The 57,237-nt window shown below is 69.5% G+C and carries 54 protein-coding genes and 1 pseudogene (2 of these 55 running past the window's edge); 29 read left to right on the top strand and 26 right to left on the bottom strand.

The window, feature by feature from the left end; all coding sequences use genetic code 11:
* The 10 genes from OID54_RS12750 to OID54_RS12705 form a co-directional block, all read right to left on the bottom strand.
* Positions 1–753 carry the start of a class I adenylate-forming enzyme family protein gene (locus OID54_RS12750; protein ID WP_329018440.1) on the bottom strand. It extends 780 nt beyond the left edge of the window, so only the first 753 of its 1,533 coding nucleotides appear in the window; its start codon is at positions 751–753; its stop codon lies beyond the left edge, outside the window.
* 203 nt (positions 754–956) lie between these two features.
* On the bottom strand, positions 957–2,546 hold the full coding sequence (locus OID54_RS12745; RefSeq protein WP_329018437.1) for a hydantoinase B/oxoprolinase family protein: 1,590 nt from the start codon (positions 2,544–2,546) through the stop codon (positions 957–959).
* Positions 2,543–4,651 (bottom strand): hydantoinase/oxoprolinase family protein, encoded by a 2,109-nt coding sequence (locus OID54_RS12740; RefSeq protein WP_329018434.1) that lies wholly within the window; start codon positions 4,649–4,651, stop codon positions 2,543–2,545. Before OID54_RS12740 ends, OID54_RS12745 begins: the two co-directional genes overlap by 4 nt.
* A 133-nt stretch (positions 4,652–4,784) precedes the next feature.
* Complete coding sequence (gene fdxA / locus OID54_RS12735; RefSeq protein WP_329018431.1) at positions 4,785–5,099, bottom strand: ferredoxin; 315 nt, start codon at positions 5,097–5,099, stop codon at positions 4,785–4,787.
* 79 nt (positions 5,100–5,178) lie between these two features.
* Positions 5,179–6,270 (bottom strand): 2-oxoacid:ferredoxin oxidoreductase subunit beta, encoded by a 1,092-nt coding sequence (locus tag OID54_RS12730; RefSeq protein ID WP_329018429.1) that lies wholly within the window; start codon positions 6,268–6,270, stop codon positions 5,179–5,181.
* The gene (locus OID54_RS12725; protein WP_329018426.1) at positions 6,263–8,125 is read right to left on the bottom strand and encodes a 2-oxoacid:acceptor oxidoreductase subunit alpha; all 1,863 of its coding nucleotides are present in this window, start codon (positions 8,123–8,125) and stop codon (positions 6,263–6,265) included. The genes OID54_RS12730 and OID54_RS12725 overlap by 8 nt, the downstream gene beginning before the upstream one ends.
* Before the next feature lie 483 nt (positions 8,126–8,608).
* Entirely contained in the window at positions 8,609–9,382 is a 774-nt protein-coding gene (locus OID54_RS12720) for a class I fructose-bisphosphate aldolase (protein WP_329018423.1), read from the bottom strand.
* Between the two features lie 85 nt (positions 9,383–9,467).
* Entirely contained in the window at positions 9,468–9,896 is a 429-nt protein-coding gene (locus OID54_RS12715) for an ester cyclase (protein ID WP_329018420.1), read from the bottom strand.
* Positions 9,893–10,357 (bottom strand): VOC family protein, encoded by a 465-nt coding sequence (locus OID54_RS12710; RefSeq protein ID WP_329018417.1) that lies wholly within the window; start codon positions 10,355–10,357, stop codon positions 9,893–9,895. The genes OID54_RS12715 and OID54_RS12710 overlap by 4 nt, the downstream gene beginning before the upstream one ends.
* Positions 10,358–10,445: 88 nt before the next feature.
* The gene (locus tag OID54_RS12705; RefSeq protein ID WP_329018414.1) at positions 10,446–11,642 is read right to left on the bottom strand and encodes an aromatic ring-hydroxylating oxygenase subunit alpha; all 1,197 of its coding nucleotides are present in this window, start codon (positions 11,640–11,642) and stop codon (positions 10,446–10,448) included.
* A 154-nt stretch (positions 11,643–11,796) separates the two neighbouring features.
* On the opposite strand from OID54_RS12705, the gene OID54_RS12700 reads away from it, so the two are divergent.
* From OID54_RS12700 to OID54_RS12680, 5 genes are all read left to right on the top strand, one after another.
* Entirely contained in the window at positions 11,797–12,852 is a 1,056-nt protein-coding gene (locus OID54_RS12700; protein WP_329018411.1) for an aldo/keto reductase, read from the top strand.
* 185 nt (positions 12,853–13,037) lie between these two features.
* Positions 13,038–13,616: a hypothetical protein gene (locus tag OID54_RS12695; RefSeq protein ID WP_329018407.1), complete on the top strand. Its 579-nt coding sequence runs from the start codon at positions 13,038–13,040 to the stop codon at positions 13,614–13,616.
* A gap of 50 nt (positions 13,617–13,666) precedes the next feature.
* On the top strand, positions 13,667–13,870 hold the full coding sequence (locus tag OID54_RS12690; RefSeq protein ID WP_329018405.1) for a hypothetical protein: 204 nt from the start codon (positions 13,667–13,669) through the stop codon (positions 13,868–13,870).
* A 119-nt stretch (positions 13,871–13,989) separates the two neighbouring features.
* Positions 13,990–14,316, top strand: coding sequence for a divalent-cation tolerance protein CutA (gene cutA, locus OID54_RS12685; RefSeq protein ID WP_329018402.1), 327 nt, complete (start codon positions 13,990–13,992; stop codon positions 14,314–14,316).
* A 227-nt stretch (positions 14,317–14,543) separates the two neighbouring features.
* Positions 14,544–14,990 (top strand): tetratricopeptide repeat protein, encoded by a 447-nt coding sequence (locus OID54_RS12680; protein ID WP_329018399.1) that lies wholly within the window; start codon positions 14,544–14,546, stop codon positions 14,988–14,990.
* Between the two features lie 205 nt (positions 14,991–15,195).
* Here OID54_RS12680 and OID54_RS12675 read toward each other — a convergent pair whose 3' ends face one another.
* The 5 genes from OID54_RS12675 to OID54_RS12655 form a co-directional block, all read right to left on the bottom strand.
* Entirely contained in the window at positions 15,196–16,431 is a 1,236-nt protein-coding gene (locus OID54_RS12675; protein WP_329018396.1) for an acyl-CoA thioesterase/bile acid-CoA:amino acid N-acyltransferase family protein, read from the bottom strand.
* A 288-nt stretch (positions 16,432–16,719) separates the two neighbouring features.
* Positions 16,720–17,916, bottom strand: coding sequence for an ATP-grasp peptide maturase system methyltransferase (gene tgmC / locus OID54_RS12670; RefSeq protein WP_329018393.1), 1,197 nt, complete (start codon positions 17,914–17,916; stop codon positions 16,720–16,722).
* The gene (tgmB, locus tag OID54_RS12665; RefSeq protein ID WP_329018390.1) at positions 17,913–18,869 is read right to left on the bottom strand and encodes an ATP-grasp ribosomal peptide maturase; all 957 of its coding nucleotides are present in this window, start codon (positions 18,867–18,869) and stop codon (positions 17,913–17,915) included. The genes tgmC and tgmB overlap by 4 nt, the downstream gene beginning before the upstream one ends.
* 2 nt (positions 18,870–18,871) lie before the next feature.
* Positions 18,872–19,150 carry a putative ATP-grasp-modified RiPP gene (gene tgmA / locus OID54_RS12660; RefSeq protein ID WP_329018387.1) on the bottom strand — a complete coding sequence of 93 codons (279 nt, stop codon included), beginning with the start codon at positions 19,148–19,150 and terminating at the stop codon, positions 18,872–18,874.
* A 108-nt stretch (positions 19,151–19,258) separates the two neighbouring features.
* The gene (locus OID54_RS12655; RefSeq protein WP_329018385.1) at positions 19,259–20,272 is read right to left on the bottom strand and encodes a hypothetical protein; all 1,014 of its coding nucleotides are present in this window, start codon (positions 20,270–20,272) and stop codon (positions 19,259–19,261) included.
* A gap of 461 nt (positions 20,273–20,733) precedes the next feature.
* Here OID54_RS12655 and OID54_RS12650 point away from each other — a divergent pair, with 461 nt between their 5' ends.
* Together OID54_RS12650 and OID54_RS12645 are read left to right on the top strand one after the other, a co-directional pair.
* Positions 20,734–21,195 (top strand): ATP-binding protein, encoded by a 462-nt coding sequence (locus tag OID54_RS12650; RefSeq protein ID WP_329018382.1) that lies wholly within the window; start codon positions 20,734–20,736, stop codon positions 21,193–21,195.
* Between the two features lie 36 nt (positions 21,196–21,231).
* Positions 21,232–21,693: a hypothetical protein gene (locus OID54_RS12645; RefSeq protein ID WP_329018379.1), complete on the top strand. Its 462-nt coding sequence runs from the start codon at positions 21,232–21,234 to the stop codon at positions 21,691–21,693.
* Positions 21,694–21,955: 262 nt separating this feature from the next.
* On the opposite strand, the gene OID54_RS12640 is transcribed toward OID54_RS12645, so the two are convergent.
* The 5 genes from OID54_RS12640 to OID54_RS12620 form a co-directional block, all read right to left on the bottom strand.
* Positions 21,956–22,399: a VOC family protein gene (locus OID54_RS12640; protein WP_329018375.1), complete on the bottom strand. Its 444-nt coding sequence runs from the start codon at positions 22,397–22,399 to the stop codon at positions 21,956–21,958.
* Positions 22,400–22,491: 92 nt separating this feature from the next.
* Complete coding sequence (locus OID54_RS12635; protein ID WP_329018373.1) at positions 22,492–22,890, bottom strand: VOC family protein; 399 nt, start codon at positions 22,888–22,890, stop codon at positions 22,492–22,494.
* 88 nt (positions 22,891–22,978) lie between these two features.
* Positions 22,979–24,334 carry an FGGY-family carbohydrate kinase gene (locus OID54_RS12630; RefSeq protein WP_329018368.1) on the bottom strand — a complete coding sequence of 452 codons (1,356 nt, stop codon included), beginning with the start codon at positions 24,332–24,334 and terminating at the stop codon, positions 22,979–22,981.
* A gap of 2 nt (positions 24,335–24,336) precedes the next feature.
* A complete protein-coding gene (locus OID54_RS12625; protein ID WP_329018365.1) occupies positions 24,337–25,356 on the bottom strand; it encodes a zinc-dependent alcohol dehydrogenase in 1,020 nt (339 codons plus the stop codon).
* Between the two features lie 53 nt (positions 25,357–25,409).
* Complete coding sequence (locus OID54_RS12620) at positions 25,410–26,942, bottom strand: amidohydrolase family protein (protein WP_329018362.1); 1,533 nt, start codon at positions 26,940–26,942, stop codon at positions 25,410–25,412.
* A 204-nt stretch (positions 26,943–27,146) separates the two neighbouring features.
* Here OID54_RS12620 and OID54_RS12615 point away from each other — a divergent pair, with 204 nt between their 5' ends.
* The 12 genes and pseudogenes from OID54_RS12615 to aroC all read left to right on the top strand — a co-directional run.
* A complete protein-coding gene (locus OID54_RS12615; RefSeq protein WP_329018359.1) occupies positions 27,147–28,688 on the top strand; it encodes an aldehyde dehydrogenase family protein in 1,542 nt (513 codons plus the stop codon).
* A 102-nt stretch (positions 28,689–28,790) separates the two neighbouring features.
* Positions 28,791–29,276, top strand: a complete 486-nt coding sequence (locus OID54_RS12610) for a VOC family protein (protein ID WP_329018358.1) — start codon at positions 28,791–28,793, stop codon at positions 29,274–29,276.
* A gap of 5 nt (positions 29,277–29,281) precedes the next feature.
* Entirely contained in the window at positions 29,282–29,995 is a 714-nt protein-coding gene (locus OID54_RS12605; protein WP_329018354.1) for a FadR/GntR family transcriptional regulator, read from the top strand.
* Positions 29,996–30,084: 89 nt separating this feature from the next.
* A complete protein-coding gene (locus tag OID54_RS12600) occupies positions 30,085–30,450 on the top strand; it encodes a cupin domain-containing protein (protein ID WP_329018352.1) in 366 nt (121 codons plus the stop codon).
* Positions 30,451–30,656: 206 nt separating this feature from the next.
* A complete protein-coding gene (locus OID54_RS12595; protein ID WP_329018350.1) occupies positions 30,657–31,016 on the top strand; it encodes a VOC family protein in 360 nt (119 codons plus the stop codon).
* Positions 31,017–31,338: 322 nt separating this feature from the next.
* On the top strand, positions 31,339–32,448 hold the full coding sequence (locus OID54_RS12590; RefSeq protein ID WP_329018347.1) for a BMP family ABC transporter substrate-binding protein: 1,110 nt from the start codon (positions 31,339–31,341) through the stop codon (positions 32,446–32,448).
* A complete protein-coding gene (locus tag OID54_RS12585; RefSeq protein WP_329018344.1) occupies positions 32,423–34,180 on the top strand; it encodes an ABC transporter ATP-binding protein in 1,758 nt (585 codons plus the stop codon). The genes OID54_RS12590 and OID54_RS12585 overlap by 26 nt, the downstream gene beginning before the upstream one ends.
* The gene (locus OID54_RS12580) at positions 34,177–35,319 is read left to right on the top strand and encodes an ABC transporter permease (RefSeq protein WP_329018341.1); all 1,143 of its coding nucleotides are present in this window, start codon (positions 34,177–34,179) and stop codon (positions 35,317–35,319) included. Before OID54_RS12585 ends, OID54_RS12580 begins: the two co-directional genes overlap by 4 nt.
* A 9-nt stretch (positions 35,320–35,328) precedes the next feature.
* Entirely contained in the window at positions 35,329–36,240 is a 912-nt protein-coding gene (locus OID54_RS12575; protein ID WP_329018338.1) for an ABC transporter permease, read from the top strand.
* A gap of 8 nt (positions 36,241–36,248) precedes the next feature.
* The gene (locus OID54_RS12570; RefSeq protein ID WP_329018335.1) at positions 36,249–37,511 is read left to right on the top strand and encodes a zinc-binding dehydrogenase; all 1,263 of its coding nucleotides are present in this window, start codon (positions 36,249–36,251) and stop codon (positions 37,509–37,511) included.
* Positions 37,508–38,308 carry a sulfite exporter TauE/SafE family protein gene (locus tag OID54_RS12565; RefSeq protein ID WP_329018333.1) on the top strand — a complete coding sequence of 267 codons (801 nt, stop codon included), beginning with the start codon at positions 37,508–37,510 and terminating at the stop codon, positions 38,306–38,308. Before OID54_RS12570 ends, OID54_RS12565 begins: the two co-directional genes overlap by 4 nt.
* Before the next feature lie 112 nt (positions 38,309–38,420).
* A pseudogene (gene aroC / locus OID54_RS12560) lies at positions 38,421–39,617 on the top strand (chorismate synthase); the annotation flags it as partial.
* Positions 39,618–39,958: 341 nt separating this feature from the next.
* Here aroC and OID54_RS12555 read toward each other — a convergent pair.
* Positions 39,959–41,170, bottom strand: a complete 1,212-nt coding sequence (locus OID54_RS12555; protein ID WP_329018331.1) for a M20 family metallopeptidase — start codon at positions 41,168–41,170, stop codon at positions 39,959–39,961.
* 338 nt (positions 41,171–41,508) lie between these two features.
* On the opposite strand from OID54_RS12555, the gene OID54_RS12550 reads away from it, so the two are divergent.
* Together OID54_RS12550 and OID54_RS12545 are read left to right on the top strand one after the other, a co-directional pair.
* Positions 41,509–42,717 carry a PucR family transcriptional regulator gene (locus OID54_RS12550; protein WP_329018328.1) on the top strand — a complete coding sequence of 403 codons (1,209 nt, stop codon included), beginning with the start codon at positions 41,509–41,511 and terminating at the stop codon, positions 42,715–42,717.
* A 73-nt stretch (positions 42,718–42,790) separates the two neighbouring features.
* Complete coding sequence (locus OID54_RS12545; protein ID WP_329018326.1) at positions 42,791–43,333, top strand: DUF1707 SHOCT-like domain-containing protein; 543 nt, start codon at positions 42,791–42,793, stop codon at positions 43,331–43,333.
* A 65-nt stretch (positions 43,334–43,398) separates the two neighbouring features.
* Here the strand turns inward: OID54_RS12545 and OID54_RS12540 are convergent, their stop codons facing one another.
* Positions 43,399–44,427: a S66 family peptidase gene (locus OID54_RS12540; protein WP_329018323.1), complete on the bottom strand. Its 1,029-nt coding sequence runs from the start codon at positions 44,425–44,427 to the stop codon at positions 43,399–43,401.
* Here OID54_RS12540 and OID54_RS12535 point away from each other — a divergent pair.
* The 6 genes from OID54_RS12535 (at position 44,409) to OID54_RS12510 (ending at position 50,992) form a co-directional block, all read left to right on the top strand.
* Positions 44,409–44,591 (top strand): hypothetical protein, encoded by a 183-nt coding sequence (locus OID54_RS12535; RefSeq protein ID WP_329018321.1) that lies wholly within the window; start codon positions 44,409–44,411, stop codon positions 44,589–44,591. The genes OID54_RS12540 and OID54_RS12535 overlap by 19 nt on opposite strands.
* A gap of 81 nt (positions 44,592–44,672) precedes the next feature.
* The gene (locus OID54_RS12530; RefSeq protein ID WP_329027458.1) at positions 44,673–45,074 is read left to right on the top strand and encodes a TOBE domain-containing protein; all 402 of its coding nucleotides are present in this window, start codon (positions 44,673–44,675) and stop codon (positions 45,072–45,074) included.
* A 226-nt stretch (positions 45,075–45,300) separates the two neighbouring features.
* Complete coding sequence (gene modA / locus OID54_RS12525; RefSeq protein ID WP_329018319.1) at positions 45,301–46,110, top strand: molybdate ABC transporter substrate-binding protein; 810 nt, start codon at positions 45,301–45,303, stop codon at positions 46,108–46,110.
* A gap of 117 nt (positions 46,111–46,227) precedes the next feature.
* A complete protein-coding gene (locus OID54_RS12520) occupies positions 46,228–48,309 on the top strand; it encodes an ABC transporter permease (RefSeq protein WP_329018315.1) in 2,082 nt (693 codons plus the stop codon).
* Between the two features lie 499 nt (positions 48,310–48,808).
* On the top strand, positions 48,809–50,770 hold the full coding sequence (locus OID54_RS12515; RefSeq protein ID WP_329018313.1) for an RICIN domain-containing protein: 1,962 nt from the start codon (positions 48,809–48,811) through the stop codon (positions 50,768–50,770).
* A 51-nt stretch (positions 50,771–50,821) separates the two neighbouring features.
* On the top strand, positions 50,822–50,992 hold the full coding sequence (locus OID54_RS12510; RefSeq protein WP_329018310.1) for a hypothetical protein: 171 nt from the start codon (positions 50,822–50,824) through the stop codon (positions 50,990–50,992).
* Here OID54_RS12510 and OID54_RS12505 read toward each other — a convergent pair.
* Entirely contained in the window at positions 50,985–51,776 is a 792-nt protein-coding gene (locus tag OID54_RS12505; RefSeq protein ID WP_329018307.1) for a VOC family protein, read from the bottom strand. The genes OID54_RS12510 and OID54_RS12505 overlap by 8 nt on opposite strands.
* Before the next feature lie 432 nt (positions 51,777–52,208).
* Here OID54_RS12505 and OID54_RS12500 point away from each other — a divergent pair, with 432 nt between their 5' ends.
* The gene (locus tag OID54_RS12500; protein ID WP_443055772.1) at positions 52,209–52,910 is read left to right on the top strand and encodes a beta-glucanase; all 702 of its coding nucleotides are present in this window, start codon (positions 52,209–52,211) and stop codon (positions 52,908–52,910) included.
* A 109-nt stretch (positions 52,911–53,019) separates the two neighbouring features.
* Here the strand turns inward: OID54_RS12500 and OID54_RS12495 are convergent, their stop codons facing one another.
* Positions 53,020–54,504: an acyl-CoA synthetase gene (locus OID54_RS12495; RefSeq protein ID WP_329018301.1), complete on the bottom strand. Its 1,485-nt coding sequence runs from the start codon at positions 54,502–54,504 to the stop codon at positions 53,020–53,022.
* Between the two features lie 194 nt (positions 54,505–54,698).
* The gene (locus tag OID54_RS12490) at positions 54,699–55,394 is read right to left on the bottom strand and encodes a LysE family transporter (RefSeq protein ID WP_329018297.1); all 696 of its coding nucleotides are present in this window, start codon (positions 55,392–55,394) and stop codon (positions 54,699–54,701) included.
* Between the two features lie 71 nt (positions 55,395–55,465).
* Between OID54_RS12490 and OID54_RS12485 the strand changes: the two genes are divergently transcribed.
* Positions 55,466–55,912, top strand: a complete 447-nt coding sequence (locus tag OID54_RS12485) for an Lrp/AsnC family transcriptional regulator (protein WP_329018295.1) — start codon at positions 55,466–55,468, stop codon at positions 55,910–55,912.
* Positions 55,913–55,953: 41 nt separating this feature from the next.
* Here the strand turns inward: OID54_RS12485 and OID54_RS12480 are convergent, their stop codons facing one another.
* On the bottom strand, positions 55,954–57,237 hold the 3' portion of the coding sequence (locus OID54_RS12480; RefSeq protein WP_443055571.1) for a GAF domain-containing protein. Its footprint extends 327 nt past the window's final position; only the last 1,284 of its 1,611 coding nucleotides appear in the window; its start codon lies off the right edge, out of view — the gene reads right to left on this strand; its stop codon occupies positions 55,954–55,956.

Raw genomic sequence — 57,237 nt, 5'->3', positions numbered from 1 at the left:
GGTCACCCGGTGGCGGGCGGCCTGGTTGAGGAGTCGGCTCGCGGAGAAGGCGGGCATCAGGACGACGCTCGCGCCCGCGCTGATGGCGGGGGCGAAGGAGTAGTACTGGGCGTTGGCGTGGAAGAGGGGGAGGACCACGAACTGTCGGTCCGTGGACCGCAGGGCTGCGGCTGCCGCCATCACATCGCCCGCGAAGGCGTAGTTGGCCTGGGTGATCATCACGCACTTGGGCTCGGCGGTGGTGCCGGAGGTGAACATCAATCCGGCGAGGTCCGCGGGTTCAGCGTCCACGGTGGTCACCGAGGTAGCGCCGCACAGGCTCGTCAGTGCGCTGGCGGTGAGTTCCACCTCCACCGCTTCGGTGCCGGTCTGCGCGGCTGCGGCGTGGTACTCGACCGCTTGGCCGGGACCGTGGAAGCCGAGGACGGCATGGGTGCGGCGCAGCTGGGCGGCGAACTCCTGGGCGCGGGCGGAGGGATCCGAGCAGACCATCGCCGCGCCCAGTCGTGCGAGTGCCAACCAGAGGGCGACGTACGCGGGGCAGTTGGGCAGGGCGATCCCCACCCGCGTGCCGCGAGTCACCCCGCGTTCGCGCAGACCGCCCGCGACCCGGCCGACCAGTGCGTCGAAGGCGCGGTAGGTCCAGGTGGTCACCTCGCCGTCCGGTGCCTCCCAGATGAGGAACGGCCGCTCGGGCACGGCGGCGACGGTGTCGGCCCACCGGGCCGCGAAGGTGGGCGGGGAATTCACCATGTCCTGCCTCCGGTGATGAGGTGGTGGGGTGGCGAGATGCGGTACGGCTGTACGGAGGGGCTGTTCGAGCAGCCCCGGGGCCTTCGGCGGACGGGAACGAGGTACCGGAAGGAGACTTGGGGGTCCGGGTGGGAGGACCGTCGAGCAGCGGTCCTCCCACCCGGACGGGTTCGGCTCGGTCGGGGACGACCTGCCGTGGCCGATCAGACCGGGACCGACTCGGCCTCCGCTGCGACCGGCTCGCCGTAGCCACCGCCGCCCGGCAGTTCCAGCCGTACGATGTCGCCCGGCTGGAGCGTGATGCGGGCCTGGGTGCGGACCGGCTCGCCGTTCACCAGGAAGCGGCCGGTCGCGCCCGCGCCACCGCCGAAGACGCCCAGCGGACCGCGGGCGAGTCGGCTGGTCACCGCGTTCAGCACCCACGGCGACGGGGAGTCGACCGTGAACTCGATGGTCTGGCCCATCCCGCCCACCTGTGCACCCTTGCCACCGGAGCCCCGGCGCAACTCCTTGCGCAGGAAGCGGATGGGCGCGGACGCCTCCACGACCTCCAGCGGTACGGCCGACACACCCGTGGGGTACGAGGTGGTGGACAGACCGGGCTTGGTCGCCCGGGCGCCGACTCCGCCCGCGTAGGTGAACATGGCCGTGATGAACGGCTTGCCCTCCGCGTCGTGCCCGCTGACCTGCATCGTCCACACGGCCGCCGAACCCTCTGCCATCACGGCATCCGGCAGCGCCTGCGACATCGCCTGGAGCAGTGGCATCGGCAGGAACATGCCCACCACGTGCCGTGCGGTGCACGGTGACGGTGCCACCGCGTTGACGATGCTGCCCTCCGGCGCCTCCACCAGGATCGGCCCCAGCGAGCCGGCGTTGTTGGGGACCTCCGGGTTGAGGAGGCTGCGCAGGGTGAACGTCGTGTACGCGTGGGTGTAGTTCTTCACCACGTTGATGCCGAACGGGCTCGGGCCCGACGAGCCGGCGTAGTCGACGAGGATCTCGCCCTTCACGGAGTCGATGGTCACCGCCACATTGATGGTGATCTCCGAGCCGTCCGCCAGGTCCAGGATCGACGATGCGCGGTAGGTGCCACCGGGCAGCTCGCGGATCGCACGGCGAGTGGCGTCCTCCGAGCGGCGGATCACCTCGTCGGCGAGCTCCTCGATGTCGTCGAGGTCGTAGGAGTCGAGCAGGGACTGCAACCGTCCCGCGCCGACCTCGCCCGATGCCATCTGGGCGTGCAGGTCACCGGCCATGTGGGTGGGCTGGCGGACATTGGCGAGGATGAAGTCCCACACCGGCTCGTTGCGCCCGTTGGCCGTCGTCAGCTTGCTGATCGGAATCCACAGGCCCTCTTCGAACACATCGCGGGCACCCGCACCGATGCCGTAACCGCCGACGTCGGTGTGGTGGATCGTCGAGCCGAAGAACGCGATCACCCGGCCGCCGCGCCACACCGGCACCAGCACCGTGACGTCGAGCAGCTGCCCGGCCGTCTGGTACGGGTCGTTGGTGATCAGTACGTCACCGGGCTCCAGCGAGTCCACCGGGTGCCGGTCGAGGATGTTCTTGCAGGCGATGGCGAGCGAGTTGATGTGTCCCGGCGTACCGGTGACGGCCTGGGCGACCATGCGACCGCGCCGGTCGAACAGCGCGTTCGCGAGGTCGCCCGCCTCGCGCACGATGGGGCTGAAGGCGGACCGTTGGAGCGCCTTGGCCTGCTCGTTGACGGTGGCGATGAGCGAGCCCCACAGGACTTCCAGCTCGATCGCATCGAAGGTACGGGTCACTTGGAGTCCTCCTTGGCGGTGGCGGTGGCGGTGACTGCCGTGGCGACGATCGAACCGTCGGGTGCGACCTCGCAGCTCCAGCCGCCGGGGATGACCGAGGTGGTCTCCCGCTCCTCGACCAGGGCGGGACCGTCGAAGCGGTCACCGGCGCCGAGTTCGGCACGGCGGTAGACGGGCACGGACACGGCATCCTCACCGCGGCGGAAACGGGCGTCGCGGTGACGGTTCGGCACCGGGTTCCCGCTGCCGGCGGCGACCGCCGGCACCTCGAAGCCGGGTGCGTCGGACCAGGCGGCGACCCGCCAGGTCACGACCTCGACCCCGACATCGGGAATCCGCAGGCCGTAGATCTTCTCGTACTCGCTGTGGAACAGCTCCAGCGTCTCGTCCAGGGTCGCGGGCCAGGACGAGCCCTCGCCGACCCACAGGGTGATCTCATTGCCCTGGCCCTCGTACCGTGCGTCCAGGCCGTAGCGGTACTTGACGTCTTCCGCCGCGGCGCCGGCCGCCGCCAGGATGCGACGCCCTTCCTGGCGCATGTCCTCCAGCAGCAGATCACGATCGGCCGCGACCTGACCGTCCAGGGAACGCACCATGCTCCGGGCCAGGTCGATGCGGACCGGGCTGACCAGGGTGCCGAACGCGGAGAGCACGCTCGCGTTCACCGGGAAGATCACCCGGGGCGCCTCCAGGAGCGTCGCCACACCACAGGCGTGCACGGGGCCCGCGCCGCCGAACGCGATCAGCGCCACTCCGCGCAGGTCGATCCCGCGCTCCACGGCGTGCATCCGGGCGGACGCGGCCATGTTCTGGTTGATCACCTCGTAGACGCCGACCGCGGTGTCATCGCTGCTGGCGCCCAGCTTCTCGCCGAGCGGGGCGAATGCGCCGCGCGCCCGCTCCAGGTCGAGCGGCATCTCACCGCCGAGGAAGTACGCCGGGTCCAGCAGACCCATCACCAGGTCCGCGTCGGTGGTCGCCGGGATGGTGCCGCCGCGGGCGTAGCTGACCGGGCCGGGGTCGGCGCCCGCGGAGTCCGGGCCTGCCTTGAGCAGACCGAGGTCGTCGACCCGGGCGAGGCTGCCGCCGCCCGCACCGATCTCGACCAGGTCCACCGACGGGATCGAGCAGGGGTAGCCGGAGCCCTTCTTGAACCGGTAGACGCGGGCGACCTCGAACTCGTTGGTCAACTCGGGCTGGTAGTTCTCGATCAGACAGGACTTCGCGGTCGTGCCGCCCATGTCGAAGCAGAACAGCCGCTCCTCACCGAGCCGCTGTGCGTACCAGACACCGGCCAGCGCACCTGCCGCCGGACCGGACTCGACGAGCCGGATCGGCACCTTGCGGGCCTCGTCGGCAGAGACCACACCGCCGTTGGACAGCATCATCAGCACCGAGGCGCCGAAGCCGGTCGCGGTCAGCCACTCCTGGAGTTCCTGGAGGTAGGGGCCGATGACGGGCATGGTGGCCGCGTTGCAGACCGTGGTGATCATCCGCGGGTACTCACGGATCTGCGGGGTCACCTCGTGCGAGGCGCACACCGGGACGCCGAGCCGCTTGGCGAGGCCCTCGGTGACGAGCCGCTCGTTCTCCGCGTTGGCGTACGAGTTGAGGAGACAGACCGCGACCGCTTCCACGTCGTGCTGACGCAGTTCCTCGGCGAGCGCGTCCAGACCGGCCTCGGTGGGGCGGGTGCGGACCGAACCGTCCGCCGTGGTCCGCTCGTTGATCTCGAAGACCAGGTCGCGGGGGATCGGCGGGGCCGGAAACTCGATCTGGAGGTCGTACATGTCGTAGCGGTGCTCGCTGCGGATCTCCAGCGTGTCACCGAAGCCGTCGGTGGTGACCAGCGCCGCGCGCCCGGTCTTGCCCTCGATCAGGGCGTTGGTGATGAGAGTGGTGGCATGGACGATGGGGCGGATGATGTCACCGGGAGAGATCCCGGCCTTGTCCAGCGCGGAGAGCACACCGGTGCGTACGCCACCGAGGGGCGCGGACGGGGTGGTGAGCGTCTTCTCGACAACGACACGGCCGGTGTCTGCATCCAGCAGGACGACATCGGTGAAGGTGCCGCCGATGTCCACGGCAAGGCGCCAATCAGTCACGTCTGGCCTCTTCTCTGGTTGGGGTGATGACGGGTGTACGGGCGCCGATTGCGCGGTGCACGCTCTGATGTGCGGGGCTGGGCTGTGGGGCGGTGCGGTCAGGGGGACGAGGGCTCGGGTGGGCGGCCATGGCTCAGGCCGCTTCGGTGCGCGCCGGGAGCGCCGTCACGTCCGGGTGGTCGTCCACCGGCCCGGCCTCGGGTTCGTCCTCGCGGCCCGCGGTCACCGCGGTCGCCGCATCCAGGTGCCAGAGCCATTCGGTGGGCAGGCTGTCGGCGGGGTAGATGGCCTCCACCGGGCACACCGGCTCGCAGGCTCCGCAGTCGACGCACTCGTCCGGGTGGATGTAGAGCATCCGCTCGCCCTCGTAGATGCAGTCCACGGGGCATTCGGCGATACAGGTGCGGTCTTTGACGTCGACACAGTTCGTACCGATCACATAGGTCATGGGCACCTCCCGGGCCTGTTGCGATGAGGGGTGAGTCGGGCGGTCGTCCGGGGGCAGGCAGTCGTCCGGGGGCGGGCGGTCATGCGACGGTCCAGTGGTCGCGTCCGGCCAGCAGCGTGTCCAGATCGCCGGGGCCCGACGCATCGGCCGCCTGCCGCAACTGCTCGGCGACCTGCCGGTCGTACGAGGGCCGGGACACCGAGCGGAAGACGCCGATCGGGGTGGGCCCGCCGTTCTCCGGCAGTCGGGAGAGGGAGAAGGCGATGGCCGGGTCGTCGGCGTGGGCGTCGTGAACGACCTCGTCGGCCGGGGCGCCGGGCGAGGCGGCCGGGTCGATCGGGCGCAGCGATCCCGCCGCGTCACGCACGATGGTGCGCTCGCCCTCGGCCCCGTACCGCAGCGGCTGCCCCTGTTCCAGGCGCAGGAGGTGGTCGTCGCGGGTGGCCGGGTTCTTGAGCACCTCGAACGCGCCGTCATTGAAGATGTTGCAGTTCTGGTAGATCTCGACCAGGGCCGTGCCCTCGTACTCGGCGGCTGCGCGCAGGACCGATGTGAGGTGTTTGCGGTCGGAGTCGACGGTACGGGCGACGAAGCCCGCGCCGGCCCCCACCGCCAGGCTCACCGGGTTGAACGGGGTGTCCAGCGAGCCCATCGGTGTGGACTTGGTGATCTTCCCCGGTTCGCTGGTGGGGCTGTACTGGCCCTTGGTGAGCCCGTAGATCCGGTTGTTGAACAGCAGGATCTTGAGGTTGACGTTGCGGCGCAGCGCATGGATGAGGTGGTTGCCGCCGATGGAGAGGGCGTCGCCATCACCGGTGACGACCCACACCGACAGATCGGGCCGGGAGACCGAGAGCCCGGTGGCGATCGCCGGCGCCCGCCCGTGGATGGAGTGCATCCCGTAGGTGTTCATGTAGTACGGGAAGCGGGACGAGCAGCCGATCCCGGAGACGAAGACGATGTTCTCGCGGCGCAGCCCGAGTTCGGGGAGGAAGCCCTGTACGGCGGCGAGGATGGCGTAGTCACCGCAGCCCGGGCACCAGCGCACCTCCTCGCCTGAGCGGAAGTCCTTCGCGGTCTGCTTGGTCGCGATCCCATCCGAGGTGGCGATCAGGGGCAGGGGCACCCGCGCGGGGTTCGCCACCGGAGCGGAGAGCAGGCTTTCAGACATCGGAGATCACCTTCTCGATGGCGGTCCGCAGATCGCCGGCCTTGAACGGGGTGCCGCGCACCTGGGTGTGCGAGACGGCGTCGACGAGGTAGCGACCGCGGATCAGGAGCGCGAGTTGGCCCAGGTTCATCTCGGGGATGAGTACGCGGTCGTAGGCCGCGAGGACCTCACCGAGATCGGCCGGGAAGGGGTTGAGGTGCCGCAGATGGGCGCGGGCGACCGAACCGCCCGCGGCCCGCACCTCCGCACAGGCGGCGCTGATCGGGCCGGCCGTCGAGCCCCAGCCGAGCACCAGTACCCGGGCGTCGCCTTCGGGATCGTCCACGACGGTCGGCGGAAGCTCGCGGGCGATGCCGTCGATCTTGGCCTGCCGGGTGCGGACCATGAACTCGTGGTTATCGGCGTCGTACGAGATGTCCCCGGTGCCGTCCGCCTTCTCCAGTCCGCCGATGCGGTGTTCGAGCCCGGGCGTGCCGGGCACGGCCCAGGGGCGGGCGAGGGTCTCGGGGTCGCGGAGGTAGGGCAGGAAGCGCGGGCTGCCGTCGGCGGCCGTTCCGTTGGGGCCGGTCGCGAACTCCACCCGGAGGTCGGGCAGCGTCGACGAGTGGGGTATCCGCCAGGGTTCGGAGCCGTTGGCGAGATAGCCGTCGGAGAGCAGCACGACCGGTGTGCGGTACTTCAGGGCGATCCGCACGGCCTCGATGCAGGCGTCGAAGCAGTCGGCCGGCGAACTCGCCGAGACCACCGGCAGGGGCGACTCGCCGTTGCGGCCGTGCAGGACCTGGAGCAGATCGGCCTGTTCGGTCTTGGTGGGCAGTCCGGTGGAGGGGCCGCCGCGCTGGATGTCCACCACGATCAGCGGCAGTTCCAGGGTGACGGCCAACCCGATGGCCTCGGCCTTGAGCGCGATACCGGGCCCGGAGGTCGTCGTCACCCCGATCGACCCGCCGAAGGAGGCACCGAGCGCGGCACTGACCGCGGCGATCTCGTCCTCCGCCTGGAAGGTGGTCACTCCGAAGTTCTTGTGCCGACTGAGCTCATGGAGGATGTCGGACGCCGGAGTGATCGGGTACGAGCCGAGGAACAGGGGCAGCCCGGCCTGTCGGGCTCCGGCGACCAGCCCGTAGGACAGGGCCAGATTGCCGGTGATGTTGCGGTACACACCGGAGGGCGAGGGCGCTGGGGCGATCTCGTAGGAGACGGCGAACGCCTCGGTCGTCTCACCGAAGTTCCAACCGGCGTGGAAGGCCGCGATATTGGCCCGCATGATGGCGGGCTTCTTCGCGAACTTCGACGTCAGATGGGCGATCGTGCCCTCGGTGGGGCGCTGGTACATCCAGGAGAGCAGCCCGAGCGCGAACATGTTCTTCGCCCGCTCGGCGTCCTTGCGGCTCAGCCCCGAGTCCTTGAGCGCCCCGACGGTCAGCGTGGTCAGTGGCACCGGCTGGACGGTGAAGCCCTCCAGCGAGCCGTCCTCCAGCGGGTTCGCCGCGTACCCGGCCTTCGTCAGATTGCGCCCGGTGAACTGGTCGGAGTCCGCGATGATCTGCGCCGCCGGCCGCAGATGGCCGACATTGGCCTTGAGCGCTGCCGGGTTCATGGCGATCAGCACATCGGCGCTGTCCCCCGGGGTGGCGACCCCGTGGTCGGCGAAGTGGAGCTGGAACGCCGAGACACCGGGCAGGGTGCCCTGAGGGGCGCGGATCTCGGCGGGGAAGTCGGGAAGGGTCGCCAGGTCGTTGCCGAAGGACGCGGTCTGCGCGGTGAACCGGTCGCCGGCGAGCTGGATACCGTCGCCGGAGTCTCCGGCGAACCGGATCACCACTGAGGGGACGGCAAGGACCTGCTTGGACATGATCGCGACTCCTGATCGCAGGGACGGGCTCGGGAAGACGGTCGGGGAAGACGCCGGCTCCCCGGGCGGGTCAGGGGGCGACTCGCGGGTCGTGCTGCTGGAACGGGTCGTTGCGGGCGGCGAACGCGCCCTGTGCGCGGCCGGTGCACGGGATGGCCCCGCGGGGGCACGGCCCCGGTGGCCTGGCGGGCCCGAATCGATTGCGGATACGGATACGGAGCACGGGCCGGGCGGATGCCGGGGGAGGACTCACCCCGGAGCGTGGTCGCCGGGGTCGCACGCCGTGTGGGCCGGGCGCAGAAGCCGGAACGGCACCGGGCGACCCTGGTGGGGCCGAGGCTGCGGCTCAGGACGGGCCATCCGCAACACCGTTATTCAAAATGGGGAGTTGGAGGCCGACCCCCGGGTCGCACGTGCGGTGTGCGGAGCCCCGGGGGACGGCCGGTTCAAGGGCCGGGAACACCCGGCCTGTATGGGCCGGTCTCAGCTGCCGTGGACCGCGTCGCGCAGTCGCGTCACCAGCTTCTCCGGCTGCGCCGAGCCCCAGACGTTGCGGCCGAAGGCGACACCCGCGCCGCCCGCCTCCACCACGCCCTTGGCCAGCGCCACCACCTCGTCCTCGCTCTCGGCCTTCGGCCCGCCAAGTGCCACCACCGGCACCGGGCACGCCGCGACGACCTCGGCGAACTCCTCGGGCGGACCGGGGCACACGGTCTTGATGATGTCCGCGCCCAGTTCGGCGCCGATGCGGGCTGCCCTGGCCACGTTCTGCGTGGTCCACGGCACCGCACGGCCCCAGCCGCCGGGGATCATCTCGGCCATCACGGGCAGACCGAGCTGCTCGCACTCCGAGGTGAGCCGTGCCAGTCGCTTCAGCGACAGGTCCTCGTCGGGGGCGCCGGGGAACGCGAGCACCACCAGGCAGTCCGCGCCGATCCGCAGCGCCTGCTCGGGCAGGTGCATGATGTCGTTGACATCGCTCTGCGGCATGTCGCCGAGTTCGGACGAGCCACCGTCGACGCGCAGCACCAGGCCGGCCGAGGCGAAAGTGTCCGCGTAGGCGCGGGCCAGGTGCCAGGTGGCGAGCACTGCGTCCGGCCTGCCGGCCGCGATCTGGTTCATCGGCTCGCCCAGCGGCGGGCCCTCACCCATGTACGCGGCGTGGTCGATGGCGACGAAGACCGCCCGCCCGTCCGCCGCGAACATCCGGCGCATCCGCCGGAGCTTGCCCCCTCCGAGGGCCGAGAACGTCTGCACAGTGCTTCCTTTCATCGCTGACTGCTCTGCGGTTCGAGGACCGGCACCGAAGGCCGGTCCAGCTGCCGTGCCGCAGGTGCGGTGGTCATCGGGGCCACCGTCGCTGCGCGGTGGTCTGCTGGTGGAAGGTGCCGCTGTCCCAGTAGTCGATGCGGTGCGCGATCTTGCCGTCCTCGACCCGGAACCGGAACATGCCCCGGACGTTGATCTCAGGACGGTGACTGGCGCCGGTCCAGACGAACGTCATCCGATAGGCGAGCGCCGCCCTGTCCCCGTCGACGAGGAGGTCTTCGGTCTCGTACCGCAGGTCTTGGAACTCTTCGAGGAAGCCGGCCAGCCGCTGTCGGTAGGCCGCCCTGCCGTGCAGGCTCTTCCCGAGCGACGAGGTGTGCTCGTTGTGGAAGTCCTCGGTCACCAGGTCGGCGATCCGGTCGGGGTCCCCGCTGTTGAGCGCTGCCACGAACCTCGCCACCGCCGTCCTCGTTACGGACTCCAGGTCCGCGGCGGCGCTCACTGCTCCGCGTCAGCACCCCACAGGGTGCGGACCTCCTCGAAGACCTGCTGGTTGTGGGAGATCTCGACAACATTGCCGTCGGGGTCGGTCAGGGCGCAGATGTAGCCGACCGGCGGGGGCAGCTCCATCGGCTCCCAGTGGAGACAACCCGCCTCGCGGGCCCGTGCCGCCGTGTTGTCGACGTCCTCCCGGTTCGGCACCTCCATGCCGAGGTGGGCGAAGGGGGAAAGCTGCGGCTGCTTCTTGCCCTTGTCCTTGTTGAACCCGACCAGGACCAGGACGAACGGGGTCTCCACCTGTCCCGCGTTGGACAGCCAGGCGTTGGCGCCGTCCTTGTCGCTGTGCCGTGCGACGACGACCAGCGGGGTGAAGGAGGTGTAGAACTCCACCGCCGCTTCCAGGTCGCTGGTCGGCAGCGCGATATGGGTCCAACGGGCCTCAGTGAGCTTCTTGTCGAGCACGGATGCTCTCCTCTCCTACGAATCGTCGGCGTTCAGCCGATCCGGCGATCGGTCGTGCCGTCGTGGCGTCCTGGCTGCGTGGCGTTGTTCAGTCGATCGGGCCGTCGAACTCATCGGGCGCGAGCGGCGTGGCCACGTCTTCACGGATCTGCCTCATCATGTGCCGGGCCCGACCCTCCCAGGTGCTGGAGGGGCCGACGCGGTAGAAGGGCGATCGGAGGTTCTCCATCAGGACGGTCACCATGTCGGTGTCCTCCTTGTTGGTCAGCTCCAGATTGACCAACTCGCGCTCCTGGAGTTCGACGTCCTCGGTCAGCCCGTAGATCCGGGAGACCAGGCGCGTCTTGTCCGGGGCGATCGGATCGGCCCGCACCATGATCAGCTGGGACGCGTAGGGCAGCGGGGTGAGGTTCGGATAGATGAACTCCGCGTAACTGCCGCGCAGATCGTCCTCGTCCAGGTCGGTCCGGCCCAGCGAGAGGTCGAAGTTCTCGCTGTGCGGCTTATAGCCGCTGGTGGTGCGCCCCTCGAAGCGCACGATGGTGTCCATCTGCTTGCGCACCTTGTTGAGCCGACGGTGCACGAAGCGGACGTGGTAGTCGTCGTTGGAGTTCTCGACGAAGACCTTCCAGTTCATGTCGAACGTCTCGTCGAGCTCACGGTGGTAGCGGTGGTAGTTCCCGATCTTGTACGCCTCGTACCGGGGCAGGAGCGGCGCGATCCACTCGTCGAAGGAGGGCGCCTTGTGCGACAGACAGGCGAAGACCAACTTGTCGAACGCGATGTGCACCCGGATCGGCACCAGCCCGTAGCTCTGCATCGGGAAGTCGGCGCCGTACATCCGCTCCTTGTCCGGGATGGACAGCAGCTTGCCGTCCAGGCCGTACGTCCACGCGTGGTACGGGCAGGCGAACGCCTTGCCGCAGTTGCCGGCCGGGTCGAAGGCCACGCCCGACGCACGATGCCGGCAGTTGTTCAGGAATCCCTTGACCGAGCCGTCGCGCTGCTTGACGATCAGCACCGACTGCACACCGATCTTGCCCGTGATGAAGTCGCCGGGCTTGACGAGGTCCTCGGTGTCCCCGAGCCAGACCCAGGAGCGGCCGAAGACCCGGATCATCTCCAGATCGAAGAGTTCCTGGCTCCACACTTCCCAGGGCTGGAGCATGTCGCTGGGAAGCGGCGACTCGACGAGTCCGTCGCTCTCGCGACCCTTGGCGGCGCGGGCCTCGGCGACCACCCCCTCGTGCAGGGCGAGTTCCGAAGCGTTCATCCGGTCCAGCACGGCTTCCTCCCCAACACCTTCGTTGCTTTGCGATGTGCTCGAAGGTAGGTCGGTGCCGTACGGGGACGATATGTGCTTGAGGCACGAACATCGGCCCCCCGCGCTGCCCCCCGGCCACATCGGTGCACCACGGCGGGCGTGCAACTCTCGGGCGATGGACTATGTGAACCTCGGCGGAACGGGCCTGCGCGTCAGTCGCCTCGCCCTCGGCACGATGATGTTCGGGGCGTGGGGCAATCAGGATCACGACGCGTGCGTGGACATGATCCACGCAGCCCTCGACGCGGGAGTCAACTTCATCGACACCGCGGACGTGTACGCCTTCGGAGAGACGGAGGAGATCCTCGGCCGTGCCCTCAAGGGCCGGCGGGACTCCGTGGTGCTGGCCACCAAGTTCGGCGAGCACATGAACCATGACGACCCCCTCACCCGTGGTGCGTCCCGGCGCTGGATCGTCCGGGCCGTGGAGGACAGCCTGCGCCGGCTGGGCACCGACCACATCGACCTCTACCAGCTGCACCGACCGGACCCCGGCACCGACCTCGACGAGACCCTCGGCGCCCTGACCGATCTGATCCGGGCCGGCAAGGTCCGGGCGATCGGCTCCTCCGCCTTCACTGCGGAACAGATCACCGCAGGCCAATGGAGGGCAGAGCGCCGTGGCCGGGAGCGCTTCACCGTCGAGCAACTGGCGTACTCGGCGCTGGCCCGGCACGCCGAGGCGGGCACGCTGCCCGTCTGCCAGCGCTACGACCTGGGCGTCATGGTCTACAGCCCCCTCAATGGCGGCTGGCTCACCGGCAAGTACCGCGCGGGCACCAAGGCTCCCGCCGACTCCCGTGCCGTACGCAACGCCGAGCACTTCGATCACGCCCAGGAAGCGGTACGGGATCGGAAGTACGCCCTGGTCGAGGAGATCGCGGCCCTCGCGGACGAGGCCGGTCACACCATGATCGAGCTGGCGATCGGCTTTGTGCTCGCGCACCCGGCGGTCAGCTCCGCGATCATCGGCCCGCGGACCATGGAGCAGCTGACGGGCCAGCTGGGAGCGGCCGGGGTACGCCTCGGCCCGGATGTGATGGACCGGCTGGACGCCCTGGTCGCCCCGGGCACCGATGTGAACCCGGCCGACGCACCGTACGCCCCGCCCGCGCTCACCGACCCGTCACTGCGCAGGCGCGACCACGCGAGGGCGCTGGGACAGGGGTGAGCTGGGGTGTCTGGGGCGTGTCCGTGATGGTCAGCCGGCTGCGACGGGAGGCCGGGGCAACACGTCCGTGACGGCCACCCCGGTGATGTCGCTCGATCGTGTTGCGTCGGCTCGGTGTCGTGCCGCGCCGTCCGGACCGGTTCTACGCTCGTGCACTCCGAGTGGCTATGCGGAGGGGTCGAGGCATGACGGTGTGTACGGGACCGGTCTGGAGCATTCCGCTGGCCGGGGGACGGGTGGAGGTCCCTTCGAGTATCGAGGGGGTCCGTGCCGTTGTGGAGCCGGGGCGGCTGGCGGAGTTCGACGCCGAGATCGCCCGGACCCCGGCCAAGCACCTCGTGTACGTGATCCTCGGCTGGTCCCTGCCGGCGGGCGCAGAGGATACGGACCCGGAGGTCGTCGGCCGGCTCAGGAACGGCGACTTCACCGGTGTTCTGGACGGAGATGGAGAGCCGGTCACCCCGACACATCCACCGCTGGACGAGGCAGCGGGTGAAGTCGCGCCCCTGGTGTGGTCAACGGGCTTCCCCGTCGGATCGAAGACGTTCCCGGCGACGATCGAGGGCATCCGTGCTGTCCTGGACGACGAGAAGACTGCGGAGTTCGAGGCCGAGATCATCGGCACCCCGGGGCACGAATTGACCTACACGGCCCTGCGCTGGGGGTATCCGCCGGGGGATCTTGCGGAGGAAGACGCTCTGATCGCCGAGCTGAAGGCCGCCGAGGATTCCACTGCGGGTAGCCGAGGGGCTGAGGGCGCCTGACTCGCTACCGCATTCAGTACGCGGGCGAGGGGGAGAAGGTCCGCAATCAGATGCCTGCGACCTTTCGGGCCAGATTCGATGCCGCGATGGCGTCCACCCTGGGCAACGATCCCTATGGGCACGGCTCAAGACCAGCGGTACCGGGGCAGGAGCCGGCCCGGCGTCATGCGACCGTCGCGGGTGCGATCGTCCGGTACTACATCGGGGGGCCGCCTTCTCTGGTGGTCACCGCCGTCAAGATCATTCACGGCTGACGCGGGCCAGGGTTCGCCGGGCCCGCGTCAGCCGGTCCGGTACCGCGCCCTCTTTGTGCTGGCCGCACCATGGCGCGCCCCTGGATAGGGTCGAATCCCCCTACGAAGGAGCAGCCGCCGTGTCGACGAACATCGTGATCGCACAGACCACCATCGACGACGAGACGAAAGCGGCGGAGTTGGCGCACGGCGCGGTGGATCGCCGACTCGCGGCGTGCGCGCACATCGACCCCGCCTTCACCGCGGTCTACCGCTGGCAGGGTGCGGTGCAGCAGGAACGGGAGTGGCGGATCTCGTACAAGACGACCCGCGACCGGCTGCCCGAACTGGCCGAGTGGGTCGCGACCACCCACAGCTATGACGTACCGGAGTGGATCGTGCTACCGGTGGAGGGTGGCTCCCGGGAGTATCTGGGGTGGGTGGTGGGGGAGAGTACTGAGGCATAGCCCACCTGGCTGGTCAGTCCGGGCCCGCACCTACCGAGCAGGCCCGGCCCTCGGCGGAAGGTGCGTTGGGTGCCGGTGGCGCCGGGCCGCCTGATGGCGCCGTCCGCAGCCACGGGGCCGGTAGTGGGCCCACGCCGCTGGCTGGTTCGCTCCCTCGGCAAGGGGGATCGGCGGCGTCTATCCTGCCCCCTGGCAGGTGGGGGGCGGCACAGAGTAGGGGGATCAGTGTGGCCGGCTTTTTACTGTTCGTCGCCGCGGTTCTGAGCATCATCGGTGTGACGACGGACCGGGGCACGTTCACCGAAGTGAGCTGGATCCTCTGGGTCCTTGGCATCCTGCTCCTGGTCAGCGGGGCCCTGCGGCGCAGACGGCGGGTGTCGGTCGATGAGCTGCGAGTCGGCGCAGCGGCAGGCGACCCAGGGGCACTGCGCGCGCTGGCGATGATGTCCAAGATCCAGGGCGACTTCGACGAGGCGGAACGTCTGCTGCGCATGGCCGTCGACAACGGCGATGTCGAGTCGATGTGGGAGATGGGCAGGCTCGTCGAGCATCGCGATGGACTTGAGGAGTCGGAGCCCTGGTTCCGTATGGCGGCCGAGCACGGCCACTTCGTCGCCAAGCGGTTCTTCCGCCCCGGGGACCCGCTCAACAGGGACGGCAGCAACCCCCTCTAGGGCCCGCCCTGAGGGAGATTCAGACTCGCATCGGTCCCGATGCGCGGGCCGCCTACTTCTTGTCAGACCAAGCTGACCCCGGTGGGACATTGAGTGTCATCACGCCGTGTTGGGCTCCGTTCCTCGGTGGGCGGCAGTACGTCTCGCCTCCGCTGCGATCCTTAAGTACGTCGATGGGCCCGGGGTGCGCGGTATCGGCCGTCTTCTAGCCCTGGAGCAGCGACAGCACCTTCGGCCAACTGTCGGAGCGGGCGTGGGCGTCCGCGGCCGGTGTGCCACCCATGTCGTAGGTGTCACCCGTCAGCGGGTGTCTGAACTTCCTGCCGAGCGCGGTGTACGGGGGTGCGCTGACGCCGTGACCGGCCTGGGGGTAGATCAACGCTTGGTGACGGCTGCCCGAGGCCCCCTTCTGTTTGACGATCTCGTCAGCCGAAGGTGCCGATCGCCACAGCCCGTCCGCCCCACCCGCGATGGCGAGCACCGTGCCGCGCACCCGCTGGAGGGGAATGGGCGCGTGGTTGACCGGCTTGCCGTCCTTCGTCCAGGCCGGCACGTTCTTGGGGAAGCCGGGGTTGGTCTTGTGGCTCGGGGCGTAGGCGACGACGTCCTGGAACAGGTCCGGGTAGTAGTGGGCGAGGAGTTGTGCGGCCTCGCTGCCGCGTGAGGTGCCGATGACGGCCAGACGCTGCGATCCGGCGCCGCCCTCACGCTTCAGTAGCCGGGCGGCGGTGACGAAGTACTCCAGCTCGATCCGCTCCAGGGTGGTCGGACGAACACCGCAGCCGAAGTAGCACAGGGCGAGCACGGGGTGTCCTCTGGAGGCCAGCAACGCGGGTGTGGACTTGTCGCCGGGGCCGCCTTCCGAGCCGCCGAAACTGAGCACCGGCGCACGGCGTGCGGACCCAGCGGGCGGCAGATACAGCGAGCCGTCGACTTTGTCCTTCGCCGTGGTCAGCGACCGGTGGGTGACGCCCTCCCGCATCCAGGTGCGGGTCAACGTCTGATTCGCGATCTGCTTGCCGCCGACGTTGACCGCCAGGCGCACCTCGTAGTCGGGTTGCGCCTCCGGCCACGGCGGGGAGAACCACGACTCGTCAGCTGCGCCCGCATCCGGCTTCATCGACCAGAACAAGCCCATGCCGTCTGCCTTCTGGTAGGTACCCGAACGCGGTTGGGCGCGCGCCAAATCCACGGTCCCCGCCTTGTCCGCAGCGAACGTTGCCCGCCCGGTCCACGACATGTCCCTGTCCATTGCCTTCGAGGTGATCGTCACTTCCTGGCCTGCCTCCAGACCCGTGACCTTGATCCGTACCGGCTCATCGGCCAAGGCGGCCGTCTTGTCGACCCGGAGCCGCACCTCATCGCCGTCCTTGTCGCCCCCGTTGCCTCCGCTGCACCCGGCAACGAGTAGTAGCGCCAGTCCGGTGGCAGCAACCGACATCCGTAATCCCGGTTTCATCGTCCCCGTACCCCCGATTGATCCGCCGGTCCCCTGTCATATGAGGAACCCGATGCAGGCGTGGAATGGTTCCACGGGACCGCCTGGGAGCCGGTGATAGTTGCTTGTTCCACGGTGGTTGGTGCGGCGGTGGGTTGGCGCGGCGTGTGGGTGGCGGGGGCGGTGGGTGGAGAAGGGCGGTGGTGCGGACTGGCGCGGCTTCGGAATGCCTTCGGCTGGTTCCGAGGCACCGGAATCGGTGGGTTGATCGATTGGGTACGCCTTGAGAGGTCAGGTTGGGAGGGTCCAACTCGGCCCTTCGGGGGTGTTGAGACGTACCCGCTGTTCGGTGGGGGTGATGGTGAGAGTGAAGGCGGTCTGGGGAGGTGAGCCTGCGGCCTTCCAAGCGTCGACGGCGGCTTCGACATCGTCCCAGAGCCGGTGGGGCCCGCCCTGGCGTACACGGAATCCGCTGCCGCTGTCCTCGCCGGGGACCAGGGTGGCGAAGGAGCCGCTGCCAACGTCGATGGTGTGCGCCAGCCACGGGCCCCCGTCCAGTCTGGTGGAGATGCCCTGGGCTTTGGGAGCGGCGAGCTGGGTGAGGAACAGCGGGACCCAGTCCCGGAAGACCTCCGGGCCGTGGTGGGCAGGGCGTTCCTCGGCCGGTTGCCGCAGCAGGCTGGAGAAATCGCCCAGGTCGGGGGCGGCATGGGGACGAGCAATCATGAAGGAGACGGTGCCGGGCAGGAACGTGCCGAAGGCGGTACCGTCCTCGCCGACGCTGAGACGGGCGAGGCCGGAGCCGTGGAGCCAGCCCGACACCGTGGTGAGGATCGTGCCACCGGGTTTGACCTGGTGGAGCCAGGCGGGCGGGATCGTGCGCACGGAGCAGGTGGCGATCAAGTGGTCGTACGGCGCGCCGTCGTCGTCACCTTGGAGGCCGTCGCTCTGGATGAGCCGGGGGCTGTACCCGGCCGTGGCGATCGCAGTGCGGGCGCTGGCGGCGGTGGCGGGGTCATACTCGATCGAGGTGACATGGTCGCTGCCGAGACGGTGGCACATCAGCGCGGTGGAGTAGCCGGTGCCCGTGCCGATCTCCAGGACGCGGGCGCCGTCCTTTGGGTCCAGGTCCTCCAGCATCCGTACGACGAGGCCCGGGAGAGTGGAGGAGGACGTGGGGTCCCCGCTGACCGGGCCATCCACATCGCCGGGGTGCACGCCGCCATCGAGCTGGGTGACCAGGGTCTCGTCCGCGTACACCTCCTCCAGCCAGGCGCCGGAGGTCTCGGTGGCTGGCGTCGCCGGAGTCCACACGGTCCCCTGGGGCCCGTCACTCCGGCGGAAGAACGCGGGGACGAAGACCTCCCGGGGCACGGCCATGACAGCCGCCCGCCAGACACCGGAGCGGAGCAGCCCGGTCTCCGCCAGTCGGTCGGCCAGTTGTGCGCGAAGCCGGGCCGCGAGCCCGTCGGGGGCGGCGTCTGTCATGCGAGGAGTCCTTTCTCCAGTACGTCGGCGAGTGCGGCGGCGATGGCGATACGGGTCGGGATGTCTACGAACGCCCACTGCCCGTTCGGATTGCACTCGAACATCCACCAGCGGCCATCCTGGTCGAGGCCGAAGTCGAATGCTCCGAAGACGAGGCCCAGCCGGTGCATGAACCGGTGAATCCCGAGTTGCACCTCGACGGGTACCTCGATGGGATCGAAGACGATCCGGTCGTAGTCCCACCGCCAGTCCAGATGGTCGCCGTCCACGGTGATCCGGCTGGCGAACAGCCTGTCGCCGACGACCGCGACCCGGACGTCCGCCACCTTGCTCACGGCCTTCTGGAAGAGGTGAGGGCAGGCCGACACTCCGTCCCCTATCTCGCCTGGATCGACCTGCCGCACCCAAATCGTCCGGTGCTCACCGTCCTCGATGTACGCGGTGGACCGCAGCGGCTTGTAGACGATCGGCCCGTACTCCTCGGCGAAGGCGCGAGCCTCGGCGGGATCGTTCGTGATGAGCGTCGGAGGGACGGTCAGACCTGCCCGCGCGGCCTCGGTGGTCTGGCGCGGCTTGTACCCAGCGGCCAGATTGCGGTGCGGGTGGTTTACGTACAGGCAGTCGAGTGCCCCCAACACACCGCCCAGGCCGTGACGCGCATGGGCGGTGATGAAAGCCCGCTGCTGGGAGTCCAGGTGATCCGGTGCAACGAACGGGGACGGCCTTCGGTGGTAGACCGAACGCACATCGCCGAGGTCGAAGGTGCGGCCATCAGCCGTCAGGGGTCCCGTCCACGAGCGCCCGGGTAGGGCGAGCGCGGACAACGTCACCGCGTCCGCTCCCGGATCGATGCGGATGACGGGAACCCGCCGCTCGTTCAGCTCGGTGATGACCCAGTCGGCTGTGGGGTCGGCCAACTCCGTGAGCACCACCACTGGACGGCGGGTGCTCATGCTCAGAAGCCGTCCTCGGCCTCATCTTGCTCGGTCTTCTGATCGTGATCCTCATCGAATGAACCTGGGCTGGCACCGTCTCCGGGATTGGTCCTAGTCCCGGTCTCCACGCCCCGATGCGTCGAGTGCTTGCCCATCTCCAGTCGGCGGCCGTCGGCGTCCTGGTAGATCGCGGTCTGGGTGTCCGGGTCCAATCCCACGAGCGTTGCGGTCTGACGGCTCAGCGTCGGGTAGGGCTCCATCCGCGTCAGGCCCCACGGCACTTCGGTGTATCGGTTCATTCTTCTCCTCGAAGCCTGGCTTGCCAGGGCAGCGCATTCTCCATGTGCACCGTGGCAACCGATAGGACATAAGGGTCTTTTCTGTCGCCAGCCCTCAACGGCTCGGCATCAAGCCGCACTCTTCAAGCGGGCGTAGTCGTCCAGTTGCTCGACGGCGTTCTTGGCGGAGGCGGTATCGACCGGGCGGAGTGCATCGGCCACCTCAGCGAGGCGACGCATGACACGGCCGGACTCGACCTCGTCCAGGTGCCCCAGGGTTTCCACCGCGTAGGCGGCGCCCTCCTCGACCTCGTCGGCCTTGACCAGGGTGTTGGCGAGCATCAGCCGGTACAACGCCCGATTGCGCCCGTAGCTGCTCCTCTGATGGGCCAGGGAGGCGCGGAAGAAGGGGACGGCGGCCCGGTGGTTGCCTAGTTCGTTGTAGAGGAGACCTTGGCAGTACTCCACTTCCGTCGGCCCGTGGAAGGCGGCCCATTCAGAGGAGGGGCGCCCGCGTCCCTTGTAGTCGAGGAAGCGCATGGCATCGCTGAGGCGGCGGCCTGCCGTCTTACCGTCGGCCATCCCGGACAGAGCGCGAGTCTCCCGGCAGGCCATGATGGACTGGAGCACCGGCGAGCCCAGACGGGTGGCGCGTTCTTGGCCGGCGCGGGCTAAATCGAGGCCGTCCTGTGGCCGGCCTTCGCAGGATGCCTGCAAGCTCATCTGGGAGAAGACCAGGATCTCCAGGTTGGCGTCCCCAAGGGTGGCAGCCGTGGTCAGGGCCTCGCCCCAGTATCGGCGGGCGGTGTCCTGGTTGTTGGCGTCGTAGTGCAGCCAGCCGCACCATCCGGTGATCTCCCCGGCGAGGAGCTTGAGTTGGCGACCGATCGTGTCGGGATAGGTGCTGGTGTCGATGACCCGGCTGACTCGGCGCAGGTGCCGGAGGGCCAGTGAGCGGACGGCGGCGCCGCCGTAGGCATCGTCGAGTTGGAAGAGGGAGTGCAGACCCTCGCGGAGTTCGAGGAGATGGGCGGTACCGACCGAGCCGGACTTTCCCGGAGGGGTGAGTGGCCGCAGATGGGCGGGGAGACTCACGGAGGCTGCCGCACCGAGGGAGTCGGTGAGGAATGCGCGACGGTCCACGGAAGTGCCTCTCTGTGTGTGAAGAGGTTCACCCCCCAAGGTGACACCTGGCGGTGGTCCAGGGAACCCGAGTTCGGTCGGACAGATGCCGAACATCGCATGCAGAATCCGCCAGGCGCGCCGCCTTGGCGCCGGAGGCGCGGGCTGGCGCCACCGGCGTAATTGGCGGTCGGTCAGTGCGGGTGACTCATGCAGGACGTCCGCGGTGGCCTGGAACGCCCGTAGGAAGTCCGCCGGCTTCGCCCACCCTTGCAGCAGACAGGCGTGTTCGAAGGACGTCAGATCAGACACCTCATCACCTTCCGTGGTTCGGTCGACCACAGAAGGTAGCGGGTCTGGGCGGATCGGGAAGTCCGATTGCGGTGAAAAGTCCGGAGGCAAGGTCTGTCCAGGCTTCCGACGGCCCGCGCTCCAGGGGAGTTGGCTCGTATGTGAGCAAGCCACTGAGGGGAGCCCGGGGCGTGACTGGTCAGCAGAACCCGAGCGGCAGGGGGGCGACGACCGATCCGCCCGTGATCGAGTCCGCAGCAGTCGGGCGGCCCGCCTACTCGCAGTCCCTGCGCCGGGCGCCGGAGTCCGTCCGAGCGGCACGGCGTCTGGTCTCCTCAGCGCTTCGGGCCTGGGGGCTGGAGGAACTGGAGGACGCGGCATGGGTCGTCGTCAGCGAACTGATGTCGAACGCCGTGGTGCACGCCCGGCTAAGAACGGTCCGCGTGACCGTGACACGGCTGGACGAGTGTGTGGTGCGGGTGGCCGTGGTGGATCGATCCAGGCAGGTGCCGCGGTCGAAGACGGCCGACGTCGACGACGAGTCCGGGCGGGGGCTGGCGATGGTGGCTGCCCTGTCCTGCGGCCGGTGGGGCGTTGATCCGCTGCGGTGGGGCAAGCGGGTCTGGGCCGACCTGGAGGTGGTGCGCGGATGACGACCCAGGCCACGGTGTGCCATCAGCCCGTCGACGATGACTGACCCCGAGGGCCCTGTATATCGGGCGGAGGTCATTGCCGAGATCGTTGCCGAGGCCGAACAGGACGGCGACGGAGGGACAGGGGCGGCTCGGCTGGTGCTCGGGAGGTTCACCACCCCTTATGCAGGACGTGCGTTGCGGTGGACCTGTGTCCAGGCGTCCCGCATCGCCAACGGACTGGACCCCGATCCCGATGTGCCCTGGTCCAGCACCCTGACCTGCATGGACCCCGACGATTGGCTCGACCTCGGGGACGCGCCCACGCAGTTGCGCAACTGGGTGGCGGATGAGGAGGGGCGAGTGGCCGCCTATCGACGGTTGCGGGACGGCGACCCCTTCACGCTCACCGCGTCGGACTGGTCGGGGCGATATGTCCTGGTCGTACGGACCGTTGAGCCGGGAGCCGATACCGAAACTGCCGCGCTCGGGCGCCCGGATGACGCCAGGGCCGGATGAACGGATGCTTGCTGATCGGCTTCGGCACCTGGTGATCCGGGAGCTGCCGGACGAGCGAGAGGCGTCGGAGGCGGGAACCACAGTCCCGGGTGCGGCGTTCGGGGACGGTCAGTCCTGTCGGACGGCGTTCGGGGACGGCAGGTGGTGGCGGTCGGCGGTGTGCTTGGTTGCGCCGCGGAAAGGCACGCACTCGGCCGGGGAGATTCCAGCCGAGTGCGGTGTGCCGGGCGGACACGGTACTTCGCCGTGACGCCTTGTTCCGTCAGCTGTCGGACTCCGCCGCGGCGGCCTCGCCCGCGGCATCCTTCTCGTCCGCGTCCGGTGCGCGCCACATCACGATCTGGTTCCCCCACGGGTCCAGGAACGAGGCGTGGTGCCCGTTGAACTCCTTCCAGAAGCTCTGCTCCCACAGCGCGGTCGCGCCCAGCAGCACCGCCTTGTTGAGGTAGTCACCGGGAGGGGCGTCGACCAGGATGTAGACGCGGGTGTGCAGGCCCGAACGCGGCTGCGTCGGCAGCGGGGCCGGGTCCGGGTACTGCTCGGTCTCGCTGAAGATGCCCAGGTGCAGGCCCTCACCAGGCACCACCTGGTGGAAGACGCCCTGCGGACGGGGGTTGATCGTCCAACCGAACAGCTCGCGGTAGAACTCCGTCGACGCCTCGACGTCGGGGGTGGGGAGATCGACGAAGATCAGGGTGTTGGTCATGGCGGTTCCTCGGGCTTTCTCGGTCGTGCCTGGTGGTTCGTGGAGTACGCGATGGGCCGCCGGAGCCGGGACGGTGTCGGCGGCCTACGGATCTACGCCTTCGCCTCGGGGGCGTGGCCGCTCTTGAAGTAGGTGCCCTTGTCGCGCCAGAGCACGACTTCATTGCCCCAGGGGTCACGGAACGCCGCGTACCGGGCCTCGAACTCCTCCCACGGCTTCTCTTCCCAGAGCACCGAGGCGCCGCCTGCCACGGCCTTCTCCAGATAGGCGGGCGGCTCGTCGACCATGACGTAGATCCGCGGCACCGGACCGCCCGTGGAGGGGCGTTCGTCCAGGTGGATGCCGAGGTTGGGCTTCACACCGGGCAGCACCTCGGAGAACTTGCCGGCCGGGCGCCGGTTGAAGGTCCAGCCGAACAGGTCCGCGTAGAAGACCGAGGTGGCCTCCACATCGGGGGTCGGCAGATCCATGAAGATCACGGGGTTGGGCATTTCGACTCCATGCTCGATGCTCGTTCGGTCACCGCGCGGCACTCGCGCGGACCGTTCCCTGCTGTGCGACCGTGGGCCGCGCGTTGGCTCAGACCGCTGCCGGGGCGGCCGTTCGGGCTTCTCGTTCGGCGACCCGTGCCACGCCCGCGTCCCCGAGGGCGAGGAACTGCCGCAGCCCCTCCTCGTACACCGGATCGGGCTCCGGTTCGATCAGCGTCATCCGCGGTCGGGGCCAGTCGCCGCCCCGTCCCTTCCCCGGTGCCGGCCACCAGCCGGCACCGGCGCCCGCGGCGAGCGCCGCGCCGTAGGCGGCGACGTCCACCGGATCGGGCACCTCGACCGGCACTCCCAGGACCGATGCCTTCACCGAGCACCACAGTCGGCTGCGGGCCGGCGAACCCGCGCAGACCAGGGTGCGGATCGGGGCCTGTTTGGCGGCCAACTCCAAGGCGATGTGCGCCAGTCCGTACGCGGCGCCCTCCAGCGCCGCCCGAGCGATGTCACCCGGGCCTGCCGATGCGGACAGACCGTGGATCTCACTGCGGAGCGCCCGGTTCCAGCGGGGCGCCCGCTCGCCCTCCAGATAGGGGATGACGGTCACGCCCCGAGCCCCGGGGGGCACATCGGCCGCCAGCGCCAGCAGATCGGGGACCTCACGTCCGGTGAGACTGCTGAGCCACTCCAGCATCAGACCGTGGGCCGCGACCGGTCCGCCGACGATGTCGAGTCCCGGTACGGCGCTGGGCAGTGCGTAGTGATCTGCGGCCGGGGAACCCGCGGCGACCGCGACGGCCAGCCCTCCGGTGCGCCCGCCCGGGTCCATAGCGCGGCCCGGCTCGTCGAGCCCGCCCGCCCAGAACGCCAGGTACGCGTCCTGCGCCCCGGCCACCAGGGGCGTACCGGCGACGAGACCACTGTCCCCACTGACTGTTCCGACCACCGAACCGGTCGCGGCAGGGGGGCCGTAGCCGTTCAGCAGCGGGTCCCCGGGCCAGCGGGACTGGTGCCGGTTCGCGCCGAGTTCGGCCATCACCCAGTCATACAGCTGCCAGACCACGGCACCGGAGCCGTACTCCTCGCCCAACAGCGCGCTCTGGGCGTGGTGCTGCTCCACCGGGGAGCCCGTGGCACCGGCCGGATGGCGGCAGGTCAGCGCCGTCGGCCCACCGGTGCCGGTCGCGATCGTGGTGGGGCTCTGGCCGCCGAAACAGAGCGCTACCGGGTGCGCCGCGGACGGCAGTTGGGCCGCCAGTCGGCGCACCGATTCGACGGCACCGGCCAGCCAACCCCGGGGGTCGGCATGGCCGGGCTGCCAGGACGCGGCGCCCGAGTAGCCGGACGTGGCGCTGCCGAGGGTGCGGCCTTCGGGGTCAAGGGCCAGCGCACGGGCGGAGTTGCTTCCCAGGTCGACCCCGATGACGACCGGAGCGGACGCGGGCGACACGGTCAGCCGCCCACGAGGACTCGGTAGACCGGCGACTTCGCGGCCAGTCGCAGCGCCTCGTCCACCTCGGTGAGCGGGAACTCCGCCGTCACCAGTGCGTCGAGGTCGGCGCCGAGCCGACCGGAGGCGATCAGTGCCGCAGCCTCGGTCCAGTCCTGCGGCTCATGGCTGAAGACACCGAGGACGGTCAACTCGTGGTGGTGGATCAGATCCGGGCTCAGTCCCTCGGACAGCTCCTTGGGGAATGCGCCGAACAGAACGACCGTACCGCCGTCGTCGCACATCGACACCGCCGTCTCCAGGGCGCCGGGCGCACCCGCGGTGACGAACACCAGGTCCTGCTTGCCGCCGGTCGCCACCGCTTCTTCGGGGGTGCTGGTCCAGTCGGCGCCGGCTTCACGGGCCTCGGACAGCCGGGCGTCGCTGATGTCGATGAGCCCGACCGAAGCGGCTCCGCGGAGCTTGGCCAGGGCCAGGTGCAGTCGGCCCATGTACCCGGCGCCCACGACGGCCACCCGGTCACCGGCGCGCAGTCCGCCGAGCCGTGCCGAGTGGGTGACGCAGGCCAGCGGCTCGCCCATGGCCGCGTGCCGCAGCGGCGCTGAGCCGGTGCCGAACGCCTGCGCCGCGGGCACCTTCACCAACTGGGCCAGTCCGGCGCCCATCGAGATCGTTCCATCGGTGAGTGCACCGCCCTGCGGCTGCTTGCACAGCGCGGAGCGGCCCCGACGGCACGAGGTGCAGGTGCCGCAGCGGGTCAGCAGGTCCAGGGTGACGGTGTCGCCGACCTGGGGGACGCCCGGCAGCACCGCGACCTGGGAACCGACGGCCACGACCTCGCCCGCGACCTCATGGCCGGCGGCGACCGGGTAGATGGGCTTGGTGCCCAGGTAGAGCCGGCGTTCCATGGTGCACAGACCACAGGCGCCGATCTTGACGAGCACGTCCTGCGGACCCGGTACCGGATCGGGCTCGTCGCGCAGTTCGACCTGCTCGGCCGCGGTGATGACGGCGATCTTCATACGGACACTCCCAGAGGCTAGGGGGATGGAGGACGGTGGATCTTCGGGCGTACTCAGTGCGCGGGGACGATCGGCCAACTGGGGCGGGCCGGCACTCCGGACCGGGTCAGGAGGTCCGCGGAGGCCCCGGCGGCTTCCGTGTGCAGGGCGGTTTCGTCGACGGTGGTGCAGTGGTGGTCGCGGACGACGGCCCGGCCGCCGACCAGGACATCGCGCACCGAGCGGCCGTCGGACGACCACACCAACTGGTGGGCGATGTCACCGCGCGGCGCCCACTGGGGCCCGCTGGTCGCATGGACCACCAGGTCGGCGTACTTGCCCGGCTCCAGGGAGCCGATCCGGTCGGCCATGCCGATGGCCTCGGCGCCGCGGATCGTCGCCAACTCCAGGGCCGCCGCGGCTCCGAGGGCGACGGTCGGATCGACACGCATGTCCTTGGCGAGGCCCGCGGCGAGCGCCGCGGTGCGCAGGATGTCGGAACTGTCCCCGGCGTTGCCCGAGTCGGTGCCGAGGGCGAGCCGTCCGCCGCGTTCGAAGAGTTCGCTGTGGCGGCCCGCTCGGGTCACCCCTTGGCCGAGGCGGAGATACGCCCAGGGGCAGTAGGCGACGGCGGTACCGCTGCCGAGCAGGGCTTCGACCTCGCTGTCGGCCAGCCAGACCGCATGCGCGAGCAGCAGGTGTGGCCCCAGCACCCCCAGATGTGCCAGATGGTCGACCGGGCGGCGGCCGGTGGTCTTCAGATAGTGCTCGGGGTCGGACTGGGAGGGGGAGAGGTGCATGGTCATCGGGGCACCGGTGGACCGGGCCAACTCCGCGGCCCCGGTGAGCAGTGCGTCGGATGCCAGACCATGGCCGACGAGGGTCACCCAGCCCTCGATCTGCCCGCCGGCCGGATAGGTCTCGACGATCTCGCGGAGGCGGTCGAGGACTTCGGGTGCGGAGGCGGCGAAGGGCGCTCCGGGCACATCCCAGCCCCAGGTGCCGATGGTGCCGCGGATGCCGGCCGTGTGCATGGCGTGGGCGACGGGGTGGGGATGGGCGACGGTACCGGCCTCCACCAGTGTGGTCACCCCGTTGCGGAGGTTCTCCACACAGGTCAGCAGGGCGGAGAGGGTGTCGTCCGCGGCCGTGTGAGCGGCATGCAGGGGTACGGCCCAGGCGTCGATGGAGGCGCCGGGCGCCAGGTCGTCGGGTATCCAGGCGCGGGCCAGCGGATCACCGGTCTGGTGCTGATGGGCGTTGATCATGCCGGGGGTCACGACACAGCCGCGGGCGTCCAGTTCGGGGGTGCCCGGCCAGCGCTGCCGCAGTGCGGAGGTGGCGCCGACGGCGAGGACGCGGTCCCCTGCGATGGCGACGGTTCCGCCTGCGAGGACCTCACGGCGGGCGTTCATGGTCACCACATCGCCCCCGGTGACCAGCAGGTCCGGGCGTGGTGTGCGGCCACTGTGGCCGTCGCCCGGCTCGGCGCGTGATGCGGTGCCCTGCTCGGTGCGCGCCGTCGTGTGCACTGCGGTGGTCGTCGCGTACGGACCCCCTGCCGGCACGGCAGTGGGCCGCACGGCAGCACCGACGCTGCCCGGCACACTGCGGACACCTCGGTCGCTTGAGTCGGCGTCTATCACCATGACCAGGGAGATTAGGTCGCCGACGCCCGCTGAACATCGTGGCCGGGAGCACAATCAACCGCGCTTGGTCCATGCCGGGAACACGATGCGGGCGCCTCCCCCGGCCGACAACCTGGCACGCATTCGTCCAAAGTGTCCAGGTAGTGAGAGGGAGTAGCCGCGATGCGTGCCGCGACGTCCGAACAGGGCCCCGACGACAGCTCCGGCGCCGAGCCCAGGTTGCAGCCCGGCTGGCTCAGCACCGAGCCCTATCCACAGCTGATCGGCGGCAAGGAGGCCACTGACGGCACGCCGCAGCCGATCACCGACCCGTCCACCGGCGAGCAGCCGGCCCACTTCCTCGCCGCCACCGAGCAGGAGGTGGAAGCGGCCATCGCCGCGGCCCGCGCCAGCTTCGACAGCGGCGTCTGGCGGCGGATGCCCGGTCCGCGCAAGGCCGAGGTGCTGGAGGCGGCAGCGGCGGCGATCCGTGCCGACGCGCCCAAGCTGGCCGCGCTGGAGGCGCTCGACACCGGCAAGGGGGTCTCAGGTGCGCTCGTCAACGATGTGTACGAGGCCGCCAACGCCTTCTCGTACGCCGCGGCCGTGGCCCGTACCGCACACGGTGACGCCCGCCGTGCCACCTTCCCGCCTGAGCTGCTGCCGGGCGGCGGTCCGCAGATCCTGACCGTGCGCCAGCCTGAGGCGGCGGGAGTGGTGGCCGAGTTGCTGCCGTGGAACGGTCCGTTGATGACGGGCAGCCAGCGGATCGCATCCGCCCTGGCCGCGGGCTGTTCCATCGTGGCGAAGCCCCCCGTGGACGCCGTGATCACCCTGGTGGAGCTCGGGCGCATCCTCACCGCGGCCGGACTGCCCGCAGGTGTCCTCAATGTGGTGCTGGGCGCAGGCAGCAGGGTCGGCGAGAAGCTGATCACCGACCCGAGGATCGATCTGATCAGCCTGACGGGCGGCACCGACACGGGCCGTCATGTGATGGCCGCAGCCGCCCGCAATCTGACCCCGGTCCATCTGGAGCTCGGTGGCAAGTCACCGGTCGTGGTCTTCGCCGACTCCGATCTGGAGCAGGCCGTGGGTTGGGCGATGATGGCCGCCTTCGTGAACATGGGCGAGGTCTGTGTCGCGGGCAGCCGGCTGCTGATCGAGGAGTCCGTCTACGACGAGGTGATCCATGGGGTCGCCGAGGCGGCGGCCCATCTCCCGATCGGGGATGCGCTCGACCCCTCGACCTTCATCGGGCCGCTGATCAACGCACGGCACGCCGAGCGGGTGCGCGGCTATGTGGAGCGGGCCGTAGGGTCCGGCGACGCCAAGCTGATCGGCTCCCCGTCGGTACCGGACGGCCTCGGTTCCACCTTTGTGGCGCCCACCGTCCTCGGAGGTGTGCGCAGGGGCTGTGAGCTGGAGCAGGAGGAGGTCTTCGGGCCGGTGCTTGCGGCGATGTCGTTCAGCTCCGAGGCCGAGGCGATCGAGCTCGCCAACGGCACCAGCTACGGCCTGAACGGCACCGTCTTCACCCGCGACCTGGAGCGTGCCTTCCGCTTCGCCGACTCCTTGGACTGTGGCGAGGTCAATGTCAACTGCCACTTTGCGCCAGATATGAACGGCGGCCGTGGCGAGCCCCGCAAGTCGAGCGGATTCTCCCGTACCGGGGTCGACGCATACACCCGGATCAAGGCCGTGAACGTACAGGTGCACAGCGGGTGAATCCTCGCTTTGTGCTCCTGAAACAAAGACCCGCATGGTCTGGCGTCCCTACCTTCTGAACGTCAGACCATCAGTCCGAAAGTCCGGAAGGAGTTGTTGGCGATGGCGATCACCGGCATGAACCACGCGGTCCTCTACGTGCGAGACGCTCGCAGGACCGCCGCTTTCTACCACGAGGTCCTCGGCTTCGAGACCATCATCGAAGGCCCTCCGGGCAGCTTCGTCTTCATGCGCGCACCTGCATCCGACAACCACCACGACATCGCCTTCTTCACCATCGGCGACAAGGCGACGGCGTCCGAGGCGGGCGCCAAGACCGTGGGGATGTACCACATCGCCTGGGAGGTGCCCTCGCTGGAGGCGCTCGCCGAGGTGCGGGAGCGGCTGCTCAAGGCCAATGCCCTCAAGGGCGCCAGCGACCACGGCGCCAACAAGAGCCTCTACGCCCTCGACCCCGACGGGCTGGAGTTCGAGGTCATGTGGCTGGTCCCGGCCGAGCACTGGGGCGATGAGGCCCACCAGGCCATCGTCCGGCCGTTGGACATCGAAGCCGAGATGCGGCGCTTCGCCGTCGCGAGCGGCTCCTGACGACCATGGACCCCATCCAGTTCGCTCCCGTCTCCCGCACCACGGTCTCCGAGAAGGTCCGTGACTCGCTGCTGGAGAGCATTCGGGACGGTGCGCTCGCGCCGGGCGCCCGGTTCCCCGCGGAGCGGACGCTGTGCGAACAGTTCGGTGTCGCGCGGACCTCGGTACGGGAGGCGGTCCAGGGACTGGTCTTCCTGGGCTGTGTCATCAAGCGCGGCAACCGCTTCTTCGTCGCCGAGAACCTGCCCGATGTCCCGTTGGGAGGGGATGACCGGCGTAAGCGCAACATCTCGGAACTGTTCGAGGTGCGGCAGGTCACCGAGGTCGCCATCGCGCGACTTGCGGCCCTGCGCGCGAGCGATGCGGAACGCGCCCAGATCGCCGCGCTCGCGGCGGAGTTCGGCCCCGGGCTGCAACTGGAGGAGTTCCGGGACCTCGACCGGAGGTTTCACCTGGCGCTCGCCCGCGCCTGTGGCAACCCCACCCTGCACGAGCTGTACCGCAAGGCGTTGGACGCGGTGTTCGCATCCGAGGACTTCTCCTCGCTGCTGGACGCCGAGAACAACGCGGCGGCGGTCCGCGAGGTGATCGCGGAGTCGTCGATCGCCCATGTCCGCATCGCCGACGCGGTGACCAGCGGTGATCCCAAGGCCGCCGCCCTGGCCGCAGCCGAGCACCTGGGTGAGGTCGAGAAGCACATGATCGCCCGCATGTTCTGACCGGCGCCCCCGCCGCGAGGGGCGGGGGACCGGCACCACGGCGGGCCGCGAGGGCCGGACGACCGGCCCAACAGAGAGGACGTTCAACCGTGAGCGACGCAGAGCACGTCTGGCCGTTCGACGAGTCCGAGTTCACCGAGATCAAGCCCGGCTTCCGTCGACGCGTCTACACCGGGGACGACATGATGCTGACCTTCTGGCGCATCGAAGAGGGCCGCGGCCCCACCCCGTACGACAACCACCCCGACAACGAGCAGTGGGGCATCGTCCTCAAGGGGAAGCTCGACTTTCGGATCGGCTCGGACGAGCGCAAGGTGCTGGGCCCCGGCGACGTCTACTGGGCGCCCAAGGGCCATGACCACGGCGACAGCCTGTTCATCGGCGACCCCGAGCATGGCGAGACCTGGATTCTCGACATCTTCACCCCGCCGCGGGAGGAGTACCGCAACGGCTGACCGCCCGTCAGTCCGCTCTACTTCGCCACCCAGGTCACCACCACAACCGTTCCGCCCGGCCGGTCCGTTCACCGGACGCCGGCGCGGCGGTCCGCCGACGACGCCACGCGCGAGTCCCGCGACCCGTCGGCCGCACCACCCCTTCCCGCTTTCACCAGCACTTCCACCCAGGGGCGACGAACCCCTTTACACGCCGGAGGAATCCCGTGAACATCGGCAGCCTGCTGATCGGTTCGGACAACGTCGAGACGATGAAGTCCTGGTACCGCTCGGCCTTCTCCGTCACCGAGAACGACGGCGGCGCCTTCCCCTTCGGCGCAGTGCAGCTCTTCATCGAAGAGCACAGCGAGGTCGCGGGCCCCAACAAGGACGCCGCCCGGATCATCATCAACCTCGACGTGGAGGACTGCCGCGTCCTGGAGGCGCACCTGCTGCCCCTGGACGTCACCTGGGTCCGCAAGGTGGAGCAGATGCCCTTCGGACTGATCGGCACCCTCGCCGACCCGGACGGCAACTACGTCCAGATCATCCAGTGGGGCGCCAACCCCGAGTCCCACAAGGACTGAGGTACACCCCGCACACTCCGCATCGGGTGCTCCCCGGCCAGGAGGCACCACCACGGCACCACCGCACATCAGCAACACAGCGACACCCCTGATTTCGGGCCGCGGCCCCGTCGATCCGATGAATCCGACGGAACCAGTGGCTCCCCCCACTCCTGCAACTCCCGCAGCACACACGTACGACCACAGGACCGATGGACGACCACCGGCGCGGTGCCGGCACCGTCCACACCCTCATCCGCTCCGTCGCCGACGGCGGAGCGACCGGTTCACAGGCCGCCGTACGAGATGCCTGATCCGCGCCGAGTCGTCTGGAGACACTGCCATGAAGAGAATGCTGAGAGCCGTCGCAGGACTGGTCGTCGTACCAGGACTGATGCTGACCGCCTGTGGAGACCCCCAGACCGACGGTCCCAAGAAGGAAGCGACCAAGGCTGCCGAGAAGGGCACCAAGGCCGTCACCGGCACCCAGGCCGGCACCCTGCCCAAGGGCGAGCCCGATGTGAACGGTGACGGCAAGGTCGTCATCGGTGTGATGAGCCCCGGCGACACCAAGGACAAGGGCTACTACCAGAGCTTCGTCGACGAATCACAGAAGTTCGCCGACGAGAACGGCTGGAAGCTCACCATCGTCGACAAGATCAACCCGGCCGCCGCGGTGCAGCAGGCACGCAACCTCTGTCGGCAGCGCGTCGACATGGTCGCGATCGGTGCCAGCGAACTCAAGGACGCGCTCTCCGCCTCCACCGAACCCCAGTGCAAGGGCGTCACCTGGTACATCAGCGGTGGCATGGGCGTGAAGCAGACCCCGGAGTTCACCCAGTCGCTCGACTTCATCAACGAGAGCCTCTACGCGGCCGGATACGCGGCCGGACTCGTCCTCAAGGACAACGGCGGTAAGAAGGCCGGCTACATCACCGGCCCCGACCTGGACTTCGCCCGCGCCGTCGCCAAGGCGTTCAGGGCCGGCATCAAGGCCGTCGTCCCGGACGCCGAACTCATCGAGAACTACACCGGTGACTTCAACGACTCCGGCAAGGCCAACGAAGCCGCCAACGCCCAGCTCTCCCAGGGCGTCAAGGTGATCTACCCGTATCTCGGCGGCGCCACCGACTCGGTGACCCGGATCGCGAACAAGAAGGGCGTCCCCGCCCTGACCCCCGGCACCGACCGCTGCGGCGACGCCAGCGGAGTGAAGTACGCGATCTCCGTCGTCTTCAGCCCCGGCGCCTACTTCGCCGGAGCGCTCAAGGACTTCAAGGCGGGCACCCTGCGCATGGGCGTCGCCCGTGAATGGCACCTGGGCAAGGACCCCGTGCCCTACGTCAAGCTCTGCGAGCCGAAGGGCGATCAGGAGGCGCAGCTCAAGAAGCTCACGGAGGACATCGGCAGCGGAAGGCTGAACGTCGATGACGCCGTCGCCGGCAAGCAGTAGCCCCATCGCACCGGCCCTCACCACGGAGGGCACGGCGGAGACGGACACCCCCGTCCTCCAGATGGTCGGCATCAGCAAGAGCTTCGGGCCCGTCTGTGCCTGCGGTGACGTCGACCTCAACGTGGCGGCCGGAGAGATCCACGGTCTGCTCGGTGAGAACGGCGCGGGCAAGAGCACCCTGATGAAGGTCCTCCTCGGACTGGTCACCCCCGACGCCGGGCAGATCGTCCTGCGCGGCAAGCCCGAGGTGATCTCCGACCCGCTCACCGCAGCGGCCCGCGGGATCGCCATGGTCCACCAGCACTTCAGCCTGGTGGGCAGGCTCACCGTCTGGGAGAACATCGCCCTCGGTGACCGAGGCGGCGTCGACCGGGACCAGATCCGCACCGTCGTCAGGGAAGTCGGCGAACGCTACGGCCTCGCCGTCGACCCGGACGCCAGGGTGGAGGACCTGTCCACCGGCGAACGACAGCGCGTGGAGATCGTCAAGTGCCTGCGCCGGAACCCGGACGTCCTCGTCCTCGACGAGCCGACCTCCGTGCTCACCCTGGAGGAGTCACGGGACCTGTTCACCGTGCTGCGCCGGGTGGTCGCCGACGAGGGCAAGGCGGTGATTCTCATCAGCCACAAGCTCGACGAGATCATCCACGCCACCGACAAGGTCACCATCATGCGGCAGGGCCGGGTGGTGGGCCGCAGGGTCACGGCCGAGACCGACGAACGGGCCCTGGCCCGCGAAATGGTGGGCCGAGAACTGTCCAAGTGGACGGCGGCCACCGCGGTCGGTGTGATGGACGCACTGATCGAGCCGGGCCAGACCGAGCCGGTGAGCGGTCCGCAACTCGAAGTGGCCCAGGAGCCGACGACTGCCGATGAGCCGTCGGCCTCCGAGCCACCGGCAACACCGGATTCAGTACCGGAGGGGTCCGTGGCGGCGGACCCCTCCGGGGGCACCCCTGCCGCGACCACACTGGACCCACAACCCACCGGCGTACTCCTGCGCATCAAGGACGCCCACGCCGTCAGCCCCGAGAAGATCCCGCTGCTGCGCGGACTGAGCCTGGAACTGCGCGCCGGGGAGATCCTGGGCATTGCCGGCGTCGAGGGCAATGGACAGGCCGCTGTGGGCGACCTCTTCTCCAGCCTGCTCCCGCTCACCTCCGGCACCGTCGAGGTCAACGGCGCCGCCGTGGCCGCCGGCCGAGCCGGAGCCATGCACGCCGCCGGTGTCGGAGTCATTCCCGAGGACCGTCACGCCTCCGGTTGCGTCCTCGACATGAGCGTCGCCGAGAACCTCGTCCTCGCCGACCTCCAGGGCATCAGCAAACGCGGCTTCCTCAGCCGCGGTCGACTCAACGAGCGGGCCCGCGCCCTCATCGAGGAGTTCGAGATCGCCACCCCCTCGCCCGACACGCCCATGCGGCTCCTGTCGGGCGGCAACCAACAGAAGGTCGTCCTCGCCCGCGAACTCTCCGCCCGACCCCGGGTGCTGGTCGCGGCCCAGCCGACGCGCGGCCTCGACATCGGTGCCATCGAGTACATGACCGAGCGCCTCCACGAAGCAGCCAAGAGCGGCATCGCCGTACTGCTGCTCTCCACCGAACTCAGCGAGATCCTCACCCTTTCCCACCGGATAGCGGTCATCCACCGCGGAACGATCGTCGGCGAGATGAACCGCTCGGACGTCGACGTCGAGCGCCTCGGCATGATGATGGGAGGCCAGCACGCATGACCAAGCTCCTTGAGGCCCCGCATGCCGCCCGCACCGCGGGGCCCCCGGGCCCCGCGGCACCCCGGACCCGGCCGCCGATCACCCAGCGACTGCGGACCCCGGCCCTCTACGCACTCTCCCTCTCCCTGGCCTTCGGCATCGCCGGACTCCTCGTCGCCGTCGTCGGCAAGTCCCCGGTGGACGCGGCCGTCGCCATGTACGAGGGCAGCCTCGGCAGCGGCTCCTCGGTCGGCCAGAGCATCGACCAGGCCGCGCCCCTGCTGATGGTCGCCATCGGATCGGTGATCGCCGCCCGGGCCGGCATCTTCAACATCGGCCAGGAAGGACAGTTGGTCATCGGGGCCGCCGTCGGCGCCTCGGTGGGACTGTTCATGCCCGGCCCCGGCTGGTTCGTCCTGACGATGATCCTGCTCTGCGCCGCGATCGGCGGCGCGCTGTGGGCCTCCATCGCCGCAGTCCTCTACTACTGGCGCGGCGTCGACGTCGTCATCGCCACCCTGTTGTTGATCTTCGTCGCCAACCAGGTCGTCTCCTTCGCCGTCAACCGGCCCTACCTCCTGCGCGAGCAGGCCGTCCCCGGCCAGACCACCGCCTCCCAGTCCGACATGCTCCGCGAGTCGGTCTGGCTGCCCCGCTTCGGCGAGTACCCCGGCTTCAACATCGGCGCCGGCATCTTCATCGCCGCCCTGCTGGCCGTCGGCGTCTACCTCGCCCTGACCCGCAGCCGCTGGGGCTTCCGCATCCGACTGCTGGGCCTCAACGCCAAGACCGCCCACCGGGCCGGCGTCGGCGCAGTGGTCGTCGGCGGTGGCGCGCTCCTCGCATCCGGTGCGTTCGCGGGACTCGCGGGCGGCGCCATGCTCACCGGCAGCGGCTACCGCATCCAGGACGGCTTCGCCGACAACGTGGGCTTCGACGGACTCCTCGTCGCCCTCGTCGCGAAGGACAACCCGCTCCGCGCCATTCCCGTCGCACTGTTCTTCGGCGCACTGCGCGCCGGTGGCGGATTCCTCGCCTCCACCGGCATCCCCCGCTACATCGTCGCCGTGGTCACGGCCCTACTCGTCCTCGCCGTCGTCTTCCCCACGGCCTTCGCCGAGATCCAGCGGCGCCGAGTCGCCCGTACCACGGACGCCTGAGGAGGCATCATGATCGACGAGGCATCCGTGATCCTCGCCAGCGCCGTACGGCTCACCGTGCCACTGGCCTTCGCGGCCTGCGGCGAGTACATTGCCGAGCGGGCCGGCACCATCAACATCTCCGTCGAGGCCATGATGCTCGGCGGTGCCTTCAGCGCCGTACTCGGCGCCACCATCACCGACTCGGCGTCCACCGGCCTGATCTTCGGCATGGTGGCGGGCCTGATCATCGGCTTCGTCCACGCCCAGTTCAGCCATCGGCTGGGCGTCAACACCTATGTCGTCGGCCTGGTCCTAAGCGCCCTGGTCCTCGGACTCACCAGCTTCCTCCTCGACTCGGTCAAGCTGGACGCCAACAACCAGGTCAACGCCGTCAACATCCCCTATATCTCCGACATACCACTCCTCGGGCCCGTCCTCTTCTCCCACCGCTGGCCCGTCTATCTACTGATCGTGCTCATCCCCTTCGTCTGGTGGCTCGTCCAACGCAGCCGCTTCGGACTGGAGCTGCGCGCAGCCGGCGAGAACCCGCAGTCCGCCGACGTCACCGGAATCGACGTCCGCAAGCGCCGCCGCCAGGCACTGCTGATCTGCGGTGTGCTCTCCGGACTCGGCGGCGCCTACCTCGCCGTCGGCGAAGTGGGCATGTTCAACCAGAACATGACCGCGGGCCGTGGCTTCGTCGTCATCGCGGCCGTCATCTTCGGCGGCTGGACCCTGCGCGGCACCATCACCGGCTGTCTGGTCTTCGGCGCCGCCGACGCCATGCGGCTCGCACTGCCCGCGCTCGGCCTCCAGCTCAACGCCCAACTCCTCATCGCCGCGCCCTATCTCCTGGCACTGCTCGCGATGATGTTCCTTGCCAAGAGCCATCGGGCGCCCGGCGCCCTCGGCATTCCATTCGTCCGGGGGACCGCGTGAAAGCCGTCATGCACACCCGCCACGGCGGGCCCAGCACCCTTGAGCTCCGCGAACTGCCCGATCCCGAGCCCGGTCCCGGCGAGGTCCTGATCGCCGTACGGGCGGCCGGGGTCAATCGGCTCGATCTGCTCCAGCGGCAGGGGCCGGGTGTGCTGCCGGGCTTCAGCCTCCCGCACATCCCGGGCATGGATATCTCCGGGGACATCATCGGCCTCGGCCCGGGCATCAATGGCCGGCACATCGGCGACCGGGTCGTCGTCAACCCCGGTGTTGCCTGCGGCACCTGTGCCGAATGCACCATCGGGCAGGACGCCTACTGCTCGAACGTCCAGATCATCGGCGGGAACCGACCGGGCGGATACGCCGAACTCGTCGTCGTACCCGCCACACACACCCATGTCCTGCCACCCGGCACCAGCCATGTCGCCGCCGCCGCACTGCCGACCGCGTACGGCATGGCCTGGCAGGCCCTCGTCGTCCGCGGTGAACTGTGCGCCGACGAGACCGTACTGGTCCACGGCGGCGGCAGCGGAGTGAGCATGGCTGCCGTCCACATCGCCCGTCGCATCGGCGCCCGGGTCATCGTCACCTCGGGCTCCGACGAAAAGCTCGCCCACATGGCGCAGGTCGGTGCGCACGCCACCATCAACAACCGCACCGAGGACGTCGCGGCCCGCGCCCGTGAACTCACCGACGGGGTCGGGGTCGATCTTGTACTCGACCATGTCGGCCCCGCGCTGTTCCAAGCCTCGCTGCACTCGCTGCGCCTGCGCGGCCGGCTCGTCTTCTGCGGGGACACCACCGGAGCCACCGCCGCCTTCCATCTGCCGCACGCCTTCCACTGCGGCATCACCCTGCTGGGAGCGGGCTCCTGCGGGTACGCCGACTTCGGCGCGATGATCGACTTCTGCTTCGGTGACGGCGGCGGCATCGAAGGCGAACTCGAACCGGTCGTGGACACCCTGCTGCCCCTCGCGGAAGCCGCCGTCGCCCACCACCGGTTGGAGAGCGGAGAGACCAAGGGCAAGATCGTGCTCCTACCGGGGAACGCCGCCCTCCGGGCATCCGGGCAGCGCACCAACCCCGTCGCACGGGTGCCCAAGAGCGCCCCTACAGGGCCCGCTGTGTCCTCGTCTGCCTCGTCTGCCTCTTCGGCTGCTTCGGCTGCTTCGGTCGGACGGCGCATCGCAGGAGCCATCGACGAGCGGCCCCCGACCGCCCCGCCGCAGCCCGAATCGGCCGCAACGCCGAAGGTTCCGACGCACTCGTGACCACCCTGGAGATCGCCCTCGTGTTGGCTGCCGGCCTCGCCGCCGGCACGCTCAACACCGTCGTCGGCTCGGGCTCGCTGCTGACCTTCCCCGTGCTCGTCGCCCTCGGCTACCCACCGGTCGTCGCCAACGTGTCCAACACGATCGGGCTGACTCCGGGGTCGATCAGCGGTGCCCTCGGCTGCCGTCGCGAACTCCTGGCCCAAAAGGACCGATTGCTCCCGCTATCCATCGCCGCCGTACTCGGCGGACTGGCAGGCGGACTGCTGCTGCTCAGCCTGCCCGCCGACTCCTTCCGCGCGGTCGTCCCGCTCCTGGTGCTGCTCGCCGCGCTGCTGATGGCACTCCAGCCCTGGCTGACCCGACTGGTCGCCGAACGCCGAAGCCGAGCGGCCGGGCAACTGGCAGCCACCACCGGAGCCACGGCGGTCGCCGCCCCGCGCACGGTCGGCAGACTGCTGCCGCTCTCGGTCTTCGCCGTCAGCGTGTACGGGGGCTACTTCGGCGCCGCCCAAGGCGTGTTGCTGCTGGCCCAGCTCGCCATCGTCCTCGATGACGACCTCCGCCTCCTCAACGGCCTCAAGAACCTTCTCCAAGCACTGGTCAACCTGGTCGCCGCGGTGCTGTTCACACTCACCGCGGACGTGGCCTGGTTGCCGGTGCTGCTGGTGGCCCTGGGCTCGATACCGGGCGGTCTGCTCGGTGCCGCGCTCGGGCGCCGGGTGCCCGCGTCCGTACTGCGCGCCGTGGTAGTCACGGTGGGCACGGTGGCGGGGGTGGCGCTGCTGCTGACCTGAGCCACCGACGCCCCTGGACTGTCGACCGGGGCGATCGCAACGGCTCACCGGACGCAGACGCCGGCGACAGGAGGAGGTACGTGCGGATGTACGACGACGAAAGGCAAGGAACATGCTGCGTTGGCTGACAGCGGGCGAGTCCCATGGACCCGCACTGACCGCGGTGTTGGAAGGCATGCCCGCCGGGGTGGAGATCTCGACCAAGGACCTGGCCGACGCGCTGGCCAGACGCCGGCTCGGCAAGGGCCGCGGGGCGCGGATGCTGCTGGAGCGCGACCAAGTGGAGATCAACGGAGGCGTGCGCCACGGCCGGACCATGGGCGGTCCCGTCGCGGTCCGGATCGCCAACACCGAGTGGTCCAAGTGGTGCGAGGTGATGTCCCCGGAACCGGCGGACGAGGACGGGCGCCCCTACGACGAGCCCGGGCGCTTCCCTGACCGAGGCCGGGCCGCCTCACTGACCCGCCCCCGCCCCGGTCACGCCGACCTCGCGGGGATGCAGAAGTACGCCTTCGATGACATCCGCCCGGTGTTGGAGCGGGCCAGTGCCCGGGAGACCGCGGCGAGGGTGGCGCTCGGCGAGGTGGCCCAGGCGTTCCTGAGGCAGGTGCTCGACGCCGAAGTGATCAGCCATGTGGTGCGGATCGGGGCCGTGGCCCTGCCCGACGGGCTGGTCCCGGTGCGCGGTTCGCGGGACGCGGTGGATGCCGATCCCGTGCGCTGCCTGGACCCGGCGACCTCGGCCGCCATGGACGCGGAGATAGACGAGGCCCACGCCGACGCCGACACCCTCGGCGGTGTGGTGGAGGTCGTCGTCTACGGACTCCCGCCGGGCCTGGGCAGCCATGTCCACTGGGACCGCCGCCTCGACTCACGGCTCGCGGCCTCCCTGATGGGCATTCAGGCGATCAAGGGCGTGGAGGTCGGCGACGGATTCACCACCGCCGCGCGCCGCGGCTCGGTCGCGCACGACGAGATCGAGGGCGTCGGCGGCACACCGGGACGGCTCGAAGTGCGCCGGATCACCGAGCGGACCGGTGGCATCGAAGGCGGGATGACCACCGGTGAAGTGCTGCGCGTACGGGCGGCGATGAAGCCGATCTCCACTCTCTCGCGCGCACTGTCGACCGTGGACGTGCGCACCGGAGACCCGGCGAAGGCGATCGCCCAGCGCAGCGATGTCTGTGCGGTCCCGGCGACCGGCGTGGTCGCGGAGGCCATGGTCGCCCTGGTGGTGGCCGATGCCGTACTGGAGAAGTTCGGCGGCGACAGCGTGGGGGAGACACGCCGCAATGTCGAGGCGTACCTCGCGGCGGCCCGGGTGATCGTCCCGGATCCGTCGGTGGCGAAAAAGCCGACCGGCTCGACCGGCTCTACGGGGTCGGCGGACCCGGTCGCACCGACGGGCGCGGAGGCTGACGCCGAAGGCGCGGACGGGCCGGGGCGGAGCTCCTGATCGTCGTGGCGGACAGGACGACGTCGGCGAAGGCGATGCGCGAACCGCGCGTCGCCCCTGCGGCGTGTGCGTCACCCGGGGTGTTCCCGCGGTCCTGCCCGGGGACGGGTCGACCGCGCCCCGGCGAATGTCCGCTCGGGGGTGGGGTCCCGTCGGTGCGCACGGGGCCCCGCCCGTGCGCACCCTGCACGCCCTCAGCCGGACAGCAGCCGCTCCCGCGCCCGGCTGTCCGACGCCATGTCGATCGCCGTCCACGCCATGGCCAAACCGCCCTCCAGCAGTGCGCGATCGGCCTCCGGTCGGGCCGCGTACTGCGCGAACTCGGCCTGGTGGAGCCCTGCCGTGCCCGATCCGATGGACACCAGCGGCTGGATGGACGGAATGGCCAGCGACACGTTCGCCATATCGGTCGAACCTGCCTGGCGGTCATCGGCCGGGCCCACCGGAGGAAAGGTGCGGCCGAGTGCCAGGGCGTTGCGCTCGTAGGCGGCCAACAGATGTGGATCGTGCTGGAAGTGGGAGTAGGCGGGCGAGGTGGAACCGATCGTCAGTTTGGTCCGGGTCGCCACCGCCCCTGCTTCGAAGCACTCGCGGACCCGTGCCTCCAGATCGGTCAACGCGGGCAGGCTCGCGGCCCGTACGTAGTACGCCGCCTCGGTGAGCTCGGGGATCACATTGGGCACCTGGCCCCCGGTGGTGGTGATGCCGTGGACCCGCTGGTCAGGGGTCATGTGCTGCCTCAGCAATCCGAGCGCGACCTGTGCGACGGTCAGCGCGTCGGCCGCGTTGAGCCCGTCCTCCGGGCAGGCCGATGCATGGGCGGCCCGTCCGTCATAGCGGATGCTGAGCTGCGCCCGGGCCAGACAGAGCGGATCGAGGCGCTCGCGCGGCGCGGGATGCACCATCATCGCCGCATGGACGCCGGTGAAAGCGCCGCGCTCCAGCATCAGCACCTTGCCGCCGCCGTTCTCCTCGGCGGGTGTGCCCAGAAGCCGTACGGTGATGCCCAGGTCATCGGCGACCGCGCCGAGAGCCAGGGCGGCGGTGACCGCCGCGGAGGCGATGACGTTGTGTCCACAGGCATGGCCGATGCCGGGGAGTGCGTCGTACTCGGCGCAGATCCCGATCACCAGGGGCCCGCTGCCGCGCTCGGCGACGAGGGCGGTGGGCAGTTCGCAGACGCCCGTGCGCACGGTGAAGCCGTGGGCTTCGAGCACCTCGCCCAGCCAGCCGCACGCGCGCTCCTCCTCGAAGCCGAGTTCGGGATGGGCGTGCAGCCGATGGCTGAGCGCCACCAGTTCCGGTGCGGCCTGATCCACCACCACCCGCGCGGCCAGCTTCACCGCGGCGGTCGTGGCGCCCTGCGCCGGCACCTTCTGGGTGGTGAGAGGCGGGATGCCTCGCACACTTCGATCATTGGATATTGCGTTATCGGCGCACATTTCGGCATCGTGCCACGAAGCAGGCAGAGTCCGCGATACCCCTACTCATCATACTTTGAGAAGTTTGCGATAGGGGAGCTGTCCACCCAGGACGCTGCAACAGCCACCCTTCGCGTAATTCAGGAGGTAAAGGGCGTAGCGCAGACGAACGCGAGGGGATACGTTCCGGATACCGGTATCGGTATGGGTACCAACACCGATAACTCAGATACGGGGATTCCGGCGATGACGGACATCACCAGCGGTCGTGGCCACCACCGCGGCCAGCCGGAAGCACCGTTTACCGAGCAATGCGGAGCACCATGAGCCAATCCCTTGTCAGAACCGCTCGCCCCCGCCTGACGCCTGCGGCTGCGGAGGCGTTCGAGCGCAAGCTCAACAACCTCGCCCTGTCCGGCGACGGCTGGCTGGTGGTACTGCGTGCGATCGCCCAGCAGACCGGTCGCCCGGCCCGGCTGGTGGGCGTCCACGGCGGGGTGCTGGCCGCGACCGACGACGGCACGACGGCGATGACGCCTGTGAGCGTGGCCCAGGTCTTCGCACAGGACGGGTGCGTCACGATCACCTGTGAGCCGGGGTGGCACGGCACCGCGCGGGCGGTCCGCGCCGGTGAACGCCGGGTCGGCCTGCTGCTCCTCGGCGGTGCGGAGGGCCAGGCCAACCAGGACGACGATCTGATCCTGCGGGCCGCCTCCACCGCCATAGCCATCGAGGCGATCCGACGGGACGCGGTGGCCGCGGCCTCCACGGAGACCGCCGGCCGGCTCATCGACGAACTGCGCTTCGGCGCGCTGCGCAACCACGCGGAGGTCCTGCGGACCGCCGCCCGGTTCGGCCTGCGTCTCGACCGCCCCCATGCCGCGGTGGTCTTCGCCTACGGGGGGCCCAATCAGCGCACCTGGTCGACGGCCCTGTCCTGGTTGGAGATGCCCGTACGGCAGGACGGTCAGTTCGGGCTCGCCGTGTTGGAGGGCGACATCGACCGGGAGATCTCCCGGATCAGGGTCCGCCTCCAAGGCATGGTCGGCGAGGAGATGGTCCTTGCCGCCGCAGGTCCGGTCGTCTCGGATGTACGGGAGACCTCCCGCTCCTTCCGGGACGCCGAAACCGTCCTCGGACTCCTGCGGCGACGCCCCGGGGAGGTGGAGTTGAAGTTCTCCTCGCTCGGCCTGGCCCAACTACTCTTCGGTGTCTCGCCGGAGCGGCTACAGGCATTCGTCGAGCAGCATCTCGGCCCGATCCTGGAGCGCGAGGAGTGGGTGAACACCCTGAGCGCCTGGCTTGCGACCAAGGGCAGTCGGGCGGCCGTCGCGGAACTCCTCCACCTCCACCGCAACTCGGTCGGCTATCGGGTGGGACAGATCCGGGAACTCCTCGACGCGAATCCGCTCGACCCCGAGGTGACGCTGCGCCTCCAGGCGGCCCTGACCGCGAGGGAACTGCTCTCGGTGCTGGGTGAGGACAAGACCAGTCGCAGAGGAAACGGTTCCGCTCCGCTCTATCCCAGCTGAAGCAATCGCGGCCCGTCGGACGTTGTGGGACTTGGCACCCTTCGCGCTGCCGGCACCGCACTAGAGTGACAAGGTGACCTCCCCGCCGGAAGACCCGACGCGCATGCTCGGAGACGACGACCGAGACACGGCCGTGGAGCGCCTCCAGGAGGCGTACGCCGAAGGGCACATCTCGCACGAGGAGTTGGACGAACGCCTTCAGCACGCCCTCACCGCCAGGACGCGTGGCGAGTTGGCGCCGGCACTGGCCTCGCTCCCCGCACAGAAGGCGGCCACCGCATCCACCATCGCCGTCGCCAACGGACGGATCAAGCGGCGCGGTGTGTGGCGGGTTCCGCGGAATCTCAAGGTCGAGTCCGCGTTCGGAAAAGTGCACTTGGACCTGTCCCGGGCGGTCATCGAGCATCCGGTGATCGACATCGAGTTGCAGCTCGGCACCGGCAGGGCCAGGATCACGGTGCCCCGCGACGCGATCGTCGATGTCGAGGGACTGCACACCGGGTGGAAGGACGTGCGCTACAAAGCCCGGCAGAGCTCCCGCCCCGGCGCACCACAGATCCGGATCTCCGGGTCCATGGGGTTCGGACGGTTGAGGATCCGCCACGCGAGGCGTTGAGGCCCCTGTCCGACGCCGACACCATCCGGCCGGCACTTCTGTCGGCCCGCTCGACGGAAGTGCCCCTAGTCCAGCGTCTGGATCAGTTCGCTGTGCGTTGAGGTGTGCACCACCCGGCCGTGTGCTCCGTTGACGATGGGCAGGTACGGCGGTACGTGCCCGCACTCGACATCGGCGATGATCGGGACGTTCAAGGAGCCAAGGGCGTCGAGAACGGCTTGGTGCTGAGTGAGCGAGTCGGTGTCGGGTGCCGCTGTCCGGGCGACGAGGATCGCGTTCGCCGTGTCGAAGAGGCCGGCCAGCCTCATCCCGTGCAAGTTCCGGCAGATGGCGAAGGCGTCGTCGCCTCCTGCTTCGACATAGACGAGGAGACCTTCCGGAGACTCGGCGCGTGCGAAGGCTGAGACATCGAGGTAGGTCGTTCCCGTGAGGTTGCACAGCATCTCGATACAGCCCCCGATCAAGCGTCCTTCGACCTCCACGTCTCCGTCGGCGTCCAGCCTGGTCCACCTGCCGGGCGTGTCGAGCGTGTATTCGCGTACCTCCGGGTGGGCACGGTAGTCGTCCCAGCCCGTGGCTCGATAGCGGTTCGGCGGGGTTTGGGTAAATCGGTGTCCCTGCGGAGCAGCGGCAATGTCGAGCCATGACAGGAGTCCCTCGGGAGCCCGGTAGGGCGTGTCCATGAGGTTGTTGCCGTGCACGGTCGCCGTTCCGGTGAGGAGGGTGAGCGGCGTGATGATGGTCGACATGTCGGAGAACCCGACAAGCCAAGTTGGCTCGGCGTCACGCAGTCGGTCCCAGTCGAGCAGCGGCAGCAGGTCGATCGCCGTCTCCCCACCCCACGGCGGCACCACCGCTCTGATGTCGGGATCCGTCAGCATCGACATCAATTCGCTGGCGCGGTCGGCCGCAGGGGCACTGACATGGCCGGCACCATCCATGCAGCGGCCGACAACTACCTCGTATCCCCGGGCCTCCACCTCGCCGATGGCCACGTCGAGGCGCGCACGCAGCTCTTTCGGGACTCCGCTCGAAGGAGAAGTGATGCCGACGCGGTCACCGGGACGCAGTGGGGATGGATATCGAACAGGCATGCGCCGGATTCTGGCACGACGCTGCTGCCGCACCTAACGAGTTCTGGCACGCCCTGCACGGGCAGGCAGTCATCTACCGGGCGCTGACCGAGCATGAGAAGACCCAGGCGTACCCGGAGGCCCTCTCCGTGTGTGCCACACCGGTGGTCGGGGTGGACCAGTGAGGTTTCACGAGACATCTGGAAACCGCATCTGCCAACCTAGAAGTCATCCAATCTTGTAAATGCGTGTTGAATCGGCCTACGGTGTCGCATATGCAGTCCTACACCATTGGTCAGGCGGCGCGTCTGCTTGGCGTCAGCCCTGACACCGCTCGCCGCTGGGCCGACGCCGGCAAAGTGGCCACCCACCGTGATGAGAACGGTCGACGGGTGATCGACGGTCGGGACCTTGCGGCCTTCTCCATCGAGATCGCCCAGAGCGGTGGCGATGAAGAGGAGCCCTACACCTCCGCCCGCAACGCCTTCCCGGGCATCGTCACCGCGGTCAAGCTCGGCGATGTCGCGGCCCAGGTCGAGATCCAGGCCGGACCGCACCGGCTGGTCTCCTTGCTGACCAGGGAAGCCGTGGAGGAGTTGGGGCTCGAAGTGGGGATGCAGGCCACCGCCCGGGTGAAGTCGACCAACGTCCACATCGACCTGGTCTGAACGCACCTTCCGGCCCATCGACGCGGACCGATCGACGCGGACCGATCGACGCGGACCGATCGACGCGGACCGATCAGCTCAGACCGATCAGCGCAGAACGGCCGGCACAGACCAGCACAGACCGGCACAGAACGGCTGGTACCGGCCGATCGACGCAGACCCATCGCGACGCGGACCGCCCGGTGCATACCGGTCGATCCGCCATTCATCATCAGGAGTCACCCCGATGCCTGCCTTCCCCACCGCACGACGCACCACCGTCTGCCTGACGCTGGCCGCTGCCCTCCTCGTACCGCTCACGGCCTGCGGCAGTGACGGCGACGGGGAGGACGTCGAGCCCCGCAAGACCGGCGCCGCGAGCACCCCTCCCGCAGCCCAGCTCACCGTGCTCGCCGCCGCCTCCCTCACTGATGTCTTCAAGACGGCAGGCGCCGCCTATGAGAAGGACCATCCCGGCACCAAGGTGACCTTCTCCTTCGCCGGCTCCCAGGAACTGGCCGCACAGGTCCGTCAGGGAGCCCCCGCCGACGCCCTCGTCACCGCCGACACCAAGACGATGGACGGCCTCGGCTCGGACACCGGCACTCCCACCGTCATCGCGAAGAACCGACTCGTCATCGCCACCACCGAGGGCAATCCGTACAAGATCGACGACCTCAAGGACCTCGCCGACACCAAGCTCAAGGTGGTCCTCGCGGCGCCCGAGGTCCCGGTGGGCCGCTACAGCAAGAAGGTCCTCGACGCCCAGCAGATCAAGGTCAAGGCCGTCTCGCAGGAGCCCAACGTCCGCGCGGTCCTCAGCAAGGTCGAACTCGGCGAGGCCGATGCGGGGCTCGTCTACCAGACCGATGCCGCCTCCGCCCCGGACAAGGTGGACGCCATCACCATCCCGGACGCCCAGAACGCCATCGCCGAATACCCGGCCGCGACCCTGAAGACGTCCGAGCACCCCGAGGCCGCCGCCGCGTTCGTCGCCTGGCTGAGCACCCCCGCCGCCCAGAAGATCCTCAAGGAGGCCGGATTCCAACAGCCGTAGGTCCCCCGCGCAGCCGCGGCCGTTCGGCGCGTGGAGTCGGACGGACGGGTGCGCACCGGGTACACCTCGTACACCAGCCGCCCTCCGCACCATCGCCCCAGGGACCCGAGAATCCGGATGAACCGCCGCCCCCGCGCCCGTGCACCCCTCGCGCTCGCGCTCCCCGCGCTCCTCGCCGTCGCCTTCCTGCTGCTCCCTCTGGTCGGCATCCTCGCCCGCACCGAATGGGCCCAGTTGGGGACGCATCTGACCAGCCCGGCCGTCACCGAGGCGCTGCGGCTCTCGCTGTTCGTCTCCTTCTGGGCCCTCGGTCTGTCGCTGCTCCTCGGCGTGCCGCTGGCGTGGCTGCTGGCGCGGGTCAGTTTTCCGGGCAAGGTACTGGTCCGTTCCCTGGTGATGCTGCCGATGGTGCTGCCGCCCACCGTCGGTGGCGTCGCCCTGCTGCTGGGCTTCGGGCGCCGGGGGCTGCTCGGGCCCTGGCTGGAGGACACCTTCGGGATCGTCCTCCCCTTCCACACCTCGGGGGCCGTCGTCGCCGCCACCTTCGTCGCCATGCCCTTCCTGGTGATCAGCCTCGAAGGGGCGCTGCGGGGGCTGCGGCCCAGCTACGAGGAGACCGCGGCCTCGCTGGGGGCGTCCCCGGTGCGGGTCTTCTTCACCGTCACCCTGCCGATGGCCGCACCCGGACTGGTCGCGGGGGCCGCCCTCACCTGGGCTCGTGCGCTGGGTGAGTTCGGCGCGACTATCACCTTCGCCGGGAATCTGCCGGGCGCGACCCAGACCCTGCCGCTCCAGGTCTACCTCCTCCTCCAGGATGAACCAGCCGCCGCCACCTCGGTCTCCCTCCTGCTCCTGGCCATCGCCATGGTCGTACTGATCGCGCTACGGGGCCGTTGGACGGGGGGAGCGACAGCGGACCGTGAGGTCGGCGAGGCGCGCAAGGGCAGCGGGGACAGCAAGGGCAACAAGGACCAGAAGGTCCCACAGGACGACCACAGTTCCGAGGGTTCCCAGGACACCGCGGCTGCCCAGGGCTCCGATGGCACTGTGGCCCCCGAGTTCCCGCCGTGGGCTGTGGGGCCGAAATCGGCCGACGAGCGCAACGATCCGGCCCGAACGCCAGCGGTGTCCCGGCCCGTGGAGCCCGGTGCCGAGTCGTCCGAACCGTACTCGCTCCACGCGGATCTCACCGGGTTCACCCGATTCGTCCTGGAGGCTCCGCCCGGGACGACCATCGCCGTCGTCGGCCCGAACGGCGCCGGCAAGACCACTTTGCTCCGGGCCCTGTTGGGGCTGACCGACCGTGCCCATGCCGTCCTCCACCTCGGCGACACCGATGTCAGCGCTCTACCGCCCCATCGCCGCGGTGTCGCCTGGGTTCCGCAGAGCGGTGCGCTCTTCCCCCATCTCAGCGCGCTGGGGAACACGGCGTACGGGTTGCGCGCCCACGGCGTCTCCCGGACAGCGGCGCGAACTTCCGCACAGATGTGGCTGGATCGACTCGGTGTGGGACCCCTCGCTCAGCGTCGGCCTGCCCAACTTTCCGGGGGGCAGGCGCAGCGGGTCGCCCTCGCCCGGGCCTTGGCGGTCCGCCCCCGACTGCTGTTGCTCGACGAGCCCTTGGCCGCATTGGACCAGACGACCCGGGCCCGGGTCCGGCACACGTTGCGCGGCCATCTCGCCGGCTTCGGCGGGGTGTGTTTGATCGTCACCCATGACCCGGTGGAGGCCGTGTCGCTCGCCGACCGCGTACTGGTGCTGGATGAGGGCCGGGCCGTCCAGTACGCGCCTCCCTCGGAGGTCACCCGTCATCCCCGATCCCCTTGGGTCGCCCGGATGCTGGGCCGCAATGCCTGGTCGGGCACGACGACCGAACAGGGGCTCGATCTGTCCGGTGGTGGTCGGCTGATCGTCGCCGAGCCGCTGCCAGCGGGGCGTGAGGCGCTGGCGATCATCGGCCCCGAAGCCGTCTCCGTGCACCGGGAGCGGCCTGGGGGCAGTCCCCGGAACGTCTGGCCCGGCACGGTCCGGGAGATCACCGCGTCAGGCAGTCGACTGCGGGTGCTGATCGGCTCCGCCGAGGCACCCGACCTGGTCGCTGAGATCACTCCGGCAGCGGCGGCCGATCTGGGCCTGGCGGAGGGTGCGATCGTCTGGGCGAGTGTCAAGGCGACCGAGGCAGAGTTGGTCGCTCTGTGACGGGAAATCATCGGTAGCACAGAGCTATGGACGGTGTCCGGCAGTCCTGTGGGGCCGTTCGGACCGAGTCCGTGTACCGCGAATGGCTGTGGTTCCCAGGGGCGTCGGGAAGGCCGTCGAACACCCCCTCCTGTTCGAAAAATTATGTTCGAATAGTCGTGCCTTACCTGCTGTGACCGTGAGTAAATCGGTCAACTCTGAGCAAGCCTGACGCGCCCGAAATTCCCCTCAGCAGCCCAGTGATTCCAGGCAAGTTGGTGACTCTTGTTCCCAACACATGGTTGTGCGAAGGTGAGCTTCCCCACGTCCGAACACGGCCGCTAATGCGCAACCGTTTGATTGGTTGGCGGTATAGACCACATGCTCGAACCCCCTTTCTTGCATGCCGTGAACTCAATGACCACAACGAACTCAATAACCGAAAGCACGGTTCCGTAGGCCAGGTCCGGACGGCACTGCCCAACCCCCCACTGCAATGCCAAGGATGGAATGACCTCTTATGCAGAATCCGCGAACTCATACCACCGCCCCACCCGGTCGCACCGGCCTTGACTCGGCCGCGTCCGACGAAGGGCTGGCAGCGGCGCTCAGGGCCAACGACGGTAGGGACGAGGCCCGTTCCGTGGCGGTACTGATCGCACGACACTGGGAACCGGTCTTCGACTACGCCTCGATCGGGACACCTTCGCAGAAAGCGGCGGCCATGCTCGCTACCGCCGCATTCAGCAAAGCGCTGGAAAACTTGCGGCAGGTCCGATCAAGTGCCGCAATCCGTCCGATGCTCTTGATGCATGCCCGTCGTATCGCCGAGGGATGGGCGACCGATGAACGCATAGCAACGCTCCCCGAACTTCAGAATCCGCAGACCGGACATACGGTCCCCGTCGATATGTTTACGGTCGCGGAGAACCGCACACTGACCGCTCGGGCATTCCAGGCATTGCCCGGGCCCGCGCAATGCCTGCTCTGGCATGTGGAGGTGGAAGCAGAAGAGATATCGCTACCGGCCGGTTTACTTGCCATGGATGTACGCGGCGCGCCGGCTCAGCTCGAACAGGCACGAAAAATGTTTCGAGCAGGCATCCTGCGCTTCCATCTCGAACTTGCGCCCGAGACCGATTGCCGGCACTACAACCGCCTCATCGACGTGTCCATGCGCCGGGGAGGCGCCGTACTGTCGGACCTCCGTCGGCATCTGGAGCGCTGTCAGCACTGTCGGTCCGCGGCGGAACAACTGGACCACGGGGACGGCCGGCTGGCCCTGCTGATCGCCGAGGGGATGCTCGGTTGGGCCGCCCAGCCCTATCTGGACTCCCGTCCGGGTCGGGGCGAGGCGGGCCACCAGAGCAGGGACGTCGAGTGGCGCGGGCCGACCAGCCACGCCCGACGGCGCTCCCGCGACAGTGGGAGCACCCCGCCCACCGCCCGCCGACGTGGACTCTCCCCGCGAGGCCGCACCGCAGCGGTCGCCGGTCTGGGGATCGCCACCGGTATCGCGGTGGTGGCGGCCGTCGCCACCGAACCGTGGGCGGGCGGTGGGATGGCGGGCTATGCGATCCCGGAAGGCACGATCTCCGCCGATCCGGTACCCGGCGCCGCCCCACCGGCCGGTCCCGACCCGTCGGCGACCTCCGCGGCGGGCCATCCGGTGGGTCCGCTCACCACCAGACTGCGCAGCACCGCATCCGGATTCTGCCTTGACGTTCGAGGTCAACGCGCGTCAACCGGGGCAGATGCGGTCCTCGCCGCCTGTGCGTCCTCCGTGACCCAGAAGTGGGTCTATGAGCAGGACGGGCGGTTGCGCAGCGCCGCGGCACCCGAACTCTGCCTCAACTCACGGGCTCTGGACGGGGTCACGGTCCTCGGGAACTGTCCGGCCACCACGGCCAATGACGCCTCCCACATCCGGTACGACCTGACTGTCCTCGGCCAGTTGGTCCCGCGCTGGAACGAGGGGCTCGCCGTCGCCCCCGCCGCTCCGAGCGCCGGTGCCACCGTCGTGGTCAAGGTCCGTGACGGTTCGAACGACCAGCAGTGGACGACCGACCGCAACAATGCGATCACTCCGAGGATCAAGCCCGGCAACGCCAACGTCGGGTCCACCCGAGAGGTCAACGACCCTCCCCGGCCGACCCGGTCGGCCGACTCGTTCGAAGGGGGAGCCTCCCTGCTTCCTCCTCAGGGCGGGCCGGACGCCACCCGGGCGCAGCGGGGCGCATCGCGCCAACTGAGCGCGCAGGCGCCACCCGTGGCCGAGGAGCATCCGATCGCGGTGATGGGTGGGGTGGGACCGGTGGGGGAGCGCAGCACGGCCCGTCGGCCCCAGACACAGCCGTCGACGGGGCCGTCGTTGACGCACCTCGGGCCCGGGGCGGGCGCCCCGGCTGAGGTCGGGGTCGTCGGCGCACGGCATCCGGCCCGGCTGCCGCCGTCCTCGGAAGGGACGCACACGGTGTCCTGAACGCCTTCGGCCCTTGGAGTGGAGGGCGCGGAGGACGCAGGGAGCGGCGCGATGGGATCCGCGGGACCCACCGCGCCGCTCGGCGTGTCCGTACGACGCGCCCAGGGCCGCTCGTTGGCCCTCGCCCGGGCGGTCTACCGACCTCTGGGCGTTGCCCCAGACACCCCCGCCCCGCCGTCACCGGGCCTGTCACACGGCCTGGGGGGACAGGCGGTCAACTGAACGTGGGCACCTCGCCCGTCTGCTTGTCCAGGTCGAAGACGGAGAACACCGCACCCTGCGGATCCGCGACCGTCGCGAACCGTCCGAAGGGACTGTCCATCGGCCCCCAGATGACCTTTCCGCCCAACTCGATCACCTTGGCGACGGCGGTGTCGGCCTCGGGCACGGAGAAGTAGACGTTGATGAACGGCGGGAGGTCCGAGGGGAACTCGTCCTCGACCTTCATCCGCCCGAGCGCCGGATCGGCGCCGACGCTCCAGAGGCGGAAGTCCACGCCCTCTTCGTCCATGCGCTGCACGGTGAAGGGGAAGACGGCGGGGAAGAAGTCGTCGGTCCTGGCCACGTCCCGGGAGCACACGTCGGACCACGCGTACGCCCCGTGTTCCCCGTTCTTGGTCTCGAAGCCCTGATGTTCGCCCGGTTGCCAGGCGCCGAAGGCGATGCCGGTGGGGTCCGTCGCGACGACCATGGTGCCGAGGTTCCCGACGGACATGGGCTCCACGACGAGCGTGCCCCCGTTCGCCTGGATCTTCGCGGCGGTGGCGTCAGCGTCGGCCGTGGCGAAGTAGAGGTTCCACGCCGGGGGAGCGTCCACTCCCGGCATGGCGGGCATGAGGCCGCTCACGGATTTCCCGTTCGAGAACGCCGTCGCGTAGCCGCCGAACTCCTCGACCGGGTCATTGAAGGTCCAGCCCAGCAGTTGACCGTAGAAGTTCTTGGCGGCCTCGATGTCGGGGAACATCGCGTCGACCCAACAGGGAGTGCCGTCCGGTCGTACGGACATGGGGATGCCGCCTCTCGTGTCTGATGCCTCGGGTGTCTCGGCTGTCACAGATTGCTCGGGTGTCTCGGCTGTCGCGGATCGCTCGGGTGTCGCGGTCCTTCTCTTCACGCTAGGGCCCGCGGTGCGGAGATGCGCGCCGAATCGAGGATTCGAACAAGATTCGTACAAATATGATCTTGAAGGTCTCGGAGGTTGGCCTTTCGTGGCGATCGCGATTCCCTGACGAGGGACGCCCTCGAAACTTTGTACGTTGCTATCTGTAACGTGTGAATCACTTTCAGTGAGTGTGGCGGCATATGCGGCCCCCCGAGGGGCAGAACCGCTCCAGAGGTTCCCCGCAACGGGAGGAGTGCCGTGCTCACTGACCTTCTCAGCTGGCTCACACGGATAGGGAGACGAGTCGGCGGTGCGGACACCACTGCCGACACCCCCGTGGGCGGCGCCGACACGGCCGGCCCACCGAAAGCCGGGCGCGTACCGGATTCAGAGCCCCCGGTCTTCACCGCGGACTTCACCTCCACCGCCCAATGGGTCGCCGGCCGTTCCTGGGCCTATCCCCGGGGCGGCCCCACCAATCCCGGGGACAACAAACTCGACTACCTGGTGCCCGACCCGGCCTACAGCCGCGCCGGCACCTTTCGGGCCACCCGTCGCCCCGACGGCCTGTGGGACGCGGGACTGCTGACCACCGAGGGCAGCAACGAGGGGTTCATGGTCCGAGCCGGTGATGCGCTGGAGGCCCGGGTCCGACTGCCCGACGTGCTCGGGGCATGGCCTGCGATCTGGACCTGGCTCGACGGCGACCAGGAGATCGACATCTTCGAGTACCACCCCGACAACCCTGATCTGCTGGAACTGTCCAACCGGGTCAGGGGCAGCCACCGCTACTACCGAGACCCCTCGATCGGCCCCGGGGGTTGGGTCGACCTGCGCGTGGAGTTCGGCACCCGCTCGGTGGTCTGGTGGGTCAACGGCGAACGGGTCTTCGCGGATCACCGCGGAGTGGGCAGACGCTGGCGCGCCTATCTGATCGTCAACCTCTCGGTCTGCGCCGGGCGTTACCACCCGGCACCCACCCCCGACACCTCGGAGATGTCCTTCGAGGTGGAGTACCTCCACGTCTACCGCCCCTGAAGCCTCTCGGATGCCCCCGGGCGTGAACAGAGGCCCGGACACGGGGGTGCGGCCGGCCCGCGTCGGTCCGCGAGCCGGCCGCACCCCACACCCCGGTCAACGCCGTTACTCAGTCGGTCGGCCCGGTCACCAGAGCGCGCTTGAGGATCTTCCCCATGTCGTTGCGCGGCAGCGCCGCCAGGAACCGCACCGTACGAGGACGCTTGTGCGGCGCCAACTGCACGGCGACATGGGTCATCAACTCCTCCTGGTCCGGTGGGGAGTGCGGCTCCGTCGGGACGATCCACGCCACCACCCGCTCACCGAGGTCGGCGTCCGACTCCCCGGTCACCGCCACCTCCCGGACCCCGGGATGGTCGAGCAGCGCGTTCTCGACCTCGCCGGCGCCGATCTTGTATCCGCCGCTCTTGATCAGGTCCGTGGCCCGACGTCCCACGATCCGCACGGAGCCGTCCGGGTCGCGCACCGCCATGTCTCCGGTGCGGAACCACGTTCCGTCGAACGCATCCGCCGTCGCGTCCGGGCGGTTGAGGTACTCCGTGAACAGGTTCTCGCCGCGCACCTGGATCTCCCCGATGGTCTCCCCGTCCTGCTCCTCGACGCCCGCGCCCTCGTCGTCGACCAGCCGCAGTTCAACCCCCCGCAGGGGCACGCCCACCGAGCCGGGGCCGGGCTCGCCGTCCGCCCGGACGCTCGTGTTGATCAGTGTCTCGGTCATGCCGTAGCGCTCGACCACCCTGCGCCCGGTCGCCGCCTCGATGCGCTCATGGTCGTGCAGGGGCAACGCCGCCGAGCCCGACACCAGCAGCCGGGCACCCGTCAGCGCCTTCGCCACCGCGGCCGGCGATTCGGCGCCCGTACCGGCCGGGGAGGTGGCGACCCCGCTCAGTGCCTCGGCCAACCGGTGGTACATCGTGGGCACTCCGAAGAGCATGGTTCCGCCGTCGCCCAGTTCGCGGGCGACACCGTCCACGGTGAACCGTCCCAGGTGCCGCACCTCGCCCCCGCGGCGCAGCGGCCCGAGGATTCCCAGGATCAGCCCGTGCACATGGAACAGGGGCAGTCCGTGCACCAGCACGTCGTCTGCGCTCCAGTCCCAGGCGTCCGCGAGGGCGTCCAGATTGGCGGCGATCGCCCGTCGCGGCAGTACCGCACCCTTCGGCGGTCCCGTGGTGCCCGAGGTGTAGACGATCAGCGCGGGCGTGAGCGGATCGGGATCGTCCGGGAGCGGCCCCACGGTTCCGGTCACGGGTACGTCGATGCGCTGCAACCGCTCCAACGCGCCCGGCAGCACGGCCTCGGGCCCGGCCAGTACGGCGGCGGGCGCACTGTCGGCGACGATGTGCGCCAACTCCCGCTCGCCTGTCTTGGGATTCAACGGCACCACCGGTACGCCCGCGAGCAGCGCCGCCACGGTGCCGACCGCCGTCTCCAGGGTGGGGGTGGCCCACAGGGCGAGCCGTGCGGCCCCACCGATCCGTACGGCCAGCGAGCCCGCCGCGCCCGCCAGTTCTCCGTACGTCAGTCTGCGCTCGCCGAAGCGCAGTGCGGGCCGGTCCGATGCGACAGTCAGCGCGGGGAAGAGGTCACTCACTCGTCGTTCCTCCAAGATGGGCGGATGGATCGCACAGCGACCTCATTGTCCCGTCGGGCATCGGCGCGGGCGAGGAGCGGCGTGTTCGCACTCCTCCGTACGGTTCGCACCTCTTCGTGCGTCTCGACCTCTCCGTGCGGTTCACCCCCCTGTGTCCGTGTGGGCATCCCTCGGTTCCGCACCGCGGTGACCGCTTAAAGCGTCGGCAGTGGGAGCGCCACCTTCACCGCGTACGCCGCCACCAAGGCGAAGCCGATCCGAAACGTCCATATTCGGGCCGAGTCCGGCAGTCGGCTGCCGAGCGCCGCACTGACCAGTACCAAGGTCTGCTGCCACAGCAGTGATGCGAGGAAGACCGTACCCACGAACACCAGACCGGCCGTGCCGCCGCTCAGCTCGGCGCCCTGAGCCGTGGTGAGGGCCACGAAGTAGAGGGCGGTGGTCGGATTGATCAAGGTCAGGGCGGCGAACCGGAGGAAGATCCGGCCGTGGGCACCACGGTCGTCCTGCACCGGGACGCCCCCTGGCGTCGGGTCCGTGTACTTCGTGGCGCCCGGTTCGGCCGGGCCATCACCCGGTGATGTGCCCATGGCCCTCGGCCGCTGCGAGGCGCGCAGACCCCAGCACGCGATCACCCCCAACACCACCGCCGACATCAGTCGCACCCATGCTTCGACCCCGGCAAGCGCGGTCGCGACCCAGGGACCCACCGCGGTCGCCACCCCCGCGTACAGCAGATCCACCGACGCCACCGCCGCCGCGGCGGCCATCGCCCCCCGGCGGTCGCGCAGCCCCTCCTGCACCAGCAGGACGCCCACCGCGCCCATCGGCAGCGCCACCCCGAAGCCCGCCACCGCACCCGCCACCGCTGCTGTCATGACATCGCTCATGGCACGGCACTCTGGGACCCGGACCGACGCTCACGCGGCTGCATTACGGTCAGAACTGCGACAATCGCACAATGGACCGAATCGACGGAGAAATCCTCGGCGTCTTGCAGGGGGATGCGCGGATCTCCTACCGCGACCTGGGAGTGCGGGTGGGACTGAGCGCCAACGCGGCGGCGGACCGGGTCCGCAGGATGGTCCGCAGCGGAGTGATCCAGGGCTTCACCACCCTGGTCGACCCCACCGCGGACCATCGGGCGGGTCTGATGGTCTTCATCGACATCACCCTGCGGCTCGACACCTCCAACGAGGAGTTCGAGCGGGTCGCCCTGCGACTTCCCGGCATCACCGAGGTCGTCCATGTGACCGGCGCCCACGACTACCTCGTACGCGCCCGGGCAGCCGACCCCGCCGCACTCGACGCCCTGTTGCGCACCCTCAAGCGGGAGGCGGGCGTCGCCCAGTCCCAGACCCGCATCGCCCTGCGGGCGGCGTCAGCGTCCGACAGTCGCCCACGTTGACACCGATGCCACAGACGCACCGGTGACGTGCCCCTGACCGTCTAGCCGGGCGCCTGCCAACTCACCGTCGTACCCGAAGCGTCGTCCTCGCGCTCGCCGTCGTCCCGGACCACCAACCGCACCCCCGTCCGGCCGTCCGGCAGCCGGGCCGTCGCATCCACGTCCACCTCCACCGCCGTGATGCCCGGCCGTCGACGGGCCGCAGCCAGCGCCCCGCGCAACGCGGCCAGCAACTGCCGGTCGTCGGGTTCCCGTACGAGGGTGTCAACGGCGCCCCGAAAGCGCACGGACGGCCGGAACCCCAACGCCGAGGAGACCGCGGCCGTCTCCCTCAGCACCCGGCTGCGCAGACTCGCCGGTGTCTCGCTGGGCGGTTGCTGGAGTGCGAAGATCGCCGTCCGCACCTCCTGGATGGTCGAGTCCAACTCGTCCACCGCACGCGACAGCAGTTCGTCCGCGTCGTCGGCGGCGGCCCTGCGCCGGGTCGACTCCAACATCATCTCCGTGGCGAACAGCCGTTGCACCACCAGATCGTGCAGATCACGGGCGATCCGGTCGCGATCCTCGTACACCGCCAACTGCTCCCGGTTGTGCTGGGCGTCCGCGAGGACGAGTGCCAGCGCGGCCTGCGAGGCGAACTGGGCGGCGAGCAGTCGATCGCCGGCTGTGTACGGGCGCCCGCCCCGCTCCCGGGGCAGGGCGAGCGTGCCGATCAACCGTCCGCCGCTCTGGAGCGGAAGCATCATCGAAGGGCCGAACCTGGAACGCACATGGGTGGTCATCCGCGGATCGGTGGCCGAGTCCTCTATGAACACGGGCTCCCCGCCCAACAACTGCACCAACACCGGCGAACCGGGCGCGATGGCCGCCCCCACGATGTCGTCGGCATCGCCGGAACCATCCGTGGTGGCGGCGGCGACGATCTCCATCCCGCCGTCGTCGGTCGGCTGGAGCACCACCCCGGCCGACGCGTCGGCGAGGATGCGGGCCTGCTCGGCCACCGTCATCAGCGCGTCGTCGGCGCTTTCGCCGGTCAACAGCGCGGTGGTGACCGCCGCCGCGCCCTCGATCCAGCGGGCGCGCTGCCGCGCGCTCGCATAGAGCCGGGCGTTGCCGATGGCGATGCCCGCCTGGGAGGCGAGGACCTGGAGCACCGAAAGATCGTCCTCGGTGAAGGGACCGCCGATCTTCTCGGAGAGGTAGAGGTTGCCGAAGACCTCGGTGTGGACCCGGATGGGCACACCGAGGAAGGAACGCATCGCGGGATGGCCCTCGGGCACCCCGGCCGCCCGGGGATCGGCCTCCACATCGTTGATCAACAGGGG

The organism is Streptomyces sp. NBC_00690, from assembly GCF_036226685.1.
Lineage (GTDB): Bacteria > Actinomycetota > Actinomycetes > Streptomycetales > Streptomycetaceae > Streptomyces.
The sequence above is the reverse complement of the archived record's forward strand: the minus strand, read 5'-3'. Positions and strand labels throughout refer to the sequence as shown.

Excerpts from the sequence above, each read along its gene's own strand:
- fdxA (WP_329018431.1), bottom strand. The coding sequence starts at position 5,099 with ATGACCTATGTGATCGGTACGAACTGTGTCGACGTCAAAGACCGCACC.
- OID54_RS12730 (WP_329018429.1), bottom strand. The coding sequence starts at position 6,270 with ATGTCTGAAAGCCTGCTCTCCGCTCCGGTGGCGAACCCCGCGCGGGTG.
- OID54_RS12725 (WP_329018426.1), bottom strand. The coding sequence starts at position 8,125 with ATGTCCAAGCAGGTCCTTGCCGTCCCCTCAGTGGTGATCCGGTTCGCC.
- OID54_RS12700 (WP_329018411.1), top strand. The coding sequence starts at position 11,797 with ATGGACTATGTGAACCTCGGCGGAACGGGCCTGCGCGTCAGTCGCCTC.
- OID54_RS12695 (WP_329018407.1), top strand. The coding sequence starts at position 13,038 with ATGACGGTGTGTACGGGACCGGTCTGGAGCATTCCGCTGGCCGGGGGA.
- OID54_RS12690 (WP_329018405.1), top strand. The coding sequence starts at position 13,667 with ATGCCTGCGACCTTTCGGGCCAGATTCGATGCCGCGATGGCGTCCACC.
- OID54_RS12675 (WP_329018396.1), bottom strand. The coding sequence starts at position 16,431 with ATGTCGGTTGCTGCCACCGGACTGGCGCTACTACTCGTTGCCGGGTGC.
- tgmC (WP_329018393.1), bottom strand. The coding sequence starts at position 17,916 with ATGACAGACGCCGCCCCCGACGGGCTCGCGGCCCGGCTTCGCGCACAA.
- tgmB (WP_329018390.1), bottom strand. The coding sequence starts at position 18,869 with ATGAGCACCCGCCGTCCAGTGGTGGTGCTCACGGAGTTGGCCGACCCC.
- tgmA (WP_329018387.1), bottom strand. The coding sequence starts at position 19,150 with ATGAACCGATACACCGAAGTGCCGTGGGGCCTGACGCGGATGGAGCCC.
- OID54_RS12645 (WP_329018379.1), top strand. The coding sequence starts at position 21,232 with ATGACTGACCCCGAGGGCCCTGTATATCGGGCGGAGGTCATTGCCGAG.
- OID54_RS12640 (WP_329018375.1), bottom strand. The coding sequence starts at position 22,399 with ATGACCAACACCCTGATCTTCGTCGATCTCCCCACCCCCGACGTCGAG.
- OID54_RS12635 (WP_329018373.1), bottom strand. The coding sequence starts at position 22,890 with ATGCCCAACCCCGTGATCTTCATGGATCTGCCGACCCCCGATGTGGAG.
- OID54_RS12625 (WP_329018365.1), bottom strand. The coding sequence starts at position 25,356 with ATGAAGATCGCCGTCATCACCGCGGCCGAGCAGGTCGAACTGCGCGAC.
- OID54_RS12615 (WP_329018359.1), top strand. The coding sequence starts at position 27,147 with ATGCGTGCCGCGACGTCCGAACAGGGCCCCGACGACAGCTCCGGCGCC.
- OID54_RS12610 (WP_329018358.1), top strand. The coding sequence starts at position 28,791 with ATGGCGATCACCGGCATGAACCACGCGGTCCTCTACGTGCGAGACGCT.
- OID54_RS12605 (WP_329018354.1), top strand. The coding sequence starts at position 29,282 with ATGGACCCCATCCAGTTCGCTCCCGTCTCCCGCACCACGGTCTCCGAG.
- OID54_RS12590 (WP_329018347.1), top strand. The coding sequence starts at position 31,339 with ATGAAGAGAATGCTGAGAGCCGTCGCAGGACTGGTCGTCGTACCAGGA.
- OID54_RS12585 (WP_329018344.1), top strand. The coding sequence starts at position 32,423 with ATGACGCCGTCGCCGGCAAGCAGTAGCCCCATCGCACCGGCCCTCACC.
- OID54_RS12580 (WP_329018341.1), top strand. The coding sequence starts at position 34,177 with ATGACCAAGCTCCTTGAGGCCCCGCATGCCGCCCGCACCGCGGGGCCC.
- OID54_RS12575 (WP_329018338.1), top strand. The coding sequence starts at position 35,329 with ATGATCGACGAGGCATCCGTGATCCTCGCCAGCGCCGTACGGCTCACC.
- OID54_RS12570 (WP_329018335.1), top strand. The coding sequence starts at position 36,249 with ATGCACACCCGCCACGGCGGGCCCAGCACCCTTGAGCTCCGCGAACTG.
- OID54_RS12550 (WP_329018328.1), top strand. The coding sequence starts at position 41,509 with ATGAGCCAATCCCTTGTCAGAACCGCTCGCCCCCGCCTGACGCCTGCG.
- OID54_RS12535 (WP_329018321.1), top strand. The coding sequence starts at position 44,409 with ATGGATATCGAACAGGCATGCGCCGGATTCTGGCACGACGCTGCTGCC.
- OID54_RS12540 (WP_329018323.1), bottom strand. The coding sequence starts at position 44,427 with ATGCCTGTTCGATATCCATCCCCACTGCGTCCCGGTGACCGCGTCGGC.
- modA (WP_329018319.1), top strand. The coding sequence starts at position 45,301 with ATGCCTGCCTTCCCCACCGCACGACGCACCACCGTCTGCCTGACGCTG.
- OID54_RS12520 (WP_329018315.1), top strand. The coding sequence starts at position 46,228 with ATGAACCGCCGCCCCCGCGCCCGTGCACCCCTCGCGCTCGCGCTCCCC.
- OID54_RS12515 (WP_329018313.1), top strand. The coding sequence starts at position 48,809 with ATGCAGAATCCGCGAACTCATACCACCGCCCCACCCGGTCGCACCGGC.
- OID54_RS12510 (WP_329018310.1), top strand. The coding sequence starts at position 50,822 with ATGGGATCCGCGGGACCCACCGCGCCGCTCGGCGTGTCCGTACGACGC.
- OID54_RS12505 (WP_329018307.1), bottom strand. The coding sequence starts at position 51,776 with ATGTCCGTACGACCGGACGGCACTCCCTGTTGGGTCGACGCGATGTTC.
- OID54_RS12490 (WP_329018297.1), bottom strand. The coding sequence starts at position 55,394 with ATGAGCGATGTCATGACAGCAGCGGTGGCGGGTGCGGTGGCGGGCTTC.
- OID54_RS12485 (WP_329018295.1), top strand. The coding sequence starts at position 55,466 with ATGGACCGAATCGACGGAGAAATCCTCGGCGTCTTGCAGGGGGATGCG.